This is a genomic window from Microaerobacter geothermalis, from assembly GCF_021608135.1.
Classification (GTDB): domain Bacteria; phylum Bacillota; class Bacilli; order DSM-22679; family DSM-22679; genus Microaerobacter; species Microaerobacter geothermalis.
Window position 1 is genome coordinate 1 of the sequence record NZ_JAKIHL010000006.1, and the last position, 57,671, is coordinate 57,671.

60 protein-coding genes (1 of these 60 running past the window's edge) are annotated in these 57,671 nt (G+C 40.2%); 20 read left to right on the plus strand and 40 right to left on the minus strand.

Going from position 1 to position 57,671, the window contains the following annotated elements; all coding sequences use genetic code 11:
- Positions 1-169: 169 nt before the first annotated feature.
- From L1765_RS15910 to L1765_RS04700, 3 genes are all read right to left on the minus strand, one after another.
- Positions 170-439: a M3 family metallopeptidase gene (locus L1765_RS15910; protein ID WP_329609989.1), complete on the minus strand. Its 270-nt coding sequence runs from the start codon at positions 437-439 to the stop codon at positions 170-172.
- Positions 436-705: a M3 family metallopeptidase gene (locus L1765_RS15915; RefSeq protein WP_268928719.1), complete on the minus strand. Its 270-nt coding sequence runs from the start codon at positions 703-705 to the stop codon at positions 436-438. Before L1765_RS15915 ends, L1765_RS15910 begins: the two co-directional genes overlap by 4 nt.
- A gap of 144 nt (positions 706-849) precedes the next feature.
- A complete protein-coding gene (locus L1765_RS04700; RefSeq protein WP_236405498.1) occupies positions 850-1,119 on the minus strand; it encodes a M3 family metallopeptidase in 270 nt (89 codons plus the stop codon).
- 57 nt (positions 1,120-1,176) lie between these two features.
- On the opposite strand from L1765_RS04700, the gene L1765_RS04705 reads away from it, so the two are divergent.
- From L1765_RS04705 to L1765_RS04715, 4 genes are all read left to right on the plus strand, one after another.
- Positions 1,177-1,332 (plus strand): hypothetical protein, encoded by a 156-nt coding sequence (locus tag L1765_RS04705; protein ID WP_236405499.1) that lies wholly within the window; start codon positions 1,177-1,179, stop codon positions 1,330-1,332.
- Positions 1,310-1,540, plus strand: a complete 231-nt coding sequence (locus L1765_RS04710) for a hypothetical protein (protein ID WP_236405500.1) — start codon at positions 1,310-1,312, stop codon at positions 1,538-1,540. The genes L1765_RS04705 and L1765_RS04710 overlap by 23 nt, the downstream gene beginning before the upstream one ends.
- Positions 1,537-1,629 carry a hypothetical protein gene (locus L1765_RS16175; RefSeq protein WP_407942201.1) on the plus strand — a complete coding sequence of 31 codons (93 nt, stop codon included), beginning with the start codon at positions 1,537-1,539 and terminating at the stop codon, positions 1,627-1,629. Before L1765_RS04710 ends, L1765_RS16175 begins: the two co-directional genes overlap by 4 nt.
- 181 nt (positions 1,630-1,810) lie before the next feature.
- The gene (locus tag L1765_RS04715) at positions 1,811-2,089 is read left to right on the plus strand and encodes a YkvA family protein (RefSeq protein WP_236405501.1); all 279 of its coding nucleotides are present in this window, start codon (positions 1,811-1,813) and stop codon (positions 2,087-2,089) included.
- A 25-nt stretch (positions 2,090-2,114) separates the two neighbouring features.
- Here L1765_RS04715 and L1765_RS04720 read toward each other — a convergent pair whose 3' ends face one another.
- From L1765_RS04720 to L1765_RS04735, 4 genes are all read right to left on the minus strand, one after another.
- Positions 2,115-2,918, minus strand: a complete 804-nt coding sequence (locus L1765_RS04720; RefSeq protein ID WP_236405502.1) for an NAD kinase — start codon at positions 2,916-2,918, stop codon at positions 2,115-2,117.
- A 189-nt stretch (positions 2,919-3,107) separates the two neighbouring features.
- On the minus strand, positions 3,108-3,281 hold the full coding sequence (locus tag L1765_RS04725) for a hypothetical protein (protein ID WP_236405503.1): 174 nt from the start codon (positions 3,279-3,281) through the stop codon (positions 3,108-3,110).
- A 72-nt stretch (positions 3,282-3,353) separates the two neighbouring features.
- Positions 3,354-4,013, minus strand: a complete 660-nt coding sequence (gene nth, locus L1765_RS04730; protein ID WP_236405587.1) for an endonuclease III — start codon at positions 4,011-4,013, stop codon at positions 3,354-3,356.
- A gap of 359 nt (positions 4,014-4,372) precedes the next feature.
- Entirely contained in the window at positions 4,373-5,095 is a 723-nt protein-coding gene (locus L1765_RS04735; protein ID WP_236405504.1) for an endonuclease/exonuclease/phosphatase family protein, read from the minus strand.
- A 126-nt stretch (positions 5,096-5,221) separates the two neighbouring features.
- Between L1765_RS04735 and L1765_RS04740 the strand changes: the two genes are divergently transcribed.
- The 4 genes from L1765_RS04740 to L1765_RS04755 all read left to right on the plus strand — a co-directional run bounded on the left by L1765_RS04740 (position 5,222) and on the right by L1765_RS04755 (position 10,158).
- Complete coding sequence (locus L1765_RS04740; RefSeq protein WP_236405505.1) at positions 5,222-6,079, plus strand: YitT family protein; 858 nt, start codon at positions 5,222-5,224, stop codon at positions 6,077-6,079.
- Between the two features lie 190 nt (positions 6,080-6,269).
- Entirely contained in the window at positions 6,270-7,841 is a 1,572-nt protein-coding gene (locus tag L1765_RS04745) for a spore germination protein (RefSeq protein WP_236405506.1), read from the plus strand.
- A 17-nt stretch (positions 7,842-7,858) separates the two neighbouring features.
- Positions 7,859-9,058: a Ger(x)C family spore germination protein gene (locus tag L1765_RS04750; protein ID WP_236405507.1), complete on the plus strand. Its 1,200-nt coding sequence runs from the start codon at positions 7,859-7,861 to the stop codon at positions 9,056-9,058.
- Positions 9,055-10,158 carry a GerAB/ArcD/ProY family transporter gene (locus L1765_RS04755; RefSeq protein WP_236405508.1) on the plus strand — a complete coding sequence of 368 codons (1,104 nt, stop codon included), beginning with the start codon at positions 9,055-9,057 and terminating at the stop codon, positions 10,156-10,158. Before L1765_RS04750 ends, L1765_RS04755 begins: the two co-directional genes overlap by 4 nt.
- Here the strand turns inward: L1765_RS04755 and L1765_RS04760 are convergent.
- From L1765_RS04760 to L1765_RS04795, 8 genes are all read right to left on the minus strand, one after another.
- The gene (locus L1765_RS04760; protein WP_236405509.1) at positions 10,100-10,873 is read right to left on the minus strand and encodes a glycerophosphodiester phosphodiesterase; all 774 of its coding nucleotides are present in this window, start codon (positions 10,871-10,873) and stop codon (positions 10,100-10,102) included. The two genes, L1765_RS04755 and L1765_RS04760, sit on opposite strands and share 59 nt — an antisense overlap.
- Before the next feature lie 21 nt (positions 10,874-10,894).
- A complete protein-coding gene (locus L1765_RS04765) occupies positions 10,895-12,781 on the minus strand; it encodes a tetratricopeptide repeat-containing glycosyltransferase family 2 protein (protein ID WP_236405510.1) in 1,887 nt (628 codons plus the stop codon).
- The gene (locus L1765_RS04770) at positions 12,778-14,613 is read right to left on the minus strand and encodes a glycosyltransferase family 2 protein (RefSeq protein WP_236405511.1); all 1,836 of its coding nucleotides are present in this window, start codon (positions 14,611-14,613) and stop codon (positions 12,778-12,780) included. The genes L1765_RS04765 and L1765_RS04770 overlap by 4 nt, the downstream gene beginning before the upstream one ends.
- A complete protein-coding gene (locus tag L1765_RS04775; RefSeq protein WP_236405512.1) occupies positions 14,606-16,186 on the minus strand; it encodes a tetratricopeptide repeat protein in 1,581 nt (526 codons plus the stop codon). Before L1765_RS04775 ends, L1765_RS04770 begins: the two co-directional genes overlap by 8 nt.
- A 77-nt stretch (positions 16,187-16,263) precedes the next feature.
- The gene (locus L1765_RS04780; protein WP_236405513.1) at positions 16,264-17,310 is read right to left on the minus strand and encodes a DUF6385 domain-containing protein; all 1,047 of its coding nucleotides are present in this window, start codon (positions 17,308-17,310) and stop codon (positions 16,264-16,266) included.
- Between the two features lie 124 nt (positions 17,311-17,434).
- Positions 17,435-18,388, minus strand: coding sequence for a Gfo/Idh/MocA family protein (locus L1765_RS04785; protein ID WP_236405514.1), 954 nt, complete (start codon positions 18,386-18,388; stop codon positions 17,435-17,437).
- The gene (locus L1765_RS04790; RefSeq protein WP_236405515.1) at positions 18,375-19,487 is read right to left on the minus strand and encodes a DegT/DnrJ/EryC1/StrS family aminotransferase; all 1,113 of its coding nucleotides are present in this window, start codon (positions 19,485-19,487) and stop codon (positions 18,375-18,377) included. Before L1765_RS04790 ends, L1765_RS04785 begins: the two co-directional genes overlap by 14 nt.
- Positions 19,484-20,212, minus strand: a complete 729-nt coding sequence (locus L1765_RS04795; RefSeq protein WP_236405516.1) for an acyltransferase — start codon at positions 20,210-20,212, stop codon at positions 19,484-19,486. Before L1765_RS04795 ends, L1765_RS04790 begins: the two co-directional genes overlap by 4 nt.
- 356 nt (positions 20,213-20,568) lie before the next feature.
- Between L1765_RS04795 and L1765_RS04800 the strand changes: the two genes are divergently transcribed.
- The 8 genes from L1765_RS04800 (at position 20,569) to L1765_RS04835 (ending at position 28,589) form a co-directional block, all read left to right on the plus strand.
- A complete protein-coding gene (locus tag L1765_RS04800) occupies positions 20,569-21,366 on the plus strand; it encodes a DUF6385 domain-containing protein (RefSeq protein ID WP_236405517.1) in 798 nt (265 codons plus the stop codon).
- 2 nt (positions 21,367-21,368) lie between these two features.
- On the plus strand, positions 21,369-22,538 hold the full coding sequence (locus tag L1765_RS04805) for a glycosyltransferase family 2 protein (protein ID WP_236405518.1): 1,170 nt from the start codon (positions 21,369-21,371) through the stop codon (positions 22,536-22,538).
- 85 nt (positions 22,539-22,623) lie between these two features.
- Entirely contained in the window at positions 22,624-23,613 is a 990-nt protein-coding gene (locus tag L1765_RS04810; RefSeq protein WP_236405519.1) for a glycosyltransferase family 4 protein, read from the plus strand.
- Between the two features lie 26 nt (positions 23,614-23,639).
- The gene (locus tag L1765_RS04815; protein WP_236405520.1) at positions 23,640-24,665 is read left to right on the plus strand and encodes a glycosyltransferase family protein; all 1,026 of its coding nucleotides are present in this window, start codon (positions 23,640-23,642) and stop codon (positions 24,663-24,665) included.
- Positions 24,662-25,669: a glycosyltransferase gene (locus tag L1765_RS04820; RefSeq protein WP_236405521.1), complete on the plus strand. Its 1,008-nt coding sequence runs from the start codon at positions 24,662-24,664 to the stop codon at positions 25,667-25,669. The genes L1765_RS04815 and L1765_RS04820 overlap by 4 nt, the downstream gene beginning before the upstream one ends.
- Before the next feature lie 2 nt (positions 25,670-25,671).
- Positions 25,672-26,661, plus strand: coding sequence for a glycosyltransferase (locus L1765_RS04825; RefSeq protein ID WP_236405522.1), 990 nt, complete (start codon positions 25,672-25,674; stop codon positions 26,659-26,661).
- Positions 26,662-26,667: 6 nt separating this feature from the next.
- The gene (locus tag L1765_RS04830; RefSeq protein WP_236405523.1) at positions 26,668-27,591 is read left to right on the plus strand and encodes an NAD-dependent epimerase/dehydratase family protein; all 924 of its coding nucleotides are present in this window, start codon (positions 26,668-26,670) and stop codon (positions 27,589-27,591) included.
- Positions 27,588-28,589: a glycoside hydrolase family protein gene (locus tag L1765_RS04835; RefSeq protein ID WP_236405524.1), complete on the plus strand. Its 1,002-nt coding sequence runs from the start codon at positions 27,588-27,590 to the stop codon at positions 28,587-28,589. Before L1765_RS04830 ends, L1765_RS04835 begins: the two co-directional genes overlap by 4 nt.
- 208 nt (positions 28,590-28,797) lie before the next feature.
- Here the strand turns inward: L1765_RS04835 and L1765_RS04840 are convergent, their stop codons facing one another.
- Positions 28,798-29,706 carry an NAD-dependent epimerase/dehydratase family protein gene (locus L1765_RS04840; protein WP_236405525.1) on the minus strand — a complete coding sequence of 303 codons (909 nt, stop codon included), beginning with the start codon at positions 29,704-29,706 and terminating at the stop codon, positions 28,798-28,800.
- A gap of 257 nt (positions 29,707-29,963) precedes the next feature.
- Between L1765_RS04840 and L1765_RS04845 the strand changes: the two genes are divergently transcribed.
- Positions 29,964-31,115, plus strand: a complete 1,152-nt coding sequence (locus L1765_RS04845; RefSeq protein WP_236405526.1) for an NAD-dependent epimerase/dehydratase family protein — start codon at positions 29,964-29,966, stop codon at positions 31,113-31,115.
- Positions 31,116-31,132: 17 nt separating this feature from the next.
- On the opposite strand, the gene L1765_RS04850 is transcribed toward L1765_RS04845, so the two are convergent.
- The 5 genes from L1765_RS04850 to L1765_RS04870 all read right to left on the minus strand — a co-directional run bounded on the left by L1765_RS04850 (position 31,133) and on the right by L1765_RS04870 (position 36,220).
- Positions 31,133-32,113: a phosphotransferase gene (locus tag L1765_RS04850; RefSeq protein WP_236405527.1), complete on the minus strand. Its 981-nt coding sequence runs from the start codon at positions 32,111-32,113 to the stop codon at positions 31,133-31,135.
- A gap of 9 nt (positions 32,114-32,122) precedes the next feature.
- A complete protein-coding gene (locus tag L1765_RS04855) occupies positions 32,123-33,121 on the minus strand; it encodes a CotS family spore coat protein (RefSeq protein ID WP_236405528.1) in 999 nt (332 codons plus the stop codon).
- Between the two features lie 95 nt (positions 33,122-33,216).
- A complete protein-coding gene (locus L1765_RS04860; protein WP_236405529.1) occupies positions 33,217-34,737 on the minus strand; it encodes a glycosyltransferase family 2 protein in 1,521 nt (506 codons plus the stop codon).
- A gap of 5 nt (positions 34,738-34,742) precedes the next feature.
- The gene (locus L1765_RS04865; RefSeq protein WP_236405530.1) at positions 34,743-35,444 is read right to left on the minus strand and encodes a PIG-L deacetylase family protein; all 702 of its coding nucleotides are present in this window, start codon (positions 35,442-35,444) and stop codon (positions 34,743-34,745) included.
- Between the two features lie 5 nt (positions 35,445-35,449).
- Positions 35,450-36,220, minus strand: coding sequence for a HipA family kinase (locus L1765_RS04870; protein WP_236405531.1), 771 nt, complete (start codon positions 36,218-36,220; stop codon positions 35,450-35,452).
- Positions 36,221-36,715: 495 nt separating this feature from the next.
- Between L1765_RS04870 and L1765_RS04875 the strand changes: the two genes are divergently transcribed.
- Together L1765_RS04875 and L1765_RS04880 are read left to right on the plus strand one after the other, a co-directional pair.
- Positions 36,716-37,900, plus strand: a complete 1,185-nt coding sequence (locus L1765_RS04875) for a hypothetical protein (protein WP_236405532.1) — start codon at positions 36,716-36,718, stop codon at positions 37,898-37,900.
- Between the two features lie 70 nt (positions 37,901-37,970).
- Positions 37,971-38,258 (plus strand): hypothetical protein, encoded by a 288-nt coding sequence (locus L1765_RS04880; RefSeq protein ID WP_236405533.1) that lies wholly within the window; start codon positions 37,971-37,973, stop codon positions 38,256-38,258.
- A gap of 55 nt (positions 38,259-38,313) precedes the next feature.
- On the opposite strand, the gene L1765_RS04885 is transcribed toward L1765_RS04880, so the two are convergent.
- The 12 genes from L1765_RS04885 to L1765_RS04940 form a co-directional block, all read right to left on the minus strand.
- Positions 38,314-39,432, minus strand: a complete 1,119-nt coding sequence (locus L1765_RS04885) for a glycosyltransferase family 4 protein (RefSeq protein WP_236405534.1) — start codon at positions 39,430-39,432, stop codon at positions 38,314-38,316.
- On the minus strand, positions 39,429-40,004 hold the full coding sequence (locus L1765_RS04890; protein ID WP_236405535.1) for a glycosyltransferase family 2 protein: 576 nt from the start codon (positions 40,002-40,004) through the stop codon (positions 39,429-39,431). Before L1765_RS04890 ends, L1765_RS04885 begins: the two co-directional genes overlap by 4 nt.
- Positions 40,005-40,009: 5 nt before the next feature.
- Positions 40,010-41,164 carry a glycosyltransferase family 4 protein gene (locus L1765_RS04895; protein WP_236405536.1) on the minus strand — a complete coding sequence of 385 codons (1,155 nt, stop codon included), beginning with the start codon at positions 41,162-41,164 and terminating at the stop codon, positions 40,010-40,012.
- Between the two features lie 134 nt (positions 41,165-41,298).
- A complete protein-coding gene (locus tag L1765_RS04900; protein WP_236405537.1) occupies positions 41,299-41,985 on the minus strand; it encodes a DnaD domain-containing protein in 687 nt (228 codons plus the stop codon).
- A gap of 378 nt (positions 41,986-42,363) precedes the next feature.
- The gene (asnS, locus tag L1765_RS04905; protein WP_236405538.1) at positions 42,364-43,653 is read right to left on the minus strand and encodes an asparagine--tRNA ligase; all 1,290 of its coding nucleotides are present in this window, start codon (positions 43,651-43,653) and stop codon (positions 42,364-42,366) included.
- Positions 43,654-43,671: 18 nt separating this feature from the next.
- On the minus strand, positions 43,672-44,847 hold the full coding sequence (locus L1765_RS04910; protein WP_236405539.1) for a pyridoxal phosphate-dependent aminotransferase: 1,176 nt from the start codon (positions 44,845-44,847) through the stop codon (positions 43,672-43,674).
- 60 nt (positions 44,848-44,907) lie between these two features.
- On the minus strand, positions 44,908-46,113 hold the full coding sequence (locus L1765_RS04915) for an acetate/propionate family kinase (protein WP_236405540.1): 1,206 nt from the start codon (positions 46,111-46,113) through the stop codon (positions 44,908-44,910).
- Positions 46,110-47,003: a 3-hydroxyacyl-CoA dehydrogenase family protein gene (locus tag L1765_RS04920; protein WP_236405541.1), complete on the minus strand. Its 894-nt coding sequence runs from the start codon at positions 47,001-47,003 to the stop codon at positions 46,110-46,112. Before L1765_RS04920 ends, L1765_RS04915 begins: the two co-directional genes overlap by 4 nt.
- Positions 47,004-47,180: 177 nt before the next feature.
- A complete protein-coding gene (locus L1765_RS04925; RefSeq protein WP_236405542.1) occupies positions 47,181-48,665 on the minus strand; it encodes an AAA family ATPase in 1,485 nt (494 codons plus the stop codon).
- Positions 48,658-49,185, minus strand: a complete 528-nt coding sequence (locus L1765_RS04930; RefSeq protein WP_236405543.1) for a hypothetical protein — start codon at positions 49,183-49,185, stop codon at positions 48,658-48,660. Before L1765_RS04930 ends, L1765_RS04925 begins: the two co-directional genes overlap by 8 nt.
- A gap of 112 nt (positions 49,186-49,297) precedes the next feature.
- On the minus strand, positions 49,298-49,783 hold the full coding sequence (locus L1765_RS04935) for a cell wall elongation regulator TseB-like domain-containing protein (protein WP_236405544.1): 486 nt from the start codon (positions 49,781-49,783) through the stop codon (positions 49,298-49,300).
- Positions 49,780-50,502: a hypothetical protein gene (locus tag L1765_RS04940; RefSeq protein ID WP_236405545.1), complete on the minus strand. Its 723-nt coding sequence runs from the start codon at positions 50,500-50,502 to the stop codon at positions 49,780-49,782. Before L1765_RS04940 ends, L1765_RS04935 begins: the two co-directional genes overlap by 4 nt.
- A gap of 136 nt (positions 50,503-50,638) precedes the next feature.
- Here L1765_RS04940 and L1765_RS04945 point away from each other — a divergent pair, with 136 nt between their 5' ends.
- Positions 50,639-50,803 carry a hypothetical protein gene (locus L1765_RS04945; protein ID WP_236405546.1) on the plus strand — a complete coding sequence of 55 codons (165 nt, stop codon included), beginning with the start codon at positions 50,639-50,641 and terminating at the stop codon, positions 50,801-50,803.
- Between the two features lie 147 nt (positions 50,804-50,950).
- Here the strand turns inward: L1765_RS04945 and L1765_RS04950 are convergent, their stop codons facing one another.
- The 7 genes from L1765_RS04950 to L1765_RS04980 all read right to left on the minus strand — a co-directional run.
- The gene (locus L1765_RS04950; protein ID WP_236405547.1) at positions 50,951-52,252 is read right to left on the minus strand and encodes an amidohydrolase; all 1,302 of its coding nucleotides are present in this window, start codon (positions 52,250-52,252) and stop codon (positions 50,951-50,953) included.
- A gap of 62 nt (positions 52,253-52,314) precedes the next feature.
- On the minus strand, positions 52,315-53,214 hold the full coding sequence (gene ligD, locus L1765_RS04955; protein ID WP_236405548.1) for a non-homologous end-joining DNA ligase: 900 nt from the start codon (positions 53,212-53,214) through the stop codon (positions 52,315-52,317).
- A 6-nt stretch (positions 53,215-53,220) separates the two neighbouring features.
- On the minus strand, positions 53,221-54,183 hold the full coding sequence (locus L1765_RS04960) for an ATP-dependent DNA ligase (RefSeq protein ID WP_236405549.1): 963 nt from the start codon (positions 54,181-54,183) through the stop codon (positions 53,221-53,223).
- A complete protein-coding gene (gene ku, locus L1765_RS04965) occupies positions 54,180-55,010 on the minus strand; it encodes a non-homologous end joining protein Ku (RefSeq protein WP_236405588.1) in 831 nt (276 codons plus the stop codon). Before ku ends, L1765_RS04960 begins: the two co-directional genes overlap by 4 nt.
- A gap of 269 nt (positions 55,011-55,279) precedes the next feature.
- Positions 55,280-55,900, minus strand: a complete 621-nt coding sequence (locus L1765_RS04970; protein WP_236405550.1) for a redox-sensing transcriptional repressor Rex — start codon at positions 55,898-55,900, stop codon at positions 55,280-55,282.
- 378 nt (positions 55,901-56,278) lie between these two features.
- Positions 56,279-57,154: a ComEC/Rec2 family competence protein gene (locus L1765_RS04975; protein ID WP_236405551.1), complete on the minus strand. Its 876-nt coding sequence runs from the start codon at positions 57,152-57,154 to the stop codon at positions 56,279-56,281.
- Between the two features lie 74 nt (positions 57,155-57,228).
- Positions 57,229-57,671, minus strand: partial view of a tetratricopeptide repeat protein gene (locus L1765_RS04980; RefSeq protein WP_236405552.1) — the end only. The gene runs 949 nt beyond the window's last position; the window shows 443 of its 1,392 coding nt (coding positions 950-1,392); its start codon lies beyond the right edge, outside the window; the stop codon is at positions 57,229-57,231.

Here is a 57,671-nt window from a genome sequence, read left to right on the forward strand (position 1 = left end):
CTGTTACAACAGATAGGTCATCCTTCATCCCTTAATGGCCCTAATAGCTTGTATCGTGAATGAAATCAAGGGCGAGCGACAGCGAGGGCTTTGCCTTTACCCTTGATGAAATGAGCGATACAAGCTAGCATCCCTCAAGGGATGAAGAACATCTAAAAAAGTGACAGAATCACTGACGTTTTAATATGACATTTTCACTGACGCTTGACACGATATATTTGATTTCCACCCCTGCTTCTTTTAATAAGGTGATCGGGTCTTTTGCTGATCCGCATTTTAGAAAATCAAGATATTGATTTACCGCAGACATTCCTGGTTTACGAATATGATGGGCCAATGCATTGGCTGCGGAAAAGCCGGTGGCACATTGGTACACATAAAAATTTTTATAGAAATGGGGAATTCTAGCCCACTCCACATCAATTACTGGATCAATCACCACTTTTTTTCATAATATTCTTTATTTAATTGGTGATACAATCCCTTCAGATAAGCGGCGGTTAAAACTTCTCCCTCTTCTGCCCTTTCATGAATCAGTTTCTCAAATTCCGCAAACATGGTTTGTCTGAATAAAGTCGTCCTAAATTGCTCCAAATAGTGATTTAAGTAGAATATCAGTTCTTCCTTTGATGAGGCTTGATCGATCTCCCGTTGTTTTTCCCTTTCGGGGGTACACGTCAATCCATCTGTTGTTAAAACCCTCATTTAAAATTTTCCTGTATTCTTCGCCTAAAGGAGACGATCCCTTTTCTACAAGACCATCAGCCTTCCCAAATGGAATTTGTTCATTCTTTTGGCGGATAACGGGAACATAAACGTCATACGTATGCATTTATTTCAGGCCCAATATTATAGGTCTAGCCGTTGATTGACGATATGGACCAAGTTATCGTAGACAGAAACCGGGATTTCCGAGGTTTCCAGGGAAGCTGCCAATGCAGAGGGATAGCCCATGGCTTTGGCATAGAAATGATTGGTGTTTACTTCTGCCTGTAAAATGGAAGCCAAAGTATTTTCATATTGGCCATAGGTTTTATAAACAGAATGAAAGGCATTTTTTCGCATCTCCCTATCCTGGTTTTCCAGGTAGGCAATAAAGTTGGACCCATTCACTTCCATCTCTTCTCCATCCTTGTTTATAATAGATGGAAAGGTCTTATCCGCTTGGGTGAACATTTGAACTGGAAATTGGAAGGTTTATATTCCAATACTAAGCAATGGGAGAATGATTATAAACAGGTGGAAGATGCAGCAAAGGAATTTCAAGCGTATAAAGGACGATTAAGTCGAACATCCCAGGATTTACTGAATGCGTTCAAAGCAGACCTATGAGAAGATTTATGTCTATGTAAAAATAAAGCTGGACGATGACAATCAGAATTTAAGGTCCCAGGAAAGGACAGAAAAAGCAAAAAAGTTAAGCGTGCTCGTAAATGTAAGTATACTATTTTTTAATCCTGAATTGCTTCAAATTCCAAAAGACAAGGTAACCCATTTTCTCAAGAAAAAAAAGAACTGCAAATATACAAAAGGTACATAGAAAAAGTAAAAGCTCAAAAAGACCATATTCAACCGGAAGAAATTGAGCAGATTCTTGTCAACAGCGGACAGTTAGCCCAAGGACCGTAAAGATAGGCTGTGGTTACAAACGATATAATCAGCAATAGAGATATGATATATTTATTCATGGGAATACTCCTTTCAGATGAAGGCAGTCTTCCCTAAAATCCGACAATTTTTGTATAAAATCATCGAGAATTCTCATCTTTTGCGCTTGCCCAGGAAATGCTATAAAACGGAGGGACCTTCAATGAAGAAATTTATTAAAAGATTATCTTTTATTTTTCAGATTCGAAAATCCATACCTTTTATCATTTCGTTTTTCAAATCAAATGATGTTCCTATCATGAAAAAACTGTTGTTTATCAGCCTTGGAATCGGATATTTTTTGTTTCCGTTCGATCTCGTGCCTGACTTTCTAATCCCATTGGGAATCTTTGATGATGTCACACTTCTTGCCTTTATCCTAAACCAGATGGTGAAACATGCTCCGCCCTCGCTTAAAAAAGAATACCAATTAACGGATTAACCCTATGTTGAATTGATATCTTCCCCTAATCAACGGATTCCTGGATAAAGGATTCCTTAACCCTGGTCCAAAAGGGAAACTTGCGATACCGGGCAAACCTTACTTTTTCAGGTGCTACCCGAAAACGAAGTTTATTCACTTCATTTGAATGAACCGTTAAATGATCAATGGTAATAAAAAAATCATGACTATCCGTTCTGGGGATTAAATCACAGACATGATGATGTGGAAAAATAATCGGAGATCCGATTGTACGGAATACCCTATTGTTGATGGACGCAATCTCTGCCAATTGAAAGCTTTCCAGTGAAGGATGGATAATGGCTCCGCCCACGCTTTTGTTATAAGCGGTGCTTCCTGAAGGAGTGGATAAACAAAGACCGTCACCCCTGAATTGTTCAAATTCTTCACCATTTATCTCGATGCCTACCACAAACGTTTTAACCGGACTTTTGATCGTACATTCATTTAAAGCAAGATATCGCTCATTTCCTTTGTTTCCCATGATATTTAACTCCAACAGCGGATAAGTGACGACTTCATATGAGTCCTTTAATACTCGTTCCAACAAAAAATCCACTTCATGGGGCCTCCAATCGGTGTAAAAACCCAATTTCCCTGTGTGCACCCCTAAAAATACGGTTTGATCCAGACAGTGTGTAAAATGATGGAAGGCTTCAAGGAGAGTTCCGTCCCCGCCAACTGAAAAAACCAATTCAGGGTGCTGGTTATCTTCTTGCCAGCCATTTTTTTGTAATTCTTGTCTAATATGAATTACCACTTCATGTGACGCCTGATCTCCTCGGCTAATGATAAAAAATCGTTTCAAATCCTTTTCCCCTTTCCATAATCTCACCCAAGTTTATTTTATAAAGTCCAAATTATTCTCATACATCCTATACATTATATAAGTTGAAGTGAGTATATGCAAAAAGACCACTCCCAAGCGGTCTGTAGATGTTGAACCAAACATTCACAAATAACGAAAAATAAAAAAGCTTCTCTAATTTGAGAAGCTTTAATGAAAAGCTTGGAAAGCCAAATCACATGCAGCTTGATGAAACAGTGGACAGTCATAACAATGTCCCAATTCTGCCATCTCATCATACGAGTGATTATCGTAAGGACATATTTGGTTTCTCATGGAAAAACCTGTTTTATAGTCCACATAGCTGGGATATAAAGCATCCACTTTTTCTCCACCCTTCACACCGTTTATTTCTTAGTTTTGGTAAAGGGACCTTAGACTATACCGATGAATCCTTTAATTTTTGTCATTGTGATTTTTCTTCAATCGTTTTTGCCCCTCACGGCACAGGTCAAAGAGAGGGCAAGAATCACAATTAGGATTTTGTGCCTTGCAATGATATCTCCCAAAAAAGATCAGACGGTGATGGGTCTGTGTCCAATCCTCTTTAGGCACCAAATTCATCAATTTTTTTTCCACTTGAATCGGTGTGTCTTTCCATCGTGCGATACCCAGTCTCTTGGAAACCCTCTCTACATGGGTATCCACCGCAATCGCTGGAGTTCCAAAGGCGTTGGAAACCACAACGTTTGCTGTTTTCCTACCCACTCCTGGAAGTTTCACTAATTCTTCATGTGTTCTGGGAAGCTGTCCATCATATTCCTTTACAAGCATTTCACAAAGTCCTTTTATATTTTTCGCCTTGTTCCGGAATAAACCGATTTGCCTGATATCATTCTCAAGCTCCTCCAGCGGAACCGCTAGATAATCCTCGGGTTTTTTGTATTTTGAAAACAATCGGGGAGTCACCCGGTTTACCATTTCATCGGTACACTGAGCAGACAATAAAACGGCGATGGTTAGTTCAAAAGGATTGGAATGGTTTAATTCACAATGGGCATCAGGAAACATTTCGCCAATGATGTCCAAAATCTTTTTCATTTTATTCTTTGTCATTTTCATGATTCTTTTCCCTTCAAATTTATTTATCCCTTGGGTAACCGCCACTGACTCCCGATAGAACTAAAAATTTACACGTCCGCTAGTCGAGTTCGAGCGAGAAGTAATACAAGTCCGCTCCAAGACTAAAGAACGGAGCCCTCAAAAACATCCGGGTAATTCGATGTTGGAGTCAGTTTGAGGGCTAATTCCCGTTCTCTAGCCCCTCCGCTAAGGACGAACTCGAAGGCTGTCCTTAGTAAATTCTTTGATATGAAAATACCTTTTCATATCAATTTGTGACCCTGCGGGTCATGTAAGTTTAGTTCCATCAATCCATATATTGGGGAGATAAGATTGATGGCGCTAACCTGCTGTCATGTTTTTAATCGTAAAGTGGCGATGACAGGAAGGTGGTCAGACGCTTCATTATAGCCTGTCTCAACTTTACAACTGATGATTTTCAACATATTATTGACAAAAATATAATCGATTCGTTTTCGTGGGTTACCAGAAGGATAGGTGTAACCCGGTCCGGAATGAACAGTTTCCCAGCAATCCCGAAATGAATGCCTAAGTAACGATATTTCTTCCGTCTTTGGCCTGGCGTTAAAATCACCCATAAATATGAGCGGCAAACGGATCTGATGAACTTTTTTCAGGATCTCTTCTACCTGTTTGGCCCTTAAATATTTTAACAAAGTGAGATGGGTAGAAAAAACATGTAGGATTTCTTTTTCAATTCTTGTTTTCACCTCCAACAAGACCCTTGGTTCCATTTTCCCGTGATTTCTTAACGGGTGATTTCTGAAATCAACAATTGGATATCTGGATAAAACAGCATTTCCATATCCTCCCATTTTATTAAAATCCTTAGTCCCAACGGCAGGTGCAAAAGCATGATTCATAAGGAGCCTGTTCGCCAGCCACTCTACCTGATTAACATATTCGCTTCTCTTGGAAAAAAATACATCCACTTCGTTTAATCCGACTATATCTGCCCCTGACTCATGGATAACCCTTGCAATTCTGCTTAAGTTTACCCTCTTATCCATCCCTAATCCGTGGCGAATATTATAGGTCATTACTTTAAATTCCAACCTCCAAACCCCTTTCACCCACAAGGTCATATCTACAGCTGATCAATCGTTTGAATTAGTCATTGCCAACATTAATGGAAATGCTTATAATTAGGTGGTTATTTTAATATTAGGGAGTAAAAAATCATGTTCAAAAAAATGTATATCTATTGCTTTCATATTGTTCTTATCATAATTGGTTCATTTGTAAATGCGATTGCCTTCAATTATCTTATTCTTCCAAACAACATTTTGTCTGGGGGTTTAACCGGTATTACCATCGTAATTAATCATTTTACCGGATTAGGCATAGGTCTTTTGTACTTCTTGTTTAATATACCTATCTTTTTAATTGGATATAAACAGTTGGGCACAAGATTTGTCATATACAGTGCCATTGCTGTTGTTTCCCTTTCTGCCATGATTGATCTGATCAGTCCGGTTAATGCCTATGTAACCAATGATGCTCTACTGGCATCCATTTACGGAGGACTACTGCTGGGAGCCGGAGTGGTCATTTGGTTAAAAATTGGGGGTTCCGGCGGAGGAATGGATATCATCAGCATCTTGCTAAACAGAAAATATGGATATTCAGTGGGTCAAGTGATGTTGATATTAAATGGATTAATCGTCATGCTGTCTGTTTTTCTGTATAGTTTGGAACAGGCCATGTACACATTAATCGCCATATTCGTTACTTCAAAGATGGTGGATGCTCTTCAAACAGCACAAAGCAGAAGAACGGCCATGATCATCTCCAATAAACCAAAGGAAATTACCGAAGAAATTTGGTCAAAGCTGCAGCGGGGAGTCACCTATCTTGATGGATCAGGGGCATATTCCAATACAGAGACCAAGATTATCCTTTGTGTCATGACGCGGTTTGAAATTAAGGAAATAAAGGAGATCGTCCTATCCATAGACCCAAAAGCCTTTATCACCATCTCAACGACTGATGAGGTTGTAGGATCCTTCCGATCAACTAAATACCATATAAAGAAGTGAAAAAGGATTTTTGTTCTTTCCATAGCAACTTCCCCAGTCCTATTTTTCTCAATTTAATATACCATAGTGCAATATATGGAAGAAACTGCGGACATGTAAATCCTTAGTTCCTTTCTATAAACCAGTGTAAACTGGTATAAAGTAGAGGTTCTCGCACAAAATAAGAAAAATACAACGTGGGATGAACCATATGGAAAAACAGACAAAAGCTTACCGGAAACTAAAAGACAATGAACAATACCTGAAAGAAACATTGGGCGGCAGTGCAGATATCGTACACCGCCATTTTGTCATTCCCGGTTTAAATAATCGAAAAGCATTTTTAATTTATATTGACGGGCTGGTTAATACTCAAGAAATTGACGATTCCATTCTGCGTCCCTTGGTATCTTACTCCCAATTTTCCAATGAAGAAGAGTTGATGGTGAAAGTAGACCCCATATCCAGTTTGATGGAAGCCGGAGTTCTGACATCATCCGTTAAGATGATGAAAGAATGGGAACAAATACTGGACAGTATTGTCTGCGGTGATACCGCCCTATTCATTGAGGGCTCTGATAAAGTCATCATCCATGCCACCAGGGGGTGGGATGCCCGTTCCATTTCAGAGCCAATTACCGAGGGTGAGGTAAGAGGGCCTAGGGATGGTTTTATTGAGTCCATCCGATCCAATACCGCTCTGATTAGAAGGCGTATCCGTGATTATGGCCTTCGTTTTGAAAATATGAAAATTGGAAAAATGACAAAAACTGATGTTTCTTTGGCCTATATTGACTGCTTGGCAGACAAAGGCATATTAGAAGAATTAAAAAAACGCTTAAAACGCATAGATGTAGACAGCATTTTGGAAAGCGGATATTTAGAAGAATATATTGAAGATTCCCCCTTCTCCCCTTTTCCTCAAATCGAACATACAGAAAGACCGGATAAAGCAGCTGCAGCCATTTTAGAGGGTCGTATTGTGATTATTGTGGATAATACCCCGTTCGTATTAATGGTTCCCACCGTCATGTGGCAATTTCTTCAAGCCAGCGGGGATTATTATGAAAGATATTTTATGGGCAGTTTTCTCCGATGGATCCGATTTACCGCATTCTTTCTATCTTTAACCCTACCTTCAATCTATGTGCTGCTCGTATCCTTTCATCAGGAAATGATCCCTACTCCGCTAGCTTTAAATACTGCAGCAGGTCGTGAATCCGTTCCCTTTCCGGCCATCATCGAAGCTTTGCTAATGGAAACGATGTTTGAAATCCTCCGGGAAGCAGGAATCCGGATGCCCAGACAAGTTGGGCAGGCCGTAAGTATTGTCGGAGCACTGGTCATTGGGGATGCAGCGGTAAAGGCGGGTATTATTTCTCCTACTATGGTGATTATCATTGCCGCCACAGGCATCTCCTCCTTTGCCATACCTGCCTATACTGTATCCTTTTCCTTGCGTTTGCTTCGCTTTCCCCTTTTACTTTTATCTGGAACTCTTGGTGTATTTGGATTTATCGCCGGAACAATATTTATTGTGATGCATTTATTATCCCTGCGTTCCTTTGGAGCCCCTTACCTAGCTCCAATCAGCCCGCTTCGGATGAAAGATATGAAAGATGTGGCAGTAAGGGTTCCCTGGTGGACCATGTTGCAAAGACCTCAAAATACCCAAGGCCAAAACTCTAAAAGGCAGATTGAGGAGGAAGATTTAAAGCCTAAACCCCCTTCCAACAAAGGCAGATCCTGGAGGAAGATAAGAAACAGGAGAAATGAAGCATGAAAAAGGGGGTTGTGTCCATGTTTGTTTTTGTGATGATTTTCTCTCTTTCTGGCTGCTGGGACTCAAGGGAATTAAATGATTTGGCTCTGGTCATGGCAGTTGGCATTGATAAAGTGAAGAATACCGATGATTTCAGAGTGACCGTTCAAATTGCCAAGCCTTCTGGAGGAGGGCAGCCTGGAAAAGGAGGCTCCGCAGCTGCTGATGAACCTGTCTGGACCGCCAGTGCAGAAGGAAATACTATTTTTGAAGCCATCCGCAATCTGGCTAAATTTTCATCGAGGAGAATCATGTGGGCCCATAACAACATCATTATCATTGGTGAATCAGTTGCCAGGGACGATATTACCCCGGTGATTGATTTCTTCACCCGTAATGTAGAACTGCGCATGAGAACCTGGGTGGCTGTTGCCAGAGGTGAAGCCAGGAATTATGTCTCTGCAAAAACAGGCTTGGAAAATATTCCTGCCATGTCCATTTCCAGCCTATTCCGATACAGTGAGCTTCCGTCTGAGAGTGTGAAAACGGAAGTGATTGATTTATTTTCCGATTTTTTAAGCGATTCCATTCAGCCCATGGTATCCGGTTTACGAATGAGAGAACGGGTCATTTCTACGGAAAATAAACAGGAACACGGAGGAGAAAAACAGGTAGAATTGGCAGGTGGAGCGGTGTTTAAGGATACGAAGCTGGTCGGGTGGGTTTCTCCGGAAGAAACCAGGGGACTTGCCTGGATTCGCAATGAAATGAATAATGCCATTATCACCGTACCATGCGGAAAGAACAAAAAAAAGCAAATCTCCATAGAATTAAGATATGCTCAAACCGATTTGATTTCCAAAATTGACAACAACATGCCATCGATTACCATCAAGGCATCTGCCAGGGGAGACATAACCGAACAGGACTGTTTGACCCATCTAAGTACGGAACAATTGAAAGAGAAAGTGGAGCAATTGGCAAATGACGAGATTAGAAATGAGATTAAACTAGGTGTGAAAAAAGTACAAAAGGAGTTTAAAAGCGATATACTGGGTTTTGGCAGAACGATTCATATCCAGCATCGGGAAAAATGGTATGGCGGTATTAAAGAAAAATGGGAAGAAATTTTCCCAGAGATTCCGGTTACCGTTCAGGTGGACATTCACATCAATAAAATGTCCTTGTATCAAGAACCGATGAAAATTGAGAAGGTGGAAAGTGGGAATTACAAATGAGAAATGCCAAAATCGATCAAATTCAATACTTTTCCTTATTCCCCAATTTAGTATTTGGAAAAGCCATTGGATTTACCTCAGGAGTTCTATCGAGACAAGTGGGAGCCGACGTTTGGACATCGATGCTCATTGGGTTTGTCATCGGAACCCTTATCATGCTTTTTATGACATTCATTGGCTCCCGCTTTCCCGATAAAACCATCCTCCAATATTCATCTCACCTTTTAGGTAAATGGCCGGCAAAATGGATAGGAGTTATCCTTTTTCTTTTTTTCTCAGTAGCCTTCACCACGTCTGCCAATGTCATCACCCTCCACATCAAGGAATATCTGCTGCCGGAAACTCCGATGATCGTTCTTACTGTCAGCTATGTGCTGTTATCGATGTATGGAGTGATTTTAGGGATTGAAGTGATTCTTCGCTTGGCACTGTTTGCCTTGATCATGACGATTCTGTTGGATTTTTTGATGGTGATAGGGTCTATCGCCAAATTTGATATCATGAACCTGCTTCCCCTCTTTGATCGAGGAATCGTCAAAAATATAACTTCTAGCATCTATCTATTTCCTGATCTTTCTTTTGCTGTCCTAGCCGTTGGAATGCTTTTTCCTCTATTAAATCAAAAGAAAAAAGCCTATTCCCTTACCTTCAAGTCCATGATAGCTGCAACATTATTAACAGTTACCTGGCCTTTATTTGAAATTGGAGTGATGGGTGCGGATATTACCAAACAGTATGTGGTAACCTGTATGCAGATGGCTAGAAGCGCCCAGTTAACCCTATATTTACCGCGCTATGAGTTAATTATGATGATTTTATTTGTATGGGGAGTCATCATTCAGTCCATGGTGATGTTTTATTGTGCCATGTACAGCTTCAAACAAACGACCGGGATAAAAAAAGACTGGTACATCATACTTCCCCTTAGCCTGATATTAATGATCGGTACTTATCTACTGGGTTATGATCATAATCGTTTTGTGGACTTCCTTACCACACCCTGGCCCCAAATCACGACGTCGCTCAGTACTGGATTGCCTGTCATTCTGTTTTTGGCTGCTTTGATCCGCGGCAAACTGAAGAGAACTGATGCTGAATAAGCTTTTTTGTTTTCCCCGGTTTATTCGTGATGAATGAATCCACCCCCAAACGAACCATCTTCAGTATGGTTTCTCTTCTGTCGATCGTATAGGGACATACTTTAAGGCCATGGCTTTGGGCTTGTTCCATAAACCCCTCATTGACATATTTCCAGGGTGCATGTATTTGTGATGCCCCAACCTCTTTGGCCAGTTGAAAAGGGGTTCTGAACATGGGAAAATAAAGCATTGCCGTCTCTATATCGGGACCCCATTTTTTACACTCCCTTAAGCTATTAGGAACAAATGATGAAAGGATAACATGATCTTGCAATTGGTAGTTCTCTACTAAATGGATTACCTTTTTCTCTAGCTCAGGATATGGCAAGAAAGCATTCTTCAATTCAATGATTAACGGCAACCGATGTCTAGAAATGTAAGATAAAAGTTCATCCAGCAATAAGATTCTCTCATTGGAAAACTTCTTGTGAAACCATGATCCGATATCAATTTGTTTCAGTTCATCAGCATAATAATCCTTTATAAAGCCCTGAAGGCTGGTTATTCGCTCCAGGTTTTCATCATGGAAAATAACAACCTTGTTATCCTTGGAAAGCTGAACATCAAATTCCAGGCCATCTGTTCCTTGTTCCAATGCTTTTAAAAAGGCGGCTTTTGTATTTTCAGGAGCTTCTGATGAAGCCCCCCTATGGGCAAATACAAGAGGCGGTTTCATATCCTTTCACCTGTTTCATGATTAGCTATCTACCAGCAAAAAGTATTGTAATCCGGAATGGGATCCGCTATAAAGGGATGATAGGCCAATGATCGGTTCAATACGCCAAGGATATTTCGAACGTAAGTCGGTCAGCCATTGGTAAGAGTTCTTCACATCATTTAATGTAAGAGACAACAATGTCAGAAAGATCTGTTCTTCATAAGAACATTCCTGATAGTGATCTTTCATGATCAATACTACCCTTTCTTTTATATGTGCCGGTGCTTGAAATATTCCGGGAAACCATTCTTTTTCAATTTTTCGTTGTGTATAAGGAAGCAAGTGTTGAAACAAATGTAAAAAAGCGTCCCAAGCTTTAACCAATATCAGTGAATAAAGAAGCTGTTTACACGTTTCCTGGTTGATTTCTTGAGATATAGAATGATTTAATAGCACTTCAATGATTGGGAATAGGGTGTGGTCCATCTGAGATGCCTGATATAATCCATCAAGATTAAAATATGCATGATGGGGTTGGCTGGTTATTGCCCAACGGTAAATCAAATAGTGGGGTTTTGGATTTTGCCCAATGATTTGATTTAGCAAAAAAATGGCCTGATCACAATTCCCTGACTGGGCAAAAAATACGGACCGGAGAAAAATCATCTCCTCATGTTCCTCATCCATTGTGTTAAGCACATCAAGGGCTTCTTTTGCCCAGGCCCACTTCATGGCGTATAAGAAAAAAGATCTCCACTTCAATTCGCTGTCCATTTCCTCAAAGGTTTCATAGATGACAGATAAAATTTTTTCCAGAGGAAATGTGAGAAAAGCAATATCCAGCCAACGGTAATAACTGGCTGTAAGTGATATATTTAATTGAAGGGATGCTTCATAGTGGGAAGCACTCTCTTCCCAGTTGTAAAGCCTTTCACAAACCAATCCGAGCAAAAAACGGGTTCGGTATGTTCCGGCCCCGGATGATGTGGTGTACTTATCTGAAATATCCTCAATACCAAGACACCGGGTTAGCTCACGATATGCTTCTTCCAATTGCCCTTCTTCCATCAGCAAAAATGAGCGCAGTTCAATTAAATCCACATAATCAGGGTAGTAGCATATCCCCTGATGGGCCAAATCCAAAGCTTTTTTTCTCTCCCCAAGCTCTTTATAGGCGTATACTGTTTTAAACAACAAAGCGGAAGCATAGCCGTCCATAACGGATACGTGAGGCAATATATTTTCATAGATAAATATGGCCTTATCGTATATTTCCCGTTGAAAAAATTCCGTACCCAATACATATTGATAATACAGATTGTCCGGTTCTTCTTCCATTGTTTTTTGCAGCAGAGTTAAATTCCTATTCTCTTTTTCTTTTGCTGAAATCACCTCAGTCAAATATCCATAATGATGAACACAGATATCCGTATGTTTTATTTCCTTTTTCGGATACTGTTCATTCAAGCTGAGGGTAATATCTTCGTGAATCCTGCCTTTATAAAAGATTCCAGGAAGATTGCGAAACAGGCGGCAACCAGTATCTATTTCGAAATTGCTCCCTTTCTGCTTGCCATAATAATTCATCACCTTTACGTAGTAACCAGAAACGTTTGAATCCTGCAGCAGTTGATGCAGTTTTTCTCTGTCCACATCTTCCATTTGTTCATCGGCATCCAAAACTAAGATCCAGGAAGACTTCGCATAGGATAAAGCTAGATTGCGAGCCTCAGCAAAATGATGATTCCAGTTCATTGAAATCACTTTGGCCCCGTACTCTTTGGCTATTGAAACCGTTTGATCGGTTGAACCGGTATCAATAAGAATGATTTCCGATACATACGGTTTAGCCGATTCCAAACACCGGGCCAGGAACTGCTCCTCATCTTTTACAACCATACATAGGGAAATATCGAAAGGACTCATAAGATTTCACCCATAAACAACTCGTCAATCAGCGTGAGCAAACGCTGCTTTACCTCATTCCATGGGGCTTCATACCGGAGGTTTTCTTCAGTAGTCAACAACAGTTGGTGAACTCGAATATTCAGGGCTTTAATTAAAGCAAACTGCCCTTCAATTTTTTGCTTGGCGTCATTGGTGAACTGGATTAATGCACGCCAATAAGACTTGATTCGAATCTTCAGCTCCGGCTGCTGCTCTTTCTCAGCCAGCTGATAAAGAAAACTCAGCTCGTTCCAAGTCCAATTGGGCAAGACTTGTACCAATTCCATAGGAATGTGATACTGCTCATCATCATGAACAATAAACTGATATAAATTTAACAGAAGCTTATCACCTTCTTGCTGTTCAATTACTTTTATCCACTCCCATGCACGATCCGCCTCATTAAGCTTCAACGATAAATAAAATTGAAGTTTGGCTTCGGTAAAAGGATCAACATCCAATGATTGAACAAATTCCTCCGTCTCCTTTTTATCAGAAAGCAGGAGGACACAACGGGTATATAACCAGGCCTTCTCAAGTTCTTTTTCCCCAGGGACAGGATATCTTTCCAAAACCTGAATCACCAGATGAAATAACCCAAGTTGATAGAAAGAAAGGGCAATGCTCCACCATGTCTTGGGAGACTGAATTCGAAAAAGATGTTCTATTTTATCCAGCAGTCGACTCAATCCCGATGAATCCCGGACCAGTAAGGATATCAAACGCAAAAAAGGGGGAAGGGAGTTTGGTTTATATTGCAAAGTGGTCATGTAACAGGATATTGCCTGATCAAAGCGATTCATTTGTTCATAGGTTTTTCCAAGAAAAAAACTGGCATAATAAGTTCCAGCCCCCTGGTTTGAGCTGTAGTGGAGAGGTGCCTCACCGATCTCCAGGGCATTTAAAAAGGCCACTTCTGCCTGATCCCATTCCTTTCGCAAATAATGGAATACCCCTTTGCTTAAGTACAGATCCGGGTAATCCGGAAAGTCGGTAATAGCTTGTTCACATACTTTAATCGCTTCATCGATTCTTCCAAGATACTCCAGGCAGTCTATCTCACGTTTTACAATGATATGGCCATAGCTTATTTTCTTAATATCCGTTAGATTTTTTGCCTTCCTCAGCTCCTCCAAAGCCCGCTCATACTTCATGATGCGAATGTATTCAACAGCCATATTATAGCGGTGAAAACATTCATCCGGTGTGTCTTCCAACTCTTTTTCCAAAATTTTTATGTTTCGCTCTGACTTGCTTTTTTCATGAACCACCTCCAGGAGATACCCGTCATGTTTAATTTGGATATCTAGGAATTGGAATTTAGCCTTAGGATTTGCTTTAAAAATGGGGTCAGCGATTTGTTCATGGATTCTTCCCTTATAGCGGTAACCCGGAAGATTTCGAAAAACCCGAACAGAGGGATTTACAGAAGAACCTAACCTTTTTTTCTCCAAACCATAGTAACTGACGCACTGAAGAAAAAAAGCATCAAACGAAGGGTTTTCTTCGATATGTTGACGAAGCAACTTCCCCTCTTCCTGCAGAAGAAACTCATCGGCGTCCAAAATTAGGATCCACTTTCCCCTGGCATGTTCAATGGCTGTATTGCGTGCTTTGGCAAAGTCGTTTTCCCATTCCATATAGAAAACCCGTGCCCCTTCTTTTTCAGCAATCTCAACCGTTCGATCTGTGGAGCCTGTGTCCACAATCACGATTTCATCAACCGTCCCTTTGACATTTTCCAGGCATCGGTGTAACACTTTCTCCTCATTTTTTACAATCATGCATAAAGAGAGTAAAATTTCAGACATAGTAGTTCTTCCTTTCCATTCCTGACCATTGGGTCAACGCATGGGTGTGTTCCAGTCGCTCAATATTCATTCTTACTTTCTCCTTCTCTTCCCTGAGAAACGTTGAGGAGGGAAACATGGTTAATGACTCATTTAATAACTGATAACTTTGTTGCAGGTTAGATAAAATCAAGGCTGTTCTTAATGAAGCGTCGGATGGGAACTGACTCAGCACATAATCAAAAAATGAAGCAGCTTCTTCATATTTTCCCTGATGATACAAAATTTCTCCCAAATATCGATACCCCTCATGATCCAGCTTCTGTTTTTCCAATGCTTCAATAAAACAGCTTGCGGATCTCATGACATATCCTTTCTGGTACAATTTTTTTCCGAGAAAAAGTTCATCCTCGAAGGGTTGATGGAGCATTTCAGCAACATGAACAAGTCTTAGTTCCAAAGCACGGTTCAGCAAGAGAGAAAGCAGTTCACGGTCCCTTTTGGAAACCGATTGTGGTGAAATGGATGAACTCGCGGTTAATAATTGAATAAATAGGGGGCCTTCCTCCTGCATTTCTATTTTTTTCAACTGCTGATAAGGAACAGGAAGTTTTTCTGACAGATAGCACAAAATGAGATCCAGCAACAGGTTTGGCTGAAGTTCCCATTTATCCTGCAACCAATCAATCGCCTGAGGAATCTGACCGGTCATAATCAAACATTCGTACTTACGAGTTGTTAAACCTGTTTCCTGAATCATTTTCATCGCCGCCGAAAAAGTTCCGATTTGAACCATCACTTCGATCAGATGCTCTTTAGAATATTCTCCTTCCTCAAAAAAATCATCCAGCTGTCGAAGAATATCTTCTTCTTTATGCCCTTCTCTTTCCATAAGTTCCGCCCAGCAAACCAGCCCTTCAGCTTGTTCCGATTCATGAAAAGAGCATTGATAGGCAGTTACAGCTTTTTTATAATCACCCGTTTTTTCTGCAATTTTTCCCTGCAGCAAAAACAGGTTTGCTTTACTTATTTCTGCTTGATCATCATGTATTTCTATCCCTTTTTCAACTGCAACGGCTGCTTCATGATAACGATGGGTCTGATCGTACAAATGAGCAAGTAAATAACACATGTCTGCTACCGGATTCTCTGCTATTCCATTTTTCACAATTGTTTCCGCCTCTGCCCAGTCCCCTTTCTCCAGCAAATAAATAGTCCGATTTTTCCTCCAGCCTTCTTTTTCCCATTCTATCTCTTTCCGTTTAATCTCCAGTAAGGAAGGTGGTGATGCTTTACCAAAACTTACTGCATCAAGAAGAGAAGAAAATGTGAGAAACGTTTCTGTTTGATACAACCGTTGATAAGCTTTTTGGTAAATTGATAAATCTTCGAACCAGTAATCTTTGGCTATGAGATTCTCGTTGGAATATAAAAGCAACACCCATTTGACGGATAATTGATTTAGTCTTTTTTGCACCTGATGCCATGTTTGTCCTTTTTCGGGATCATAGTAAATGACATCTTGGAAACATTGATACTCTATTTTGGGGGTATGATTATCTACACAAACGATGATCAGGGCTATCCTTTCCAAGCTTCATCCCTCTTTCCTAGAAAAAAAGAGCATATGAAAAATTCATATACCCTTTATTCATCATTATGTTTTTTGGATTATACTTGTGCATCAAGATAAACATCGATGGTTGAATTCCCGGCGGTCTTATAACTTAAGCGGGTATATTTCAGGAACCTGATTGATGTTAAAACTTCTACACTGCCTGCGGCAAGAGATGACACAGAGTTATCCACAAACCAGTTGTTTCCGTCAGAACTGATTTCTACTTGCAAGTCGACAACACTGCTTCCTGTCTGGTTTACGATAAAGTAGGAATAGGTCTTGTACTTATAGGTATCACGGGTGATGGTTGAAGATGAAATTGGTGTAAATGAAGTATTAGTAAAATTAAGATCCGTTGTGCTAAACTGGGTAAAGTTTGCTTCTGATATGGTGGTGATCGTACCGGCTGTAATTGTTGCCCCTGAGACAGCAGCAAGCGTACCAGTGGTAATCGTTGCTCCCGATACCGCCGCCAATGTTCCGGTCACGAGGGCCGATATCGTACTTACTGTCCCGACTGAGGTTAATGTTCCTGCTTCAATGGCTGATATTGTGCTAACCGTTCCTACTGACGTTAAGGTTCCCGCTGTAATCGTTGCCCCTGAGACAGCAGCAAGCGTACCAGTGGTAATCGTTGCTCCCGATACCGCCGCCAATGTTCCGGTCACAAGGGCCGATATCGTACTTACTGTCCCGACTGAGGTTAATGTTCCTGCTTCAATGGCTGATATTGTGCTGACCGTTCCTACTGACGTTAAGGTTCCCGCTGTAATCGTTGCTCCCGATACCGCCGCAAGCGTACCAGTGGTAATCGTTGCTCCTGACACCGCCTCCAATGTTCCGGTCACAAGGGCCGATATCGTACTTACTGTCCCGACTGAGGTTAATGTTCCTGCTTCAATGGCTGATATTGTGCTGACCGTTCCTACTGACGTTAAGGTACCAGCTGAAATGGCTGATATGGTATCGACTGTAGCCATGTTTAACTTACCATTGGTATCGGTGTTTAAAACCTGTGTCGTCGTTCCCCCATCATTACTGCCGTAAATTAATGCTTTCAAACTGTCCGGTCTTGGGTTAAATACAGCAAAGTTTGGCATTCTTAACTCACTCCCCCTGATATAAAATGGACGCAATATAAGATATGAAAGGGAGTGACTACTTGATATGGGTACAAGTGCAAATAGAAAAAAAAGGGATAATGCCTATCCAAGAGTAAAATGTTTAGTTTGTTCTTATGCACTCTTTAATTTTTAAAGCTGCTTCCAATGCTTTCATTGCCTCATGGGGTCCTGCTTTAGGGGGTTGATGGGTTTGGGCAGACTGAATAAAATGCTCTACTTCAGCAAACAGAGGCTCAACATAAGGAACCAGTATTTTTTCAACAATGCTTTCCTGATGATAAGATGAATTTTCCGTTAATAATGAATTGGTTTTTCGATACACATACAATTCCCTTGTTAAATAATTGGTTTTTATATACCTCTCTGATTCGGTAATTTCCAATGTTCTTATTTTCTCTTGAGAAATCCGGCTGGCCACCAGGTTGGCGATCATCCCATTCTCAAAAGAAAGCAAAGCAGAAGCAATGTCTAACTGTCTTTCATGGAAAAGCGATACACCAGCCGCAGACATTCTTTTTATCTTACTTTTTACCAAATGCAAAATAATATCAATGTCATGGATCATCAAATCAAGAATCACATCAACATCCATGTTTCTCTGGGGAGCTCCCAGGCGCCTTGCCTCGAGAGAGATCATTTTTTGGGGATGCAGCACCTCAGATAATAGTTGCACAGCCGGATTAAATCTTTCTATATGTCCAACCTGTAAAATGACTTGTTTTTTTTCCATTAAATGAATGAGTTGTTTGGCTTCTTCCAATGATGGTACAAACGGCTTTTCAACAAGGACGTGCTTTCCCCTGAGAATTGCCTGCTCTGTTAAAACATAATGGGTTAATGATGGTGCAGCCACAATCACGGCATCAACTGCTTTTAACAGATCCTCATAAGATAAAAATGGTTGAACCTGATGCTTTGCAGCAATTTGTTCACATTTCATCTGATTGATATCATATACACCAACAAAATCAGCTGACTTTAACATTTGTAAAACCCGGCAGTGATTCGCCCCCATACTGCCAACCCCAACAACTCCTATTTTAAGTGGTTTCATTTTTACCACCCAAATATTGTTGAATGGAGGTAATTACGCGTTCCTGTTGAGATTCAGCTAACATTGGATAGATGGGCAGAGCCAGAATTCGTTTTGCCGTTTGTTCAGCTGCAGGAAAATCTCCTGTCCTATAACCAAGATGACAAAAAGCCTGCTGCAGATGAAGGGGGATAGGGTAATAAATCGCTGTTGCAATCCCTTGTTGATAAAGAAACTCCGCCAGTTCATCCCTAAATTCCGTTTCAATACAATATTGGTGAAAAATATGTTCCCTTCCTTCTGCAATAATCGGCGTATGAACCAAGTTTGCCAAATTTTTTGAATACCTGGCGGCAATTTCTCTTCGCTTTTGATTCCATTGGGGGAGTTTCTCCATCTTTACTTGCAATATGGCTGCCTGGATCTCATCCAAACGGCTGTTTAAACCAATACAAGTATGAACATATTTTTTATAGCTTCCATGATTTCGTAGAGCAGATATCTTTTCATACAGAGCTTCATCGTTGGTAACCACCATTCCCCCATCCCCATATGCTCCCAGGTTTTTCGACGGAAAAAAAGAAAAACAGGCGATTTCACCATAGGAACCGACGGGCTTTCCCTGATAAGCTGCACCCATAGCTTGGCAGGCATCTTCAATCACCTGTAATCGGTAGCTGTTGGCAATATCCATAATCGGCTTCATCTCTGCCGCCTGACCAAACAAATGAACAACAATGATTGCCCTTGTGTTTTTCGATATTTTTTCTTCAATCAAGTCAGGATTTATATTATAGGTTTCCGGATCGATATCGACAAAAACAGGCGTGGCTCCTACCCGGGCAATCACCTCCGCCGTGGCAAAAAAGGAATACGGAGTCGTGATGATTTCATCTCCGGGACCAATACCTAGTGCTTCTAAAGAAAGCAAGAGAGCATCAGTTCCGTTTCCAACACCGATGGCATAGGAAGTTCCAATCAAGTTGGCTATCGCTTTTTCAAGTTCCTTCCCTTTCTCTCCCAGAATAAATGAACCGCTTTCTAATACTCCTTTAATTGCCGCTTCAATTTGCTTCTTTAGTTCTTCATATTCTTTCTTTAAATCAATAAGAGGTATCATGGTTTACACTCCTGATCATCGTTGTTTCCCCTTTTCTTTATCTCTCTGGCAGGGACGCCCGCCACGGTTTGAAAGTTAGGAACATGTTTGGTCACCACTGAACCGGCTCCGACTACCGCATGCTTTCCAATAGTAATTCCCGGCAGTAAGCTGGCATTATTCCCTATTTTTGCTCCTTCCCGGATATGAGGTCCTTTCAATGTGTAAGCTTCGGCTCCCATATATTTGTCATTGGACATGGAAACACAAGGCCCTAAGAAAACATGATCTTCTAAGATCGTATCCCCTGTTACGTAAGCCAGTGTCTGAATGGTACAATATGCTCCGATCGTAGTATTAAGTTCAATCATCGCTCCCCTGCCGATAACCGTCCTTTTTCCAATAAAAACATTTTCCCGGATACTCGCCTGATCTGCGATAAATACCTCTTCATCAATAACTGTTCCGGAATATATGGTAACATGGTTTCCAATTTGACTGTTGGATTGAATCATCAAATGTTTTGAAACGGAGGATTGGGATTTTCGCATTTGCTTGTTACCCTTTGGCTGAATACCAAGGACAGAGTGTGAACCAATGGAGACATGATCACCAACTTGTGTACCCCTTAATATGACGGTATGATGGCCAATCGTCACATGTTCCCCCAATTTTACGCCTTCCTCAATGACGACATACTCCCCGATATGACTGCTTGAAGGAAGGTGAACCGATCCGTGAATCATAAACATCCCTACTTTAGATTTTCTTTTACCTTCTATATAGACGGAATTAAAGAATTCACTAAGGACTGTCTTCGAGTTCGTGCTAAGCGAAAAGGCTAAAGAACGGGAATTAGCCCTCAAACTGACTCCACCTTTGAAATACCCAGATGTTTTTGAGGTTCCGTTCTTGAGACTTGAAGCGGACCTGAATCACTTCATAGACGAACTCGACTAGCGGACATGTGAATCTTTAATTCCACATCTATATCTTCAAACTATGTAAGTCAAAGAAAATCGTGAAACTATTTTTCACTGATCAGGAGTAACTTTCATACAATGCAATAATGACTCTGTACCAAATGATGGGAGGTAATCGGATGAATAAGCACCTGCCAAAACTTTTTCATGTCGCTCAAGATATCCAGCAGGTTGTAAAAACGATCTATATCAATCAAAATCGTCCCTCCCATGCCCGGGTAAGGACCATAGAGAATGATCATTTTTTGAGCAGACACAGCACCATGAAACAATCGAAAATAAAGAAGGTTTCTGTAAAAGGATCCGCAATAAAAAAGATGAAGGTGAAAGAATCCAAGATTAATCATTTAACCGTCGAAGATTTTTTCGCCGATAAAATTTCCGCAGACAAGATAAAAGGAGAAAAACTATATGTAGAAAAATTGGAAATCAGTAAAAATGATCCCCTCAATATTCGACCTTTGGAATCTTATAAGGATAGTCTTTTAATATATGGAAGAACAAAAGACGGCGAGCTGAAGCCTGTTAAAGTAGATGAAGAAGGAAAATTATATGTCACAGGTGAATTTTCCATTACCATTTCCCCAGTTGAATATCTTGAAGAGGCGTATCCTGATTTAACGGCTGATTGCGTGATAAAATCTATCCCTTTCTTGGATATGTCCCTTACTCAGGTAGGAAGTTTTGCCGTGATAAACCACGGGCCTTCCACTGTGGTTGCCCAAGTAGAGATTTCTCCCGATAAAATCAGCTATCAAACCGATACTCCATCTGAAGAAATCGAAGCAGGGAGAATGAAAGTTCTGGTGGCACCAACATTTTTGAAATATGCCAGGATATCCTATAAAACGACTTTGCCCGGAACATTAAGTAAAATCACCATTTACTTTCAGGGACAGGGAGCGAAGGTGGTGTAAAAATGAATGTCAGCATTATCATTCCCACCCATCATTCCCCCGGTTATCTTGAACTTACCCTCGCTTCATTTGTTATCCAAAAATTCCCTAGCGGAAAAATTGAGATTTTGGTCATTGATGACAGCCCCTGCCAAGATGTTTTCTCCATTTTAATCAAACAATCTCCTCCCCTTAACATCCGTTACTTTTGGACAGGGGGGAACAAAGGAACCTGTATCGCAAGAAATTTGGGGATTAAAGAAGCAAGGGGAGAACTGATCATTTTTTGCGATGATGACATGATCGTTCCTCCCCACTTTATTGAGGGTCATGTATCCCTACATCAAAGATTTAGTGAAAGTTATCCTTATATTGTGACAGGTTCCTGTTTTAGGAGACTGATCTTCTCTCATCTGTTTCCCGGTTTGACTCCTTTTCAGCAAAAGTGTCTGAAAGAACTGGAAACTGCTAAAGAGCTGACGACCTTTGAAATCATCCCGTCTACTCTGACACCACTTTTATCACAACATGATATTTTGGAAAACACCCCTCTCTTTAACCAGCTCATCTACGATCAAAAGAAAGTGAATAAAATCTGGCAAGAGGCTTTTCTCAAACATGGCTATCGCCTTGACTATCGATTTGGTGCTCCATGGATACTTTTCCTTCCTGGAAATCTGTCGGTACAAAGGAAGCACCTATTAGAAAACGGTTTATTTGATGAAAACTTGACTGGTTACGGTGCCAGAGACATGGAATTGGGATATCGGTTGTACAAGAATGGTGCGGTTTTTGAATTTTCTCCACATTTGGTTTCTCTGCATCAGGAGCACCCCAGAGATCTGAAAAAAATGAAATCAGAAGATAAAGCCAACATGAAATCGATTGCTGAAAAATATCAGGCCATAGAATTTTACTTATTTCCCTATCGTTTTCGCTGGGGATTAAGCTTTTTTGGAACGGTCATTTACCAATTCTATGCCTATCTTAAGACAAACCCTAATTCTTTGTTCGCTGCCCATTTTCTCGAAATGGCAAAATTACACTTTACAAAATATATCTCTCATCTTGAATCACATGCCCCTTCTATTTGGACAGAACGGAATGGACTCAAGGATGAATTGTCCCTTCTCTCAAAAAATGACGCTTTTACAGCCTTGTATCTAGCCTATCTTCAACTGAAAGGGGGATAATTAGGCCAATCACTAATCACTCCCCTAATTTTGCATACATATGAATGTTACAGGATCATTTATAACAAAAAATAGGGTGGATTAGATGAAAATCTATTATGTTGGTTTTTCTTCGTCATTATCCATGTACCAGCATTTTAATTTTTCCGTTATCAATACCTTTCAGCGTCTGAAAATACCCATTGAATGCCTTCCTCCTTGCGATTGGAGCAACAACATGAATCAATCCTTGGAAGCCGTTGAAAGAGCAGCTTCCGAAGCTGATGATATCTGGTTTATTTCCTATGCTCAAAATCCTGTGATCGATGTAATCAAGGACAAACCTGGTAAAAAAGTAACCCACCTTCACTCTTCCTCCCTTTTTCCTTATGAACCTTCTTCGAAATATCAGCCAAAATGCAAAATATTGGAAATTGAAAGACTAAAGTTTTATGACCTTATATTTGTCACCAGCGAGTGGGTAAAAGAAAATTTGTTAACGACTTACCCCAGTTTGGCAGATAAAGTGAAAGTAACCGGAATACCCCTGTCAAAATCCTTTCTAAGCCCATATATAAAAATAAAAAAACAACCCAATCTTGTCGTATTTATCGATAAGTTCGACGATGAACATAATCAAATGATTGAAATAGAATTGGGACGAAGATTGGTTGAAAAGGGATATGAGGTGGTTCACTTAAGTGAATATTCCATAGAGCAATTGTCCACTTTTTCAAAATACAATAAAGGATTAATCAATATCGCACAGCATTTGGGAATGACATTCATGGAGTGCCCTTCTCCAAAAATATTTTATGAAAACCTGGCAAAAGCCGCTTTTCTATGTTCTGCAACTTTAACGTATACCATCAATCTCAATCATTTATCCAGCCTTTATTTAGGTGTACTACCAATCTGGCCCAACCGGGGAAGCTTTAAAGAGATCCTCACCGAAGAAGACCTGTATCCACCCTACAATCTGGAAAAAATGATGGATAAAATATTGCATCCGGTCCGCCGGGAAGCTGATCTCTCATACCATTCTGCCAAACGCGTAATATCCCGCTATTTGGAACAGATACAATCATTATCTTAGGATGAATGGAAATCGGGTGAAGGATGATGTTGTATTTTTGTGGATACGAAGATACAGAAAACAGTTGGCAAAAAAATTTTAATACTGCCTTTTTAAGCGAGCTGGATCGTTTAAAAATCCCCTATAAACGGCTGCCAAACCGTGACTGGACAACCAAAGTGACAAAAGATTGGGAAGAAGCCATTCTTTCCATCGAATCAAAGGACACGGATATCTGGTTTATCGCCTGGGCTAAGAATCCGATCATGCATAAGCTAAAAGAGAAGTCAGGAAAAAAATATACCCGCATTGCCGGATTAGGAGCAAACCCCTATGAACAAGCGGTACTTACAGCGAACCAGGGCAATTTCCCAAAGGTAAAGGAACATGAAAAAAAAATGTTTTCCTTATTTGACGGGATATTTATGAACTCCTACTGGAGCATGAAACTTGCCAAAGAGGCTTATCCCCATTTAGTCGATAAATTTATTTATTCAGGGCAGCCTACGGATTTTAGCGACTTGGAAGAGGAGAAGAAAAAACGAAGATATATTCCAAAGTTAATTATTCTTAATTCACGCTTCATTATTGAAAGATTGCCTCTTATAGAAATAGAATTGGCCAAACGTTTGATCCGCGAAGGGTTCAGAATCTGGCATCTTCAAAGTGATGATAAAATCATGAATGAACGATTGGGCATTGCTCATTTGGTTAAACTTGCCGAAGAGAGTGGAATTGAGTTTATCCACACATCAACAAAGAAGGAATATTTTCAATTGCTATCCAAGGGTCAATTTCTTCTTTCCACTTCCATCTCTGAAATGATGCCGGTATCTGCCTGTGAAGCCATTTATATGGGGCTGATTCCGATTGTTCCTGACTTTGGTCCCTTCAAGGAAATTGTTCATCCAAATAATCGGTACCCCCAATACGATCTGGAGGCTGCTGTTCAGTTGTTAAAAAAGGAACCTCATGAAAACCACGATATATCTGATCATATGAAAGAAAACTCAGTTTGGCGTATGTTAACCTATATGAATGGAGTAGCTCCCACTTCTGCAGAAGAAAAGTGAATCTGGATGTGATGAAAATGATTTACTATCTTGGCTATACCTATGCCATGGACTGGCGAACCAATTTTAATGATTCCATTTTATCCGAGCTGAGACGCAGAAAGATTCCCCATCAGGTACTGCCGAACAGTGATTGGTCAAAGAAGCTGTCTCCCGATGAAGAAGATTTTATCTTGAGCATCAGTTCCAGAGACGAAGACATCTGGTTTATTGCATGGGTATATCACCCCATTATGAAAAAGCTGCAATTTAAAAAGGGAAAGAAGGTTTCAAGAATCGCCGGTTTAGCCTGCAACCCTTTTGAAAAAGCTTTTATCTATGGATTTGATATAAAAGATGCCCTTAAGGGGGAAGAATATTTTTTTTCTTTATATGATGTCATTCTCTTCAATTCCCATTATGGTCTTGAAATGGCAGCAAAACAATATCCCCGCTTATCTCACAAATTCTTCTATGTAGGAAGACCTACTGATTTTGAACGGTTATCACCCTACAAGGCAGAAACAAAAAAGGAAAAAACCATCGCCATTAACCACCGTTTTTCCATTGAAAAAATGGCGATCATTGAATTGGAATTAAGCAAGCAGCTAATCGACAAGGGTTACACAGTCTATCATTTTATGGGACCTGAGCAAAAAAGTGACTCTGCCATTTTTCAGACATTAATCGACATGGCGGAAAAAAACGGGGTTCAATTTTTGGTGACAACGAAAAAAGAAGATTACTACCGGCTGCTCTCCCAATGTTCAATGGTTGTCAGCACATCCATGTCTGACATGCTGCCCATGTCCATGTTTGAGGCGATTTATCTTGGTTTGATTCCCATCGCTCCCAATCATTTGTCCTTTACTGAGTTTATTCACAAAGATAATTTATATGAACCTTTCGACTTAAAACAAATCATTGGGATTATAGAAAAATCTCCCCTGAGGGACCATCCAGTATTTACACATGATAAAAGGGTCGTCATGGATAAGATCCTTTCCGTCCTAATGGAGGGATAACTTTGTTTCATTATATCGGATATCCTGAAAAAGCCGAACAAACCTGGGCCTATCAATTTAACGAAACTATTTTGAAAGAATTAAAGTCTTTGGACGTTCCGTTTACAAGTTGGCCAAACGGAAGATGGAGAGAAGAACAGGCAAACGAACTGAAACATACGGAAGCAAAGGAAACAGATGTATGGTTTGTTGCCCATCCGTTCCACCCGGCAATGAGATGGATTCAATCCAAAAAAGGGATCAAAATGACCAGAATCGCCGGAACAGCAGCAAATCCCTATGAAATAGGAGTAATCTATAATCAGACGAATCAGAAATTGGAAGAATCCCATTTATCCAAATTTGATCTGATCCTTACTCATTCCAAGTGGGCTCATTGCCTTGTCATCTCTGCTTATCCAAATCTGGCAGGTCGGTTTGCCCTTGTCGGCAGACCCACGGACTTCTCAGCACTAACAAAATATAAAAACATCCCCAAACAAAAAAATTGGATTGCGTTTAGCCAGCGCTTCTCCTATGACAAATTGTTTGTCATTGAAATGGAGACAACAAGAAGATTAAGGGAGAAGGGGTTTCAAATATTTCATTTAATTTCCGATCAAATGTACCATTCCCTTCATCCTTCCCTTTTGAAATGGGCCAAGTTGCATCATATTCAATTTCTCGTCAACAAAAACAGAGACGAATATTTGACCAGATTGTCACAAGCAGAAATTCTCATCACCACTTCCATTTCTGATATGCTGCCCATGTCTCTGTTTGAAGCGATTTATCTTGATGTGATTCCCGTCGCTCCTCAAATGATGTGTTTTCCTGAATTTATTCATCCCGATAATTTGTATCCGCCCTTTGATATCGATTTCATGATCAAACTGGCGGAAAAAAAACCAATCAGGCATCACCCCATCTCGTTTCATGAAAAGAAAGCTGTAATTCAGCGCATTTTACATGAATTAGAGAAAAGATTTGGCATAAAAACATCAAGAAGGTGATAACTAATGAAAGTCCTGATAACTGGCGGGGCCGGTTTTATCGGATCAAATATAGCAACTCTGTTATTATCTGAAGAAATTGAAGTGATTGTTATCGATAACCTTTCTACCGGGAAGCGAGAGAACATACCGGCAGGTGCTTCTTTCTATCAAAGGGATATTGTCTATGACGATTTGTCAGATATTTTTACAAAACATGTTCCGGACATACTTATTCATACGGCAGCACAGGTAAGCGTACAGGTTTCCCTAAGCGATCCCTTTTTTGATGCCAAAGAAAATATATTAGGGTCGATACGTATCTTGGAAATGTGCCGAAAATATGTAGTAAAGAAATTCATCTACTCTTCTTCCTCTGCTGTATACGGGGATATAGGAACACAATCCGCTGATGAAAACTTTCCTCCCAACCCTCCCAATTTTTACGGAGTTTCTAAATTTGTTACAGAGTATTATATCCGCTCTTATTCTTCCCTTTTCCATATCCCTTATGTGATCCTCCGTTACTCTAACGTTTATGGGCCAAACCAGGATGAAACTACAGAAGGTGGAGGGGTTATCTCCATTTTTGCTAATCATTTTGCCAAAGGTACCAGACCCATCATCTACGGGAATGGGGAAACAAAAAGGGATTTCATTTTTGTAAAAGACGTGGCAGCTGCCAATTTGGCGGCTCTTCACTTTTCTGGCAGCGATGTCTTTAATATCAGTTCCAACACGTCCACTTCTTTAATAGAGCTCATTAACAGATTGAACAAGATATCAAAGAAACAAATTGAACCTATCTACTTGCCCAAAAGAAAGGGAGATTTGCCATTTAGCTGCCTTCTCAATGAAAAAGCAAAGAAACTTTTAAATTGGAAACCCTCTTTTTCCCTAGATGAAGGACTGCTCATTACCTATTTAAGTAAGGAGGGTGGGAAAACATGAATATTCCTTCTGCTGATGTAAATTTTGCGAAACATTTTTCCGTTCACCCTATGGGAAACCCTCTCTTTTCCATTCCCAGATATCAGGCAAAGGGAATCGTTCATCCCGATGTTCTCCCAATGGAAGAAAAAAACTTTCTTATGGTTTATACCCCCTATCCTCCGGAAGAAAAAGAAAATCCTTGTTTGGTCTATTCTTCGGATCTCATCCATTGGAGGGATGAATCGGTGTCAAATCCATTGCTTACTCCTGATTCAAATGTATGGTGGAAGAATTGGCATCTGGCGGATCCGGATCTGCTGTTTGTCCCAGAACATAAACGCTGGTACCTTTTTTTTCAACCCCGCAGCCGTCAGGGGACCAAGGATCCCTATGGAAAGGATGTTTCCAGGCAATGCTTCATAGCAGTTGCTGTTTCAAACGATGGGATCCTTTTTGATGACTCCTCTGACAATCCCATATTAATCAGTTCCTTTCCCCATGAAGGGATAGAAGTAAGAGGTCCCTCGGTGTTGTGGAACTCAAGGGAACAGCAGTTTGAAATGTATTATGACAGCCGGGATCTCCACTCAGGAAGATATGTAATAAACCGGGCCATATCGAGAGGGGGAATTAACTGGAACAAAGATATCCGCAATCCACTCATTTCATTTCCTGACAAAGATATATGGCATCCATGTGTCCGTTTCTTCTCGGATTCCTACTGGATGTACGTCCCTGTTGGGCGTGTAAAATCCCAATCCAATTATGGAGACATTTGGCTGTTCACCTCCAAGGATGGAGTTGCATGGAAAAGTCAAGGCATCGTCATCTGCCATTCTTTGTTCCCATGGATGGCTCGAACCGCTTATCGTTCTTCATTTATACTGTTGGAGGATCGAATCCATCTGTTTGTTTCCGGTTTCGACAAACAGGGAATCGGCCATATCGGATACTTTATCTCAGCCAAAAAAGGCAAAGCCGTTGACTTTGCCTTCGGTGGAAAAGTGATTCTTTGAAGTGGAACTAAAGATTTGCACGTCCGCAAGTCCCCAAAAACATCTGGGCATTTCAAAGATGGAGTCAGTTTAAGGGCTAATTCCCGTTCTTCAGCCCCTCCGCTTAGCGGGAACTCAAAGGCTGTCCTTAACAAATTCTTTGATATGAAAATACCTTTTCATATCAATTTGTGACCCTTCGGGTCATGTAAGTTTAGTTCCGTCCATATTAGCTTAGTAATTCATCTATTGCTTCTGCTATCGTTCCTTTTGGCGAATACTGAAAGTCTCTCTCCAGTTTCGAAATATCACAGGTTAGAGATTGCAGGGTTAACTCCTGACCCTTTATCTCTGACTCCTTATATAAAATCTCAATCTCTTTATTTAACTTTCTTTTTGCCGCTCTGGCAACCTCTTCGGCAATCTCCTTGATACTTTTCGTTTCTGTCCCGGCCAGATTATATATCCCGTTATTTTTAGTTAAACCTTGTTCATAAATATGGATCACATCCCGGATATGAATAAAATTACGAACCTGATAGCCGCCCCCATAAATCGTTAATGGTTGATTATTTTTTGCGGCATTGCACATCGTATGAATCACCGAGTTTTTTTCCGAGTAACCTTTGCCGCAAAGATTGGATTGTCTAAATATCAAATAATTAATTTTATATGTTTCCCCATATGAAATGATAAGCTGTTCGGCCCAATACTTTAAAAATCCATAAAAATTGTAGGGGCTGACCCTGGTGTTTTCATTAATGACCGTCTCATCAGGGGCATAAACGGCAAACGATGAAGGAAAGATCATCTTTTTTAGCTGATAATTCCTTCCTGCTTCCAGTAAATATTTGACACTTAATAAATTGCTGAGAACAGCCTCTTTGCTCTCCTTTTCACACGTGGGAATTCCGCTTACCGCCGCACAATGGACGAGGATATCCACACCCTCCATGATCTGAAAAACATCATTCCTGTTTGAAACATCGGCACATTGAATGGGTATATCTCCTATATGCTGAACCTTGCCCGCAGAAAAGTTATCTACCCCTTTTAGATTTGAAGAATCAAAGATTTTAGAAAAGTGTTCGATTAACATAGAGCCCATATATCCAGCAGCGCCGGTAACCAAAATCATTTCCATCACTCCTTCGATGTAATCTATGAAACTTCAAGGAGAAAGGTATCTAAGTAATGGAAAATTGGGCATCATTTGGAATTTTTAGGCGGTACAATCCTTTTAAGAAATTAATATCCTATATGGAAGGAACTAAACATCCATGACCCTACGGGTCACAAATTGATATGAAAAGGTATTTTCATATCAAAGAATTTACTAAGAATAGTGCTGTACGTGTAAATCTTTAGTTCCGCTTCAATAAAGGAGGGACTTACATGGTGATTGTCACAGGAGCAGATGGCTATATCGGCTGGCCAACGATGTTAAAATTAAGCAAATCTTTTCCCAAAGAACGAATCGTTGGAATCGATCATTTCGGGAGGCGCAAATGGGTAGAAAATATCGGTTCAGTCAGTGCCATACCCGTAGCAGATATGAAGACACGCATAAACGCTGCCAGGGAATGGGGATTTTCCAATCTTCATTTTATTGAAGGAGATTTAACGGACAAGAATTTTACCTATGAAATTCTCCAAGTGTTTAAACCAAAAGTCATCATCCATCTTGCAGCCCAGCCTTCAGCTCCCTTTTCCCATATCAACGGTCAAATGGCTACTTTTACCCAAGAGAATAATAATGGGATGCTAAGGAATATTTTATGGGGTATGAAAGAATCAGGATTAACGGATACTCACCTGATCACGACAACGACAACAGGGGTATACGGAGCTCCTGAATTTACCATTCCTGAGGGGTTTCTTTCTATTAAGAATGAAGAAACAAAGCAAACGGATATCATACCTTATCCTGGAATGGCGACATCCTGGTACCATATGAGCAAAGCCAATGATATTAACAACTTATATTTGGCCCACCATTTATGGAAACTGCCTATTACAGACATTCGAACTTCTATTGTGCTGGGAACCGAAACCTCCGAAACAAAGATCGATTCCAGATTAGCCACCCGATTTGATTTTGATTTTTATTTCGGTGTGGTACCCAACCGTTTTTGTGCCCAGGCTTTGGCCAACCACCCCATTACCATTTATGGGAAAGGAGAACAAAAAAAGCCGATGATTACCCTTGAAGATGCTGTCATCTCCATTGTAAACGCGGCTGACATGGAAAAGGATGCGACCTTTGAAGTCTTTAATCAAGCATCCATCTGGGTCAGTCCCAAAGATTTAGCTCTCGCTGTTCAGCAAGCATGCCAAAAGGTAAATATTTCGGTAAACATCATTCATATCGAAAATCCCCGGAAAGAAAAAGAAGTACATGAGATGAAAATGCAAAACAGCGGATTTCTCAGCAAACTGCTAAAAAAATCCCCGCAAAGCCTTCAGGAGGGTATCGATCACATGATTCAATCACTCCTGCCTTTCAGGGAAACAATTATTCAATATCAAAGCAGATTTTTAAATTGACATCCATAGTTAGACTATTAAAGCCTTGAAAACACTCGGTATTTTCCTTTTTCCCATTGGATGGTATTTGAAAGCTGCTCCGGAGTTGTCCGTCCTCCATTGCTTAAACGGGTAAGCAGATGGTAATAAATGGTGGGAAGGGCTAATCGCTGTATTAATAACCCTTTAAGAGGTTTTGTCAGAGGAAATACTTTCAGATAAGACGATAACCATAACTCAACATCTTTTGGGGAAATGATTCCATGTCTGGCGGTCTTTATAAAAATTTGCTCAACATCCACAGTAGGAAAATTGTAGGTCAAATCATCAAAATCAATCAGATAGGTGTCCCTTCGGGTGAGCAGCACATTAATATCGGCAAAATCATTATGGGCGATATAGCGCCCCTTGCTTTCCTCCTGTAAGTCTCCGCCCTTCATAAATTCCTGCAATTTGTCTATCCCTGCTTTCGTTCTTTCCACCATCCAGGAATGATGCTCTTTAATTAACTTCCTTACCGATGGGGGCTGATTCCTCATTTTTTCGTTTAACTGCACCAGCTCATTTAACATCCTCTGTTCCTGGTTTGTATTTAAACGATATCTCTCTAATTCCAAATCCGGCGAAGACGGTATAAATCCCTTTCCTCTTTTGTGAAAATTTGCCAAAGATTCCATACATCTAATGACATGTTCCTTTTTGTTCAGTTTAAGGGGATAACTCCCTGATATCCATTCAAACAAAACATAAACGGTTCCCTTCTGACCTAATGAATAGAAAAGACCCTCCTTATTTCTTATCAGCCTGGGAATTTTAACCCCATTGTTGATTAAATATTCCTGTCCTTCAAAGGAAAATTGATAGGTTTCAAAGGGATTATTGTATCTTTTAAAACAAAAGGGGCCTTTATTGGTTTGGACATACCAGACTTTTCTTTTTCCCCTTTGCCTTAACAATTGGTACTTAAGGGGCTTTAGCTCATAATGACGTTTCAATATTTCAGCATCCCTGTTTTCCATCTTTTCACCTCAATATCGGATATTCTCCAATACGTTCTGTTTTTGCTTCTCAAATTGGATGATCTTTTCCAATGTTCGAGGAGAAACAGATTCCCCTTTACCAATCATTGTTCTTAACACCCTAAACAGATGAGAGGGAATCATCATTTCGATCACCATAACCTTTTTTAATTCAGTGGATAAAGGATTTTCCTGTTCATAATAGGAAACAATTTCCTTAAAAAGGTTTTCATTTATGCCGTGCTTTCTAAAGCCCTTTATAATCATTTTCTGCAGTTCTCTAATCGGCAAATTATACGCCATACCATCCAGATCAATGACATACCCTTTATTGCCAACCATTAGAGCATTAGGCTCACCAAAATCTTCATGGGTCAAATTTCTCTTTTCTCGGGCTTTCTTCAGCAGCTTATCATAACCCACTTCTTCCAGTTTTTTAATGGCTACTTCTAATATACGAAGGGAGGAAGGCAGATAATTGCCAACTGCCTTTTTACATTCCTCACTCAACCCCTTTACTTCTTCAACCATTGCTCCCACATCTTGATATAAACTTTGGTAGCTTCTTATTCCTTTACCTAACCGCCATTTCTCTTCACATTGAACCGGAGGGACATATCCTTCCGATGTCTTATGAAATAACGCAAGGCCCCTTATTGTCTCCCTGAATTCAAGTTTGTTTTGAAAATTTGGATTGCGGGAATTACGGAACCAGTTATATGCTGTATACACACGTTCACCGACTTGAACATAAGGTATATTCTTTTTCGATTTAAGAACCCTGGGCACTCTCGCACCTTTATCTAATACGTACATTTGTCCGTAAATAGAGAACAAGAGTTTTTCAAGGGGGTAGTGAGAACGTTTTAAAGCGATATCTCCCTGATTTGTTGATACTTTCCATAGTATTTTCCGGCTTCCTTCCCCTTGAATCACACGAATATGCTTCATATTATAGGGAAAATGCTCAAATACTTTTTTCCCTTCTTCCAAAAGATGGTTGTTCATATGGAGTCAACTCCCTTTCAACTAAAAGTGGAACTAAACATGCATAATCCGAAGGATGTCAAATTGATATGAAAAAGTATTTTCAAATCAAAGATTTAGTTCCGTTCAAATTGCTTAATCCTATTACCTGACTGATAAAATGTAATCTTTTTTTCCTGTTTGTTTATGGTGAAAGTCCCACAGATGTCCCACCTATGCAAAGCTTGAAAAATGATGGGGAGAATAATCGTCCAGTAAGGTTTTTTCTTATTTCGTCCGATGCGATAAATATTGTAGTAAGCTCCTGGGATATAAGAGAACTTGTATGTTTCTATAAGTCTGAGGAGAATGGCAAAATCTTCATAAAGCCTTCCTTCGGAAGGATAATCCGTTGGCCAACCTCCTATTTTTCTTACTGCTTCGGCTCGTAAGAATCTAGGTCCATGGGGCCGAAGTTGTGACAAAAAGAAAAGGCGGTCTTTTATGGGATAGCCCTTGCTTAGTCCAGAGTACCGAAGGGGGACAAACTGCCCTTTCCGAAAAACCCTTCGGTCCCCATACAAATAAGCCACTTCAGGTTCTGTTTCTTCCATAATGGAGACATATACTTCTACGCATTCCGGATCCAGCCAGTCATCACCATCCACTTCCAGCAGATATTTCCCTTCAGCCAATTGCAGCCCCTCGTTCATTGATTTTCCTTTTCCCACATTTTCTGCACGGCTGATATAACACACTTTTTTTCCGCAACTCCTGATAAATTGTGTAATAATTTGATCCGTCCCATCAGTGGAACCGTCATTGATCAGGATAATCTCCATGTTCCTATAAGTTTGCAGTTCCAGACTTTCCAACATTCTGTACAGATTCTCTTCTTCGTTATAAACGGAAGAAAGAACAGACACTTTAGGCATTGTACTGATTTCCGAATCATTTTTTCTTGGATGAATAACGTAGTATTGGTTGTTAAAGGAAAATGAATGAAGCAAACCATATTTTTTAAGAAACCTTGCCAATCCTGTTTTCTTTAAAGGCCATATTGCTTCCCATTGCATGCTGCTGTCATAGAATTGTTTGTGACACAGCATCACCGGAAGTAATTCCATTTTTACATTTTTGGGGACAGATAGAAGAGATTCTACAATAAACGACTTGAGATTGATCTTTTCCAATATAGTTTTTCGCCATAGGATGAGCGACAGAGGGGACCATTCATTCAAAATTTTTATCCTTTGTTTTAGCCAATCTTCTACACCGACACGTTCCCATCCTTCGGTCACATAAGGAAAAGGAAATCCCGAAGAAATCAAGAGATCGCTCTGATTCATCCTTATCGTTTCAAGCAATGAAGAGAAGGCATAAGGATATATTTCCACAGAGGGTGATAGCAGGAGGATATATTCACCTCTGGAAAGGTGGATTAATGCTTTCTTCCAATCGCTACGGCCGCTTTCGGACTGAACAGGATACCAGAAGATTCTCTTATCTGAAGTCTCAAAATCCCCCTTCTTTACCGAATCACTGAAAATAAACATTTCCCAATCTTGAAACGACTGTTGCAGAACACTTGATATAAAGTAATCAAAAGGTTTATTTTTCTTATCCACGAACAAACCGATTGTGATGGATGGAAACATTGTAATCACCCATGTAAACGAACAATTTGAAAAGCCTCTGCGCAATATTCGTAAATGTTTTGCCCCCTAAATTGGGCCTTAACCGTTTGCGAATGCGGATGAACTGGGTGCCGTTCCTTTCCCAGTTGGGTTTTGTAGGCACTTAATGCCTTCTTCTTTCTATCCATTTCCTCGTTAGTGAGAGGAACATATAGATTAGGCTGGAACATCAGCTCTCCATCGGTTTCATAAACAATGACTGAGCCATTCCAAAAATAGGGCCTAGCCACGGTCATCCCCACTTCATGAAGAATGACATGATCCTGATGTTTGGTTAGAGACGGAATATACATTATAGTGGGTTTAAAGTCGCGGATATGTTCCTCTATTTTGGTAACCAATCTTATCTTTGGCAATATATCCAGTTGGCTGTGGTATTGAATCATTTCTGAATCATCCACAAAAAGAAAATGGAAATCAGTAATCCCAAGAATCCTGAAAGCTTCCTGCATTTCTTTGATTCTCTCCTTACCGCTGTATACCTTGTATTCTTCATTTTCTTTTTGGTATTTGATGTATTGTCCCATCACAAATGAGGCAATAAGTATCCTGACCTGGCTGTTGTACTTGATATATTTTTGGATTACTCCTCCGCATCCAATGGTTTCATCATCGGCATGGGGAGCCAAAATTAACACCCGCTGACTTTCATAATTGAAACTGTTCAATGATATCACTCCCGCCTTTTCACCCACTCGCTAATCATGAATGACAACTTCTTTTGACGATGAATAAGGAGATTATAAATCAGTAATCTTTCTGACTCAGTTACAAATTGCTTGGGCACATCATGGATGATTTTTCTGATCGATAAGGAAGAAATACTTTCAATTCTTTGGATGCAGCGTCTTACATATCCGAGATTTTGCCGAACAAGGGGTCCCACACCGCTGGGAGGTCTGTAATATCGATGAATCTGATCCCAATAGGGTTCGTTGTATTTGTGCTTCTCCCACTTTAAATTGGCGTCATGAAGACAATGATTATGGTCAATCAAATAGATTTGGTACTTGGGGTGGGTTTCGTCTTTGTAAACAATCATATTTTTGTTTGTTCCTCTGTCGGTATTACAAGTCCACACATCAAACACAAACATGTTAATCAGATGCTTGGGGGATTTAAAATACTTGGGAATATTTTCGTAAACATGATTCGGCAATTGGTCCCATCGGGTAAGAAATGGAACATTTTTGACGATGGATACGACTCCCTCCATGCCGTTTACGGTTGCATATTCCAATTTGTGCATCGGTAATTTGACCAATTCTCCCAGTTTTACCGCAATCATTTCATTGGCAACCATAGGACCAGCGTAAGGAATGTTATGTCTCTTCAGGAATTTGAAATAGCCATGTTCAGTAACTCCATCTTTTTCTCTTTTTACTCTCCAAACATACCCTTGATACTTCTGGGAATATTCCTCTACAAATATCCAGTTGGACATTTCTTTCTCTCCTCATTATAGAAGTCAGTTTATTCTATATAGGTTTAAAACTAAAGATTTACTATAACTTATGAAAACCATGGATAAAAGGCACGGCATTTGTCATGGCTTAAATACACTCACACTTTTTATTTAAAAATGGGCTATCAACCCATCACTTTTTAACGTTGAGTGACTATAGTAGATTAAAACAAGTGTATATAGACTGAACTAAACATACATGACCCGCATGGTCACAAATTGATATGAAAAGGTATTTTCATATCAAAGAATTTACCGAGGACATCCGTCCAGGTCGTACTAAGTGGAGAGGCTAGAGAACGGGCATTAGCCCTCAAACTGACTCCACCTTTGAAATACCCAGATGTTTTTTGAGGGCTCCGTTCTTTAGCCTCGAAGCTGACTTTTATCCTTCTTGCTAGAACTCGACCAACGGACGTGTGAATCTTTAGTTCCACATCTATAGTTTTCAAGACAGAAAGGAAGGGAAAATTCTTGTCAAAGGATTACATCTCGGTTTCTTCCGGAAATAATGAAATTGTAAACCTGCCGGAAAGCAAAGACGATCACTTTTATGTTGGGTCATCGGTAACCCTGTCAAAAAACTCCAAAATTAAATCCTTTCATATCCACATTGAGGATCATGTGAACATCGGGAAACATGTGGAAATTGAATGTGAAGAGCTATTCTTGGGTAAAGACGTGTTCATCGGAGATCATAACAAGATAAGAGGAAAGAGAATATCCATTGGAAAGCATAGCAACATCTTGGAGAATAACCACATTACTGTTGCCGAAGAGTTTCAACTTGGAGATTGTTCAACCTTTGGTAGAGGATGTCAAGTTGTTTGTCGCAAATTACAAATCGGCCGTTTTTATTATGGAGGAAACGAAATAGATTTTGGCGGAGGAGGAACCCTTAATCCCAATTCCATTTTTATCATGGGCGACTATGGTTTTTTGGGAAACCGGTGCATTGTAAATACTTCAGACAGAATTACCATCGGCGATGATGTAGGGATTGGAGCAGAAGTGATGCTTTGGACCCATGGGGCCTACTTATCCATACTTGACGGATTTCCTGCTGATTTTGCGCCGCTTCAAATCGGTTCTCATGTATGGATACCGGCTAGAAGTGTCATCTTGCCCGGAGTAACCATTGGGTCCAATGTAGTCATCAGTATCGGCTCTGTGGTAAACCGAGATATCCCCACAGGTGTTATGGCAGGCGGCATTCCTGCCAAGGTGATAAGGGAACATTATTATCCCAAGGCGCTCTCCCCGGAAAAAAAAGACATTTTACTAAGACAAGTATTGCATGACTATATCCCGTTATTGGAATATAAGGAATTACTGCCTCAGGTTGTTGAAGAATCAGATCAACTCATTCATATCAATGTAAAAAATTCCCATCAACTTCTTTACGCTCCGAAAGGGGAATCATTGAAATGCAAGCTGGAACCAAACAGAAAACCTCTCATTATCACTTTTCATCCTCATGAAACATACCCCTTAAACAGCACTCTGTTCAACCTTTCTACCTTTGAAATCACAGGTGAAATGGATGACGTTGCAGAGGATTTAAGGGATTATCTGCGAAGACGGGGAATCAAGTTTTACACCGATCAAAAATTCACCTCCATCATCCCCCCGCCATTCAAAAATCATCTGAAAAAATAGTTGTTCATTTATGACTTTTTCTATTCCCTATCATAAGTTCAGCATACTATGATAATGGGAGGGAAATGGAATGAGTCAAAATGGAAATTTAAAAAATATTAAGAAGGAGCCGGATATTCTAAGACTTTTAAGAAATAAAAACCTTGAAATTGTTGCTGCAGCCCTCCTCATTTCTGGCGAACTAAAAGTGGACAATATCACTTTATCTAGGGAAGGCGAAGTTACATTGGAACTCATAGGCAAATTTAAAAAGGTGGACAATAAACAAGTGATGGAATTATACAATTTTCTAAAAAAGAATGGAGATATGACGATGGATGATGTATTTGAAGCATTTAAACGTAGAATGGAAGATTAATCCAATGACAAATAAAAACATTCTTCCAAAAAAATGAAGCCCAGTCTTTTCTGGGCTATTTGTTTGTTAATTTCCGATACAACGCCAAATATTGATCTGCCGTATTGGACCAGAAATATTTTTTTACAAGTTTTAATCCTGCTTTGCCCCTCGATTTTGCTGAGCTTTGATTTGACAAGAGATGATGAATGGCTTCTGCCATTTCCTGAACGTTTTTCGGTTTTATCTTCATCACTACAGAACGTGACATATCTTCAGCAACTCCTACTGCAGTAGTAACAATGACAGGAACGCCATGGGCCATGGCTTCTAACACGACCATTCCAAAAGATTCATAATAACTGGGCACAATAACAATACCAGATAGACTGTAAACATTAGATAATTTTCTCTGTTCCATCCAAGAATGAAAAACAACTCTTTTATCCAAATGATACTTCTTTATTAACCCCTGGATATGACGCCTATATGAAGAGGAACCGTCTCCCACTACATGAAGGACTGTCCTCGGATGCTTCCTCACTACTAAGGGAAGGGCCCGAATTACGGTTTCTAACCCCTTAGACCAGGCCAACCGTCCCACATATAACAAGTGATAGAGATTAGCATTTTTTCTTCTGGGTATATCAATTTCTGCTATCCCGTTGGGAATAACGGTTACCTTACTTTCCCAAAGTGGATAGTGTTTGAGCAATACTCTTTTTTCCATGTTGCTTGGACAAACAATGGAATCAGCGGTTTCATATAATTTTTCCTGTTGTTTGACCACCAATAACTGGTCAGGATTTATTCTCCCCTCAGCCTCTTCACGGCCGATGGAGTGGCTGGTATAAATCAAAGGTACTCTATAATGAGACTTCAAATTCTTTCCCAGCTCCATTCCCTGGACACATTGAATATGAATAAGATCTGGGGAAATTTTTTTTAAATATGGGGAAATACTCTCAGGAATCATCTGTCTATTTTGATAAAATCGAGTTATTTTGGGAAAGCGAATCACTTTAAATTTTCCTTCATGGCTAGACACGTAATCTCCTGACCTTCTTAAGCTCACAACGGTTACCTGTATTCCTTTTTTGACCAACTCCTTTACCAATTGGGTGGAGACAATGCCCAATCCTCCAACAATATCCGGTTCAAATTCGGAAGTAATCATAAGGATGGACCGCGTCATGTGGCCACCTCATTTCTATCTATTTCTAACTCAATTGGAAATTGCCCCCATTTCCTTCTGTAATGCTCCCTGTTTTGGATGATGATTTTTTCCAAATCTTGCAGAGGGACAGAGAGTATTGGAGGCAATGGCGAGGGCAATTCATGCTCCAAATAATGAATGGAACTTCCGTTATTAATTAACCGGTGATGCCAGTCCACATCATCATAAATTCCAAGACCATATCCCACATCCACCCTACCAACCTTCTGAAAGATCTCTCTTTTTACACAAAGGCAGGAAAATATGTCCTTTAACCCATATAATGATGTACAGTCCACCATTGGATTTGAAAGAAAAGGTTGAACTAGTCGATTTAACTGTTCCTTTCTCAGTTCAATCCGAAAATCGTTAATGACACAAATCTCACCGCTGCTCTCCTGAAAAAAATGATTAATGGTTTGGGGCCGACCCCAGTCTAAATTACATTCCATTTGATCCAGGATAAGATAATGATCTCCCTCATCATTTTCCAAAAAACAGGGGGAACTCCCGATTTCCCTTCGAATAAATAAAATGCTTACCGTTAGCATATCGATTATCTCCTTCCGCGCAAATGGATTCTACGGTAGGATTGGATAAACATATGGATTGCTTTTGACCACTCATATAGGTTTTCCACTAAGGTTAAAGCATTTTTTCCCATTCGTAAATTCAGATCTCTTTCCTCAATTAGCCGGGCTGCGTATTGGGGAAATTCTTCATGCCAGCGTTCAGGATTGATTAAGAATCCATTGAAGCTGTGCCGAACCATCTCAGGAATTCCGCCAACCATCGTTGAAATCACCGGAATTCCGCTAATGGCCGCTTCCAGGTTAACCAGACAGTAAGCCTCTTTTCCAATCGATGGCGTCACAACCATGTCTGCTATCGGATAAACGGAGATGACTTCGTTGGGAGGCAAATAGTTAAGAAACGTAACATGTTCCTTTAACGGGACGGTTTGTTTATGCAACTGATTCACATAATTGGTTTCCAGTTGTTTTCCATAGTAACTAGATCCCACCACAACCAAATGCAAATCGGGATATTGTGTGATCAAAAAGGGCAATGATTCCAGCAGAAGATGGAGGCCTTTCTCTGGTATTAACCTTCCGACAAACAACATCACATGCTTTCCATGAAGACGCAGTTTATCTCTCCAATAATTGCGCCAAGCTTTCCCTTCCTCTGAAAAGCGGGAAACAAATTGATGATGTGGAATTCCAAAATAATTGACATATATGGGAGTCTTTACTTCAGGAAACTGGTATTTCAACTGTTCTTTAATAAAAAAACTGTTTACGAAAATCACATCAGCATTGGACAAAGCCTCAAGGGCCATTTCCTGATTGAGGTTTTCGATAAAGGTTAAGGAATGAAGACTTAAGATCATTTTCGCCTTTGGCCATCTTTTCTTAAGCCAAAGCAAGTACATAGGCCGGTTCTCAATCTGGATCCATGTGGATGGCTCTTTTATCAGATGTCTTTCTATCTGTTGTAGATACTGGCGGCTACCGCGCACGGGGATTCGAATATCTTTTCGGTTTCCTCTTCTTTGTATTGCCGGAAGACCATTTACCTTTCTGCTGAAAACGGTCACCTGTCCATGATCAGCTAAATAATTTCCCAGCTGATGTACGGAAATTTCCACGGAAGTCCCTTTCAATGGCGGTACCGGAAATTGACCCGGGGTAACGATCGCAATCTTCACTTTCATCCTCCATTTCTTGTTTTCCATATCTTATGATAGGTAAATTGAATGGAAACGGTACAAAAAACTATTATTACGAACAAAAAATCATCTGGAATACATTCTCCAGACGATTTCGTTTCACCATATTTCATTTAATTTTCAAGCCAATTGTAAAAGGTAAAGGGAATGTCTTCTGTTTGGGGTTCTTTTTTGATTTTGATAACTTGCTTCTCCCGAAACTTCATGGAGTAATTTTTAGCTTCCTCTGCTGTTTTTATTCCATTCTTTTGCCACTCCAGGAGAATGCGGTCAATATATTTGATGGTTACTTTTCCCGAATAAACCGCTTCCCGCAATGCAGATACGATCAACTCACGGGAATAGCCATCCTGATCCTGCCATAAGGTAATGGTTTCACATTCCATGGGGGACAAAGGTCTGCCAAATTCATTTTCAAATAACGTATATAAATCGGTTTCCAATGGTTGCTGTAAGATTCCATGATTCTCTATCAAGATGTTGACCAATTTTTTGTACAATGGGGTTAGATCATAATACTCATGACGAACTCCCGAGTCATCTTCTCTCTCTTCTATTGACAGGAATCCATTCCAAACCAATCGATGAACCATTTTAAATATTTTCTTGATATCCGTTGACATTCGCTGTTCAAGTTCTGCTGCCGTCGGAAAGTTTATCCCTTCTGATTTAAAAGATAAAATATGTATTAATAGAAACACTTCTTCATCTAAGATTCCCAATTCTTTATAATGTTCTAAAAGAAGATTGGGAATGGTGGTGCACCGCTGTCGCAACAAATCTACCAATATCTTCTCCATTCTAAACACCTCAAAACAATTATAACAGAGGTTCAGGCAAAAAAAGAGTATTGACATATAAAAATGGTGCATTTTACCCATGCACCATTTTATAAAATCAAGCCTCAATTCTTCTAAGAATGTGGAACTAAAAATTCACACGTCCGCTAATCGAGTTCGTTCAAGAAGTAATTCATTTCCGCTTCAAGGCTAAAGAACGGAGCCCTCAAAAACATTCTGGCATTTCAAAGGCGGAGTCAGTTTGAGGGATAGTTTCGTTTTTTAGACTCTTCGCTAAGTACGAACTCGATAGTTGTCCTTTGTGAATTCTTTATTTCCGACTGTAGATTATTCTCCCGATTTCGACAAATCTAACCTCTCACATCTGAAAAAAGTCTCTTACGGGTAGATCCGATTTAACAACCTTGGAAATGGAATGGTTTCCCTGACATGCTCCAGTCCGCAAATCCATGCTACGGTTCTTTCCAATCCCAATCCAAATCCTGAATGGGGAACGGTCCCATATTTTCTAAGATCCATATACCATTGATAAGCTTCATAAGATAAATGATGCTCATCATATCGGGCTTTCAACAACTCTGGGTCATCAATTCTTTGGCTTCCCCCAATAATTTCCCCATAACCCTCAGGTGCAATCAAATCAGCGCATAAGACCACTTCCGGCCTTTTGGGGTCCGGTTTCATATAAAATGCCTTGATGGATGCCGGATAGTTAGTAATAAATACCGGCTTATCAAAGCTTTCAGCAATCACGGTCTCATGGGGTGCACCAAAATCCTCTCCCCATTCAATTTGTTCGCCCTTTTCCTTAAGCAATGAAATAGCATCATCATAGCTTATTCTTGGAAATGGAGGGATGACCTTTTCAAGCCTTGAAGTATCCCGATTTAATACCTTAAGTTCCTGGGAACAATTGTTTAATACAGACTGCACCACATGGGAAACCAGATTTTCCTGAATAACCATACTTGCTTCATTATCACAAAAGGCCATTTCAGGTTCGATCATCCAGAACTCAATCAAATGACGGCGGGTTTTAGATTTTTCCGCCCGAAAAGTGGGTCCAAAGGAATATACCCTCCCCAAAGCAAGAGCAGCCGCTTCCATATACAGCTGTCCGCTTTGGGTGAGATAAGCATCTTCATCAAAATACCTAGTATGGAAAAGGGTTGTGGTTCCCTCTGCCGATGTAGGTGTCAAAATGGGGGCATCCACCTGAGTGAAGTGATTTTCATTTAAATATTCCTGAATGGAACGAATAATTTCCGAGCGAATTTTCAAGATCGCATTTTGCCTTGGTGTCCGTATCCAAAGATGCCTATGGTCCAATAGGAAATCGACACCGTGTTCCTTCAGTGAAATGGGATATTCTTCAGAGATTTGAATGATATCCAATCCGGTTAATGTCAACTCGTAACCGCTGGGTGCCCTCTCATCTTCCCTGACCACCCCGGTTACATACAAAGAACTCTCCTGGGTAAGCTGGGAACATCTTTCCCAAACCTCTTCGGAAACTTCCTTTTTGACCAAAACCCCCTGGATAAAGCCCGTCCCATCTCTCAACTGCAAAAACTGGATTTTTCCGCTGGATCGTTTGTTGTATAACCAGCACCCGATGCGAATTTCTTTTCCCACATAATCCTTTACTTGAGATATTAGTACCGTCAAATGAACGTCCCTCCAATTTTACTGTTGAATAAATTTTTTGATCCGCTCCACTCCCTTTTCCAATAGTTCCATGGAAGTGGCATATGAGATACGAATATGCTGAGGGGCACCAAAGGCTGACCCTGGAATCACCGCTACCTTTTCTGCATCCAACAAGTCCTTGGCCCAATCATCAACAGAGGAATAACCCCCCTTTTCCATAGCCTCCTTCACATTAATAAAGGCATAAAAAGCCCCTTTAGGTTTTACCATAGATAAACTATCCGCTTCATTAATTAACTGAACCAAACGATTTCTTCTTTTCTCGAAAGCTTTTCTCATGGTTTCCAAAGGCTCTTGTGTCCCTGTTAATGCGGCTAAAGCACCATATTGGGCAAAAGTAGTGGCGTTTGAAGTGCTGTGACTGATCAAATTATTCATTGCTTTAATCAGAACAGTTGGACCTGCTGCATATCCAATGCGCCAACCGGTCATGGAATAAGGTTTTGATACCCCGTTTACAACAATGGTATGTTTATACTCCTCTTCACCTAGGCTGGCAATACTCACATGAGAAACGCCATCATAGATCAGCTTCTCATAGATTTCGTCAGAAATCATCAGTACTCCATGCTGAATACATACTTCGGCAATCGCTTTTAATTCTTCTGCAGAATAGATGCTACCGGTTGGATTGCTGGGTGAGTTAATAATTATTGCCTTGGTTCTTTCGGTGATAGCTTCTTTTACCTGAATAGGTGTAAGCTTAAATTCATTTTTTTCTGTGGCAGTTACAATGATCGGTTTTCCACCGGCCAACTTCACCATTTCCGGATAGCTGACCCAATATGGGGCAGGCACGATTACTTCATCCCCAGGATTCACAATGACTTGAAAAATATTGTATAAGACATGCTTTGCCCCCGCCCCTACGGAGATTTGATCAGGTGTATAGGAGAGTTGGTTATCCTTTAACAATTTGTCACAGATCGCTTTTCTCAGTTCCAAAATCCCTGAAGCGGGTGTATATTTGGTTTGCCCCTCTTTCATCGCCTGATAAGCCGCTTCAATAACATGTTCCGGTGTGTTAAAATCAGGCTCCCCCGCTCCCAAACCAACCACATCAAATCCCTGTGATCTTAATTCTTTTGCTTTTGCCGTAATCGCTAGAGTCGTTGATGGTGTTAACGCTGCGACTCGATTTGCCAATTCCATGCCATTTTCCTCCCATCGATTCATTCAAACGTTGTGATTCAATATCCCCATTATTATACATTATTTTTTTAGTTTTGCTATACGAACGGTATCTCTGGCAATCATCAATTCTTCATTGGTGGGAATCACAAACACCTTTACCTTTGAATTATCACCACTAATCATCCGTTCCTTTTTGTCATGTGCACCGTTTTTTTCGTCATCCAACTCAACTCCCAAATAGTTGAGAGACTCACAAACCTTTTTCCGAACCAGAACTGAATTTTCTCCAACCCCTGCGGTAAAAATAAGAGCATCTAAGCCATTCATGGCTGCAGTATAAGCACCAACATATTTCACAATTCGATAAATATACATGTCAAAGGCAAGTTTGGCTCGCTCATTTCCGTCAAACATAGCCTGCTCAATCTCCCTCATATCAGAACTGATGCCCGAAATACCGTATAGACCGCTGTGTTTGTTTAGCATGGAGCTTACCTCACCAATGGTCAGATCCTCTTTTGCCATGGTAAATGGAACAATGGCAGGGTCTATATCACCACTCCTGGTGCCCATAATCAATCCTTCTAATGGGGTCATTCCCATACTGGTATCCATAGATTTACCATTTTTTATGGCAGTAATACTAGCTCCATTCCCTATATGACAGGAAATCACTTTCAATTCTTCAAGGGGAACTCCCATCAATTCCTGCAATCGTTCAGATACGTATTTATGAGAAGTTCCATGAAATCCATAGCGGCGGACTTTGTGTCTGCGGTATAAAGCCTTTGGAAGAGCATAAAGATAGCTTGTCTTTGGCATAGTCTGATGGAATGCAGTATCAAAAACGGCTACCTGAGGTACATTCGGTAAAATATCTTCTGCTGCCAAAATCCCTTTTAGATTAGGCGGATTGTGTAAAGGAGCAAGCTCAAAGCATCCTCTGATTGCCTGTTTGACATCATCAGTGATCAGAACAGAATCTGAAAAAGTTTCTCCCCCATGCACCACACGATGACCGATAGCATTCAGCTCTTTGATGGATTGAAGTACCCCATACTTTGGGTCAACCAGAATTTGCAATACCTGACGGATCGCCTCTGTATGTTCCAAAATTTCGGCCACTTTTTTTACTTCTTCTTTGCCATGGGGACGGTGGGTGAGAATAGCAGTCTCCATTCCGATCCGTTCCACCCCCCCCTTCGCTAATACAGTTTCATTCTTCATTTCAAACAACTGGTACTTTAAAGACGAACTTCCGCAATTAATCACTAATACCTTCATTGTTTCTCCTCACTTCTCTCAACAATTCTTTCTCCGTTTTCGTCATATTTGAAGAAGCCTTCACCCGTCTTCACCCCCAAGTGGTTGGCACGAACCATCTTGCGTAAAAGCGGTGATGGGCGATATTTCAAATCCCCATAGTCTCTGAATAGCCGCTCCATCGATGCCAATACGGAATCTAAACCAAACCGGTCAGCCATTTCCAGAGGACCATAATGGAAATCATATCCGATCTTCATGGCCTTATCGATATCCTCAGCACTGGCTACACCCTCCATCAAGGTATGCAGGGCCTCATTGATTAATGTTACAATGAGTCTTGTTGTAACAAAGCCGGGAGATTCATAAACCTGTATTCCTTCCTTGTTGATTTGATTCACGAATCTTTTGGCAAAGGCAACCGTTTCATCAGAGGTTTTTAACCCCCGGATCATTTCAACCAAATCTATTTTAGCCACTGGATGTAAAAAATGAAGACCGATCACCTTATCCGGGCGGCTGGTGGCTGCGGCAATTTCTGTCAAGCTTAACGTAGAGGTATTGCTGGCAAGAATCGTATTTTTGCTGCACACTTCATCCAACTGTTTAAACACGCGTTTCTTCGCTTCCAAGTCTTCAATGATGGATTCAATGACTAAATCCGCTTCACGCAGCAAATGGATATCTAATGTGAATTGAATTTTAGACATAATGACTTTTTTCTCTGCTTCAGTGATTGCCCATTTCTCCAATTGTCTGTCTAAAGAGATTTCAATATTCCTGCGGGCATGCTCTAAATCCCTTGTCGTTTTATCTATCAGAAGCACATCAATGCCATGTTCAGCCAGCATTTCGGAAATTCCCTGACCCATGGTTCCGGCTCCAATAACACCTACTTTTTTCACACCCATTTTTAGATAGCCCTCCCAATATTAAATCGATATGACCGGAATTAATTCCGCTAAGTTTCTCTTATAACATACTTTAAATTAACATAAAGAATTTTTTATGTATAGCGTTTCTCTTCCATTCTTAAATAATGTCATAAAAAGTACAAAAAAAGTTTGGGAATCAATTTTCCCAAACTTTTAACTAGTCAGTCTAATGCTTAATCTCTCCCTCATCTCATCGCCGCTCATCCATTCTTCCTGTAAGAGAATTTCAAGGAAATATTCAAAAAGTTCTTTATCCTCCTCAATCATTTTCTTCACTCTCTCAAAGAGAACCTGCATCATTCTGTTGGTTTCTTCATTGATTTTATCTTTTGGGATAAACTGAGGATGAATAAAGCCAAGGGATGACAGCCCTGTAGCAATTAACTGCTGGCAATAATAATTTGCCTTTTCCAAATCATTGCTCGCACCTGTACTTCTGGTTCGAAAAAACACTTCCTCTGCCGCCGTTCCAGCTAAAGCAATCATAATTTGAAACTCCAGATCTTCCTTGGTATACAAATACTGCTCCTTTGGAGGATTTTGTCTGACATAACCAAGAGCCTGACTTCTTGGAGTCAAAGCAATCTGCGAAACAGAACCCGGAATCAACCGTTCGGTTACAAATGCATGTCCCAATTCATGAATGGCCACCCTTCTTTTCTCCTCCTCGGAAGTTTCACGGTCAATTTTCTCGCCCAATAGAACCTTATCTATCGATTTATTAAAATGTTTGCTCTCGATTTCGCTGGATCCTTCACGCATGGCATAAATGGCTGCTTCATTGGTCAAACTTTCCAGTTGGGCTCCAGAAAAACCAAATGTTTGCTTGCTTAATTTTTCGATTGAGACATCCTTAGCCAATGGTTTATTTTTCAAATGAATCTGCAGGATTTGTTCCCTGCCCTTTCTGTCAGGAATGCCCACAGAAATCTGTCGGTCAAAACGTCCCGGACGAATCAAGGCGGGATCAAGCATGTCTATCCTGTTTGTAGCTGCCATTATGAGTATTCTCGGATTCTCTGAAGTAGACATTCCATCCATTTCCGTCAGGAGCTGATTTAATGTCTGGTCATATTCGCGGTGGGTTGAACCTTCCCGTTTTCCTCCTAATACATCGATCTCATCAATAAATATAATTCCGCTATCCTGACCGTTTTTTTGGGCCATTTCCTTTACGTCTTGAAACAGCTGCCTGATCCGGCTGGCTCCCACACCCACATACATCTCCACAAACTCACTGCCAGATGTGCTGACGAAAGCCGAATTGGTATAGTTTGCAGCCGCTTTAGCCAATAGCGTTTTCCCTGTTCCAGGAGGTCCGGTTAATAATATTCCTTTGATGGGCCGAATTCCAAAGGATTTGATCCTCTCGGGATTGAGAAGAAAATCCAGGGCTTCCATCAATTCTTCCTTGGCATGGTTTTGGCCACCAATATCATCGAAGGACAATCCTGAGGAAACCTTTCCTTTTTCTGCATATTTTCCCTTGCCAAAACCAACGGATTTTCCTTTTAAAGCGAAAAACAGTACAACACTGAGTACGATCCCAATAATCAAAATCGGACCGACTTGAACACCCAGGTAAAACAAAAAAATGATGAAAGAAATCAATATACCTAAAATCCATTCTTTACCCATTCCCCTTCACCTCCTCATCAAGGGGAATAACTTTCACCAAAGTATGCTTTCCCTTTTGCAAAAAGAGATATACATTCTCTTCATCCAATTCTGCTTCTCCCTTGTCAATATATTGATTCTCCTTCCAATTTTCTATTAGGAAAGGTATTTGGCTATATGTTCTTTGAGAAAGGGCTTCTTTCATAAGAAAAGATTGGGAATACCATAATGTTGTTAATGGATTACTCTCATCCTCTTTCAGGATAATATCGATTTCCCTTGAACGGGTTATGTCTTTTAATTTATTTTCTACCATTTTATACAGTTCTCTCACGGATTTCGTGGAAGGATCAATAGCGATCGTAACGGATGCATGATTGGGTTTGATTTCCATATCAATGAATCGTACTTCTTTTTGTTGATTGATCCAATTTTTTAAGGGTTCTTCAATCAGAACATTTTTATAGATAAGCCACCCGCCAAATAAAAACCCGGTCGATATAACAAAAGAAAGAACAATCATGAGAGGCTTTAGTTTCATTGCGCTCCCCCTTCCTGATGCGAATATATATTATTAATACATCAACTAGTATATCACAAATGATATACTTATTTCCCAATGTAAATGAAGGAAAAAAAATAAGACCCGTCGTTTAGGTCCTATTTTTTAGGAGATATGATTTCCAAAGCTCTCCCGAATAAAAATCATAAAGATAATATATAAAGTCACCATTTTTATTTTTTACCTTTGCCTCCCAATATACTTTTTTCCCTTCCCGGGCAGGAACCAAATGAACTAAAACTCCTTCAGGATTTACCGCAGCAACCTGGCGCCTGAGTTCCTCCTCGGAACGACCCCGAGAAGCGTATTCCACATAATAACTGTTCAAATCCTCTCTCACCCAAACATAGACGGGCTGTTTTTTTTGATCATTTCCTTTAATCACCCAATATGCTTCTGATCCATAGTAAAAATCAACATAGGTCACTTCAGTCAATACGGTTTTATCCTTGATTAATTGCAGAACTTCCCTTGGAAGGGACGTTTTTTGTTCTTTTAATGATGAATAGAGATCATAACTAATATATCCGGGTATCATAAACAGGATAGCTATCACGATCCACAGCCATTTTTTCATAAAACTTCAGTATACTCCTTAAATTGATAAAGAATGGATTCCACTTCAACACCCTGGGAACTGTTGGATAACAGAACCAAATGAAGTTGATTGATATCATAATTTTTATCATACCATATCTTATACTGGATGGTGAATTCTTCAGATACCAAAGGAAGAGAATTTTTTACCGCAGGTTCTGAACCCGTAAATAAAGAGATTTCTTCTTTCAGGTTGTTCAATGGAATATTTACTGTGATCATCTGCTGAGGAGAACCATTAACACTAATGCCTGGGCCCTCAGAGATTTGACCGCCATTATCACTCATTAGTTTCAGATGGTTTTCGGGAATCCACAACCAAAAACGATCTTTATCAATCCCTTCCAATTCCTCGCCATTTTTTATTACAGAAATATTTCCTGTTCCATCTGAAACATCATTCTTTATTTCAACCTCATCTTCTCCCACATTTCCGGTAAGAATCCATCCGTTGTCCGTGACTCTTCCAATAAATTGAAGGGACGCTGTTCCTTGATTGATGTTCTCAAACACCTTCATCTCAAAAGAATAATGATGTTTTTCCTCAAATTTTAGCAAAATCTTTTCCAATTGCTGTTTCGGGGTAATTCGGATCTGAATAACCGAGTCATGGGAAGAATTATTTTGAATGGAACAACCGCTTGGGAGAAATATGATGATTAAAACAAAAAAAAGCATTTGAATCAGTTGACTGATCATTTTCCCCACCCCCTACTCCTTACCAGTGTACGATTATCCATTCTTCATTATTCCTGACTGGAAAACAAAAAAATGCTACTCATATGCTGAACATCGCCGGAAATACTATGGTTACCACGCCAAAGGAGGTGGGGGCGTGAAATCTCATAGAACCCAAATTCCTGAACCCATTGTCCGTCTCCTTCATCAAGAACAGGTTCCATCCTGGGTGTCCCTTGATTCTCCCTATCGTCAACAACTGGATCAAAAAGAAACATATCGGTTGATCCCTTTACCACAACATACTATTCCTTACAGTTAGTATTTTTTAAATACGCCCAACCTATACACCCCTATATTCGCACTTACTTCAAAAATGTAGTGCTTGAACTTCCGCATATTGAAACGGGAGTGTTAGCAATACAACGAAAATTGAACCCCCGCTTCTTTAGCGGGGGTCCTGTTCGCGTTAGTTCATCTTTGAAACCAGACGGTTTACCTCATAAATTATTCTTTCTTCATCAAGATAGAGACATTGTCCATGATTTACCACCTGTTTTCCTTCAACATAAACATCGGTGACATCCTGACCTGATGCCGAATAAACCAATTGGGAGATAATATCATGTTCAGGATGAAAATGGGCCTGTTTTGTATCCAAAAGAATAAAATCAGCCTTTTTTCCCACTTCAAGACTGCCGATATCCTGTATAAATATGGACTCTGCACCATAGATGGTCCCCATTTTTAACGCTACCGATGCTGGGATCACAGTGGGATCGTGGGATACACCTTTGTGAATAAGGGCGGCCAATCGAATCTCCTCAAAAAGATCCAGGTTGTTGTTGCTGGCAGCACTGTCGGTACCAAGGGATACGGAAATTCCCTTTTCAAGCATTCGGGGAACGGGAGCAATTCCACTGCCCAACTTTAAATTACTGCCCGGATTATGGGAAACATGCACGTTATTTTCTGCCATGATCGTCATTTCTTCTTCATTGATGTGGACAGCATGAGCGACAAGAACAGGATGAGAAAAAACGCCCAAATCCAATAAATGCTGTACCGGGCGCTTCCCATATTCCTTCACATTTTGCTCTACTTCCCTCATCGTTTCAGACATATGTATATGGACCGGCAGGTGAAGATCGGCAGCTTTGTTCATAATCTGCAGGATATATTCCGGTGAACAAGTATACGATGAATGGGGGGACATCATTGCAGTAATTCTTCCGCCCGCTTGTCCATGCCAATTTCTTGCAAAATCGAAGGCTTCTTGAAGCTTTCTCTGCCTCTCTTCTTCAGAACAGAGACCGATGACTCCTCGGGTTAATACGGCCCTCATTCCGGATAATTCCACCCCCTCTGCCACCTGATCCATATGATCATACATGTCAACAAAACAAGTGGTTCCTGATTTTAACATTTCCACCATGGCAAGTTGAGCTCCCCATTTTACATGATCCGAAGTAAATTGTCCTTCCATGGGCCACATTTTTTCTTGAAGCCATTCCTGTAAAGGCAAATCGTCGGCATAACCCCTTAACAATGACATGGCAGCATGTCCATGGGTATTAATTAACCCAGGTAGCATCACCTTGCTGCTCTCATTCTTGATTATATTTGCCTCGTTCAATTGATCTACTGTTAATCCACTTTCAGATCCCACATAAGTAATGATTCCATCTTCAACGAGCATTGCTCCGTTTTTAATAATTTCATTTTGATGATTCATGGTGACGATCGTTACCCCTTTAATCAGTAGCCTCATCTATTCTCCTCCGTTTCTTCAATCTTAATATCCTTATTTTTAATATCCACATCCCCATTCTTTCAAACAAACACATTCTCGTCAAGAATTTCCAAAACATGATCCAGTGATTGCCGGCTATGTTGACTGATGATCCTGTCAAAGGGATTGAGTCTCTTTTCCAACCTTTTGAACACAGAATCCATGTTGTATACAGTTGGATCTTTCAATTCTTTTAATTCTTCCCAGGTTAAAGGGGTGGAGACCGGAGCCCTTTTTCTTGCCCTCAAAGAATAAGGGGCAGGAAGAGTTTTTCCCCGCCAGTGTTGAAGGTAATCAATATATACCTTATCTCCCCGATTTTTGACCCATCTTTCGATGGTGATTAATTTTGGGTGCTGTTCTGTCAAATACTTGGCTAAAAAGTTTCCTACTTTTCTCGTCTGTTCATAACTGTATCCCTTTTTGATCGGAATATAGATTTGCACCCCAGTAGCCCCTGATGTTTTAATAATACTTTCCAATTTTAATTGATCCAGCACATCTTTCATCAAAAAAGCGACTTCAACTACCTTTGAAAAATCTTCAACAGAAGGGTCGATATCAATCACTAATTCTGTTGGATAATCTTCACCAACCCGGTTAAAAGACACGTGAAGTTCAATACAGGCCTGATTGGCAAGCCATACCATCGTTGGAAGGTCATTAGCCAGGATGTAATTTACTCCCCCTTCCTGATTGGTTTCAATCCAGGAAGGAGCATGATTAGGAATGTTCTTCTGATAAAAGCTTTTCCCTTCAATTCCGTCCGGAAAGCGAATCGTGGTCAAGTGCCGGTTTTTTATATAAGGAAGGATGAAAGGGGCAACAAGTGTATAATATCGGATCATATCCGCCTTGGTTATCCCTTCTTCCCTCCAAAGCGCTTTATTTAAATTGGTCAGGGTTAATTCTTTCCCTTCTACCATTACTTTTTGTTCCATGTGGGATCACCGCCAATCCTGTGATTGAAAAATGCAGGTCTCCGGATGAATATCTACAAAAGCCTGTATGATTGGCTGTCTGAGAGTGCGCCCTCTCGTCCATTCGGAAAATTGTATCTTGGCTGTCATATCCGGTTTAACCCAAACAGTCTCCTTCAACCTTTCAGGCCTGTTTGCAAATGGCCGTTCTTTTATAATCAGTGGTTTTACCCTTTCGGTTAACTCACACCATTCCGACCTTTTCAACTTTCCGGTACCGGCATGTCCGATATACCACAGCTGGCCTTTTTCGTCATATAGTCCAAGTAATACTGCGTTTACACATCCTTCCCGAAGGGTTGCCCCTCCGACAACGGCAATCAGCTCCCTATAGTTCTTTATTTTCTGCCATCGCTGGTCTTTTCCGCCGATCAAATACGTGCTGTCCAAATCCTTAGTTACAATCCCTTCCATTTTATGCTCTTTCACGACGTCGAACAACGTTTGACCATCAGAGTGGGAGGATACCAGCTGAACGTGATCATTGGGAACAATCGATTTTGCAAGGATTTCCATCCTATCTTTCAATGGGCGGTCATTTACCCATTTTCCGTTATAATAAACCACATCAAAGATCATATAAGTGACAGGCACCAGCTTCCTGACCTGCTCTACCCGTTCCATCCGCCGGATACCATCCCGCCTCATCACCTCATGAAAAGACGGTTTCCCGTCTAACCCTAAGGCAATGACTTCCCCGTCTAGAATAATAGTCTGAGCTGTACAATAGGATTTGATATCCGTTAATTCGGGATAGTGAAAGGTTCGTTCTGCTTTTTTTCGATTAAAGAGCCGTACTTTCTTGCCGTCATCATAAGCAATTACACGAACTCCATCCCACTTCACTTGGGCAATCCATTGGTTTCCTTGAGGTACATGATCTGACCTCTTGGGCTCAAAAGGTATGATTGGCTTAATATCTTCTTTCATATGGTTGCTTTCTCTTTGGCTGCTTTTCTTCTTGGACCCCCAGCTTTCTTTTTCTTTGCAGGTTTGGTGGCTTCTAGACTGGCTTGAAGAGCGTCCATAAGATCAATGACATTTCTTCTAGGTGCAACAGGGGCTGCTACTATTTCTTCCCCTTCCATTTTCTTTTGAATCAATTCTTGCAGGCTTTCCCTGTACTTATCCTTATATCTTGTTGGATCAAAAGGAGCTGCCAAGTTTTCAATTAACTGAATAGCCATCTTCAATTCATTTTCGTTCAGCTTGGTTTCATCGGGCAGAGCGGGAAGTTGGGCAATGCCCCTTACCTCATCGGGGTAATAGATAGTTTCCAACACTATACAGTTTTCCAGCGTTCTGATAACAGCCAAACTTTCCCGATTTCTGATCGTGATTTTGGCCACTCCAATCTTTCCTGTTTCATTCATCGCCTTTCGCAAGAGGGCATAAGCTTTGTCGCCTGTTTCATTGGGAGAAAGGTAATAAGATTTGTCAAAGTATATTGGATCAATCTCTTCCAGATTAACAAAATCAAGGATTTCCACAGTCCTCTTCGTTTCAGGGGCGATCGCTTCCAACTCTTCCTCTTCAATGATGATAAAGCGACCGGGTTCATATTCGTACCCTTTGATAATCTCATCCCACCCCACTTCCCGGTCGCATGTCGAACAGGTTCTTACATATTTGATTGGAGTCTTACATTTCTTATGCAGATACCGAAATTTGATATCCTTATCTTCGGTGGCGGCAAACATTTTTACCGGAATGTTCACCAATCCGAAACTAATCGAACCTTTCCACATGGTATGCATCTTTTTCACCCCGTTTTTATATACGATGTCTAACCGGCACCAAAACTACCGATGGAACTAAACATTCATGACCCAAAGGATCACAAGTTGATATCATTTTCAAATCAAAGAGCCCTCAAAAATATCCGGGTATTTCGATGATGGAAGCAATTTGAGGACTAGAGTTTCCTTTATTTTTGTCACAAATTAGGGAAATTATGATTTCTTAGCCGAAATAAAAAACCTTTCTGGAAAGAGTAACTTTCCAAAAAGGTCTTTTGGGATTGAAATTATTCCAGATAATAGGCCAAGCTGTGAAGCTCGGTCGTAAAATCAGCATGATGGATCCGGACTTTTCCAGTGTTTCTCAAACTGACCGGGGCAAAATTAAGGATTCCTTCAATCCCCGCTTCAACAAGTATTTCTGCTACTTTTTGGGCCTCGGGAGCAGGGACTGCAATGATCCCGACGCGGATTTTTTTCTCCTTCACGGTTTCAGGTATGGCTTCTACAGGAAGAATGGTCAACCCAGCAATTTTCGTTCCTATTTTTTGGGGATCTGCATCAAAAATGGCGACAATTTTCATATTATCCTTCTGATAAACATTATAATTACTTAATGCATGTCCTAAATGGCCAGCACCTACCAAGCATACATTAATGATCTGGTCCAATTTTAAAATCTGCTTGATTTTCTCTATGAGATACTGAACCTCGTAACCAATTCCTTTCCTTCCGAATTCGCCAAAATAAGCCAAGTCCTTTCTGATTTGAGCCGGATTAATGTCTAATTTTTGCCCCAATTCCTGAGATGAAACGGTTTTAATCCCCATATTTTGCAAATGGACAAGAAATCGCAAGTAAATGGGCAGACGGCGAATGACCGCCTCAGATATATTGACTGTTTTCATGAAAAAACCCCTTCCCAGCCACATTTTTCTAATCCCTATTTTTCTATATAGACGGAACTAAACATACATGACCCGCAGGGTCACAAATTGATATGAAAAGGTATTTTCATATCAAAGAATTCACTAAGGACTGCCTTCGAGTTCGTACGAAGCTGCAAGGCTAAAGAACGGAACCTAGCCCTCAAACTGACTCCACCTTTGAAATACCCAGATGTTTTTGAGGGCTCCGTTCATTAGACTTAAAGCGGACCTGAATCACTTCTTGCTCGAACTCGACTAGCGGACGTGTGAATCTTTGATATGAAAATAACATTTTCATATCAATTTGTGACCCGTAGGGTCATGTAAGTTTAGTTCCACATCTAAAGAATACGATAACTAATTTGAATTTTCCTTCTTTTCAACAATATAATCCTTTCCGTCACTAATAATGGAAACGGACCCATCTCTGGAAATTTGGTAAACATCCATCCATGATTCGTTTAAACGTTCCAAGACTTCTTCATTTCTTTCAAACGTTTCTACCGCGGGAAAAACAACGGCCATAAAGGCATCCACTTCCTGCAAAAATTCAGGGGTAGAGGATTGAATACTACCCATATCAGAAACTTTTAGTATACTTGACTTAAGATCATACTTTTCTACCAATTTTTTTTCCGTATCTTCATCAATACCACTTGTAAAAAGAATTGATACTTCTCCATGAATCAGTTGAAATACCAGGGAATTTCCTTGGGGATTATTGGAATACGGTTCATCCGGACTTAAGATTTTTATTTTCACGTTATTGGCAATGTTTATGATATCCTCTGCAAATAAAGCTTTCTTTTCAATTTCTGGGGTAAAACCAATTTTTCCCATGATATCTTTTTTAAACAGTTCAGCATACATGATTTTCTTGATTGGCCACTTTTTTAATAATACAACGATATTTCCAGTATACTCCTCTGAATCGTTTGTCGCAATCAATATGTCTATTTCACTTACACGATTTCTGATCAATTCCTCGATAAGTTGATTTTCATAGCCTTTAGTACCAGTATCAATCAGCATCGTGAATCCATCATCCATTTGAACCAGAGTCGCTTCTCCTCTCCCCACATCGAGAAAAGTTACTTTCATTTCCCCAAAGGGGATCTGTTCTTGATTCTCTTTTACCGCTGATACAGTGGGTAAGTGGGAATCTATATTTCCGCGTCCTGCCAATAAGAATATGACAAGAATTAAAATATTTCCAAATATTATTTTTTTCAAGCCTTTTCATCCTTTCATAAGATGTGCTCTGATAATACCATATGATATAAGCGAAAAAAAACGATGGGATTTTTCTATCCCATCGTCATTAATTTCTCCCATTCCTGTATCGCCTCTGAAAAGCGCTTCATTTGATAATAACAGTATCCCTTGAAAAGATATCCTTCCCTTATATTCGGGTCTTTCTGCACTGTATCTGAAAAGAGCTGCAGGGCATCTTCAAGGAATCCCTGCTGAAGTTTAATCTTCCCATATTGCAGTAAAACCAGTGGGTGGGATTCTAATGTTTGATCTGATAGTGAATGAATGAACTCTTCCGCCTCCTTCAGGAGACCCATTTTCAGGTAAATCATAATTTTTGCAGCAAAAGCCAAGGAAAGGTTTGGTTGAAGATTGATCAATTTCTCCATTACCTTCATCGCATGATGAAAATCGTTCATTTGAAATAAAATCCATCCATATGAAAAAAGAATATCTTCATCTCTTGGATTTAAACTGATTGCTTTCTTCATGATTA

Bases quoted from the DNA above. Each gene is read 5' to 3' on its own strand.
- L1765_RS04835 (WP_236405524.1), top strand. From the start codon at position 27,588: ATGAATATTCCTTCTGCTGATGTAAATTTTGCGAAACATTTTTCCGTT.
- L1765_RS04890 (WP_236405535.1), bottom strand. From the start codon at position 40,004: ATGCTAACGGTAAGCATTTTATTTATTCGAAGGGAAATCGGGAGTTCC.
- L1765_RS04740 (WP_236405505.1), top strand. From the start codon at position 5,222: ATGTTCAAAAAAATGTATATCTATTGCTTTCATATTGTTCTTATCATA.
- L1765_RS04800 (WP_236405517.1), top strand. From the start codon at position 20,569: ATGAATAAGCACCTGCCAAAACTTTTTCATGTCGCTCAAGATATCCAG.
- L1765_RS04780 (WP_236405513.1), bottom strand. From the start codon at position 17,310: ATGCCAAACTTTGCTGTATTTAACCCAAGACCGGACAGTTTGAAAGCA.
- L1765_RS04750 (WP_236405507.1), top strand. From the start codon at position 7,859: ATGTTTGTTTTTGTGATGATTTTCTCTCTTTCTGGCTGCTGGGACTCA.
- L1765_RS04795 (WP_236405516.1), bottom strand. From the start codon at position 20,212: ATGATTCACGGATCGGTTCACCTTCCTTCAAGCAGTCATATCGGGGAG.
- L1765_RS04920 (WP_236405541.1), bottom strand. From the start codon at position 47,003: ATGGGTGTGAAAAAAGTAGGTGTTATTGGAGCCGGAACCATGGGTCAG.
- L1765_RS04850 (WP_236405527.1), bottom strand. From the start codon at position 32,113: ATGGAAAACAGGGATGCTGAAATATTGAAACGTCATTATGAGCTAAAG.
- L1765_RS04860 (WP_236405529.1), bottom strand. From the start codon at position 34,737: ATGTTTCCATCCATCACAATCGGTTTGTTCGTGGATAAGAAAAATAAA.
- L1765_RS04710 (WP_236405500.1), top strand. From the start codon at position 1,310: ATGCGTTCAAAGCAGACCTATGAGAAGATTTATGTCTATGTAAAAATA.
- L1765_RS04760 (WP_236405509.1), bottom strand. From the start codon at position 10,873: ATGAAACCGCCTCTTGTATTTGCCCATAGGGGGGCTTCATCAGAAGCT.
- L1765_RS04805 (WP_236405518.1), top strand. From the start codon at position 21,369: ATGAATGTCAGCATTATCATTCCCACCCATCATTCCCCCGGTTATCTT.
- L1765_RS04830 (WP_236405523.1), top strand. From the start codon at position 26,668: ATGAAAGTCCTGATAACTGGCGGGGCCGGTTTTATCGGATCAAATATA.
- L1765_RS04885 (WP_236405534.1), bottom strand. From the start codon at position 39,432: ATGACGCGGTCCATCCTTATGATTACTTCCGAATTTGAACCGGATATT.
- ligD (WP_236405548.1), bottom strand. From the start codon at position 53,214: ATGGAACAAAAAGTAATGGTAGAAGGGAAAGAATTAACCCTGACCAAT.
- L1765_RS04880 (WP_236405533.1), top strand. From the start codon at position 37,971: ATGAGTCAAAATGGAAATTTAAAAAATATTAAGAAGGAGCCGGATATT.
- L1765_RS04925 (WP_236405542.1), bottom strand. From the start codon at position 48,665: ATGGGTAAAGAATGGATTTTAGGTATATTGATTTCTTTCATCATTTTT.
- L1765_RS04910 (WP_236405539.1), bottom strand. From the start codon at position 44,847: ATGGAATTGGCAAATCGAGTCGCAGCGTTAACACCATCAACGACTCTA.
- L1765_RS04930 (WP_236405543.1), bottom strand. From the start codon at position 49,185: ATGAAACTAAAGCCTCTCATGATTGTTCTTTCTTTTGTTATATCGACC.
- L1765_RS04870 (WP_236405531.1), bottom strand. From the start codon at position 36,220: ATGTCCAACTGGATATTTGTAGAGGAATATTCCCAGAAGTATCAAGGG.
- L1765_RS04950 (WP_236405547.1), bottom strand. From the start codon at position 52,252: ATGAGGCTACTGATTAAAGGGGTAACGATCGTCACCATGAATCATCAA.
- L1765_RS04810 (WP_236405519.1), top strand. From the start codon at position 22,624: ATGAAAATCTATTATGTTGGTTTTTCTTCGTCATTATCCATGTACCAG.
- L1765_RS04700 (WP_236405498.1), bottom strand. From the start codon at position 1,119: ATGGAAGTGAATGGGTCCAACTTTATTGCCTACCTGGAAAACCAGGAT.
- L1765_RS04815 (WP_236405520.1), top strand. From the start codon at position 23,640: ATGTTGTATTTTTGTGGATACGAAGATACAGAAAACAGTTGGCAAAAA.
- L1765_RS04935 (WP_236405544.1), bottom strand. From the start codon at position 49,783: ATGAAAAAATGGCTGTGGATCGTGATAGCTATCCTGTTTATGATACCC.
- nth (WP_236405587.1), bottom strand. From the start codon at position 4,013: ATGACAAAGAATAAAATGAAAAAGATTTTGGACATCATTGGCGAAATG.
- L1765_RS04770 (WP_236405511.1), bottom strand. From the start codon at position 14,613: ATGTCTGAAATTTTACTCTCTTTATGCATGATTGTAAAAAATGAGGAG.
- L1765_RS04745 (WP_236405506.1), top strand. From the start codon at position 6,270: ATGGAAAAACAGACAAAAGCTTACCGGAAACTAAAAGACAATGAACAA.
- L1765_RS04900 (WP_236405537.1), bottom strand. From the start codon at position 41,985: ATGGAGAAGATATTGGTAGATTTGTTGCGACAGCGGTGCACCACCATT.
- L1765_RS04940 (WP_236405545.1), bottom strand. From the start codon at position 50,502: ATGATCAGTCAACTGATTCAAATGCTTTTTTTTGTTTTAATCATCATA.
- L1765_RS04970 (WP_236405550.1), bottom strand. From the start codon at position 55,900: ATGAAAACAGTCAATATATCTGAGGCGGTCATTCGCCGTCTGCCCATT.
- L1765_RS04785 (WP_236405514.1), bottom strand. From the start codon at position 18,388: ATGAAACCACTTAAAATAGGAGTTGTTGGGGTTGGCAGTATGGGGGCG.
- L1765_RS04855 (WP_236405528.1), bottom strand. From the start codon at position 33,121: ATGAACAACCATCTTTTGGAAGAAGGGAAAAAAGTATTTGAGCATTTT.
- L1765_RS04755 (WP_236405508.1), top strand. From the start codon at position 9,055: ATGAGAAATGCCAAAATCGATCAAATTCAATACTTTTCCTTATTCCCC.
- L1765_RS04915 (WP_236405540.1), bottom strand. From the start codon at position 46,113: ATGAAGGTATTAGTGATTAATTGCGGAAGTTCGTCTTTAAAGTACCAG.
- L1765_RS15915 (WP_268928719.1), bottom strand. From the start codon at position 705: ATGAGGGTTTTAACAACAGATGGATTGACGTGTACCCCCGAAAGGGAA.
- L1765_RS04845 (WP_236405526.1), top strand. From the start codon at position 29,964: ATGGTGATTGTCACAGGAGCAGATGGCTATATCGGCTGGCCAACGATG.
- L1765_RS04960 (WP_236405549.1), bottom strand. From the start codon at position 54,183: ATGAAAGAAGATATTAAGCCAATCATACCTTTTGAGCCCAAGAGGTCA.
- L1765_RS04790 (WP_236405515.1), bottom strand. From the start codon at position 19,487: ATGATACCTCTTATTGATTTAAAGAAAGAATATGAAGAACTAAAGAAG.
- L1765_RS04715 (WP_236405501.1), top strand. From the start codon at position 1,811: ATGAAGAAATTTATTAAAAGATTATCTTTTATTTTTCAGATTCGAAAA.
- ku (WP_236405588.1), bottom strand. From the start codon at position 55,010: ATGCATACCATGTGGAAAGGTTCGATTAGTTTCGGATTGGTGAACATT.
- L1765_RS04840 (WP_236405525.1), bottom strand. From the start codon at position 29,706: ATGATTTTGGTTACCGGCGCTGCTGGATATATGGGCTCTATGTTAATC.
- L1765_RS04765 (WP_236405510.1), bottom strand. From the start codon at position 12,781: ATGAGTCCTTTCGATATTTCCCTATGTATGGTTGTAAAAGATGAGGAG.